Annotated in this window: 56 protein-coding genes, 1 tRNA gene and 1 other RNA gene (2 of these 58 running past the window's edge); 34 read left to right on the forward strand and 24 right to left on the reverse strand. The window is 69.8% G+C overall.

Annotation, left to right across the window (positions count from 1 at the left end; all coding sequences use genetic code 11):
- Nucleotides 1-674, reverse strand: the 5' portion of a protein-coding gene (locus tag AB0A63_RS07390; RefSeq protein ID WP_360386403.1) for a neutral zinc metallopeptidase. The gene continues 415 nt to the left of window position 1, outside the view; the window shows 674 of its 1,089 coding nt (coding positions 1-674); it begins with the start codon at nt 672-674; the stop codon falls past the left edge of the window.
- A gap of 479 nt (nt 675-1,153) precedes the next feature.
- Between AB0A63_RS07390 and AB0A63_RS07395 the strand changes: the two genes are divergently transcribed.
- Genes AB0A63_RS07395 through nudC form a run of 4 tightly spaced genes read left to right on the forward strand, consistent with a single transcriptional unit; the run spans nt 1,154 to nt 6,426 of the window.
- Nucleotides 1,154-2,794, forward strand: coding sequence for a DUF2207 domain-containing protein (locus AB0A63_RS07395; RefSeq protein ID WP_360386406.1), 1,641 nt, complete (start codon nt 1,154-1,156; stop codon nt 2,792-2,794).
- Between the two features lie 10 nt (nt 2,795-2,804).
- On the forward strand, nt 2,805-4,088 hold the full coding sequence (locus tag AB0A63_RS07400; protein WP_360386409.1) for a pitrilysin family protein: 1,284 nt from the start codon (nt 2,805-2,807) through the stop codon (nt 4,086-4,088).
- Entirely contained in the window at nt 4,085-5,473 is a 1,389-nt protein-coding gene (locus AB0A63_RS07405; protein ID WP_360386412.1) for a pitrilysin family protein, read from the forward strand. Before AB0A63_RS07400 ends, AB0A63_RS07405 begins: the two co-directional genes overlap by 4 nt.
- Nucleotides 5,470-6,426, forward strand: a complete 957-nt coding sequence (gene nudC, locus AB0A63_RS07410; protein WP_360386414.1) for an NAD(+) diphosphatase — start codon at nt 5,470-5,472, stop codon at nt 6,424-6,426. Before AB0A63_RS07405 ends, nudC begins: the two co-directional genes overlap by 4 nt.
- Nucleotides 6,427-6,444: 18 nt before the next feature.
- Here the strand turns inward: nudC and AB0A63_RS07415 are convergent, their stop codons facing one another.
- Nucleotides 6,445-7,650: an FAD-dependent monooxygenase gene (locus tag AB0A63_RS07415; protein ID WP_360386416.1), complete on the reverse strand. Its 1,206-nt coding sequence runs from the start codon at nt 7,648-7,650 to the stop codon at nt 6,445-6,447.
- Nucleotides 7,651-7,706: 56 nt separating this feature from the next.
- Here AB0A63_RS07415 and AB0A63_RS07420 point away from each other — a divergent pair, with 56 nt between their 5' ends.
- Nucleotides 7,707-8,177: a MarR family transcriptional regulator gene (locus AB0A63_RS07420; protein WP_360386418.1), complete on the forward strand. Its 471-nt coding sequence runs from the start codon at nt 7,707-7,709 to the stop codon at nt 8,175-8,177.
- Here the strand turns inward: AB0A63_RS07420 and AB0A63_RS07425 are convergent.
- The 6 genes from AB0A63_RS07425 to AB0A63_RS07450 all read right to left on the reverse strand — a co-directional run bounded on the left by AB0A63_RS07425 (nt 8,163) and on the right by AB0A63_RS07450 (nt 17,695).
- On the reverse strand, nt 8,163-9,179 hold the full coding sequence (locus AB0A63_RS07425) for a DUF2399 domain-containing protein (RefSeq protein ID WP_360386420.1): 1,017 nt from the start codon (nt 9,177-9,179) through the stop codon (nt 8,163-8,165). The two genes, AB0A63_RS07420 and AB0A63_RS07425, sit on opposite strands and share 15 nt — an antisense overlap.
- Before the next feature lie 24 nt (nt 9,180-9,203).
- Entirely contained in the window at nt 9,204-10,343 is a 1,140-nt protein-coding gene (locus tag AB0A63_RS07430; RefSeq protein ID WP_360386423.1) for a response regulator transcription factor, read from the reverse strand.
- 120 nt (nt 10,344-10,463) lie between these two features.
- Nucleotides 10,464-10,598 (reverse strand): hypothetical protein, encoded by a 135-nt coding sequence (locus AB0A63_RS07435; RefSeq protein WP_360386426.1) that lies wholly within the window; start codon nt 10,596-10,598, stop codon nt 10,464-10,466.
- 292 nt (nt 10,599-10,890) lie between these two features.
- The gene (locus AB0A63_RS07440) at nt 10,891-15,039 is read right to left on the reverse strand and encodes an SbcC/MukB-like Walker B domain-containing protein (protein WP_360386429.1); all 4,149 of its coding nucleotides are present in this window, start codon (nt 15,037-15,039) and stop codon (nt 10,891-10,893) included.
- Nucleotides 15,036-16,226: a TIGR02678 family protein gene (locus tag AB0A63_RS07445; RefSeq protein WP_360386431.1), complete on the reverse strand. Its 1,191-nt coding sequence runs from the start codon at nt 16,224-16,226 to the stop codon at nt 15,036-15,038. The genes AB0A63_RS07440 and AB0A63_RS07445 overlap by 4 nt, the downstream gene beginning before the upstream one ends.
- Complete coding sequence (locus tag AB0A63_RS07450) at nt 16,223-17,695, reverse strand: DUF2397 domain-containing protein (protein ID WP_360386434.1); 1,473 nt, start codon at nt 17,693-17,695, stop codon at nt 16,223-16,225. The genes AB0A63_RS07445 and AB0A63_RS07450 overlap by 4 nt, the downstream gene beginning before the upstream one ends.
- A gap of 72 nt (nt 17,696-17,767) precedes the next feature.
- Here AB0A63_RS07450 and AB0A63_RS07455 point away from each other — a divergent pair, with 72 nt between their 5' ends.
- The gene (locus AB0A63_RS07455) at nt 17,768-18,700 is read left to right on the forward strand and encodes a cobalamin biosynthesis protein (RefSeq protein ID WP_360386437.1); all 933 of its coding nucleotides are present in this window, start codon (nt 17,768-17,770) and stop codon (nt 18,698-18,700) included.
- Here AB0A63_RS07455 and AB0A63_RS07460 read toward each other — a convergent pair.
- From AB0A63_RS07460 to AB0A63_RS07475, 4 genes are read right to left on the reverse strand one after another with little or no spacing between them, the layout of a single operon-like run.
- Nucleotides 18,608-19,435 (reverse strand): SURF1 family cytochrome oxidase biogenesis protein, encoded by an 828-nt coding sequence (locus AB0A63_RS07460; protein WP_360386440.1) that lies wholly within the window; start codon nt 19,433-19,435, stop codon nt 18,608-18,610. The genes AB0A63_RS07455 and AB0A63_RS07460 overlap by 93 nt on opposite strands.
- Nucleotides 19,436-19,439: 4 nt before the next feature.
- Entirely contained in the window at nt 19,440-19,988 is a 549-nt protein-coding gene (locus AB0A63_RS07465) for a DUF1349 domain-containing protein (RefSeq protein WP_360386442.1), read from the reverse strand.
- Between the two features lie 5 nt (nt 19,989-19,993).
- A complete protein-coding gene (locus tag AB0A63_RS07470) occupies nt 19,994-20,710 on the reverse strand; it encodes a fructosamine kinase family protein (protein WP_360386445.1) in 717 nt (238 codons plus the stop codon).
- Nucleotides 20,707-21,159: a low molecular weight protein-tyrosine-phosphatase gene (locus tag AB0A63_RS07475; RefSeq protein WP_360386448.1), complete on the reverse strand. Its 453-nt coding sequence runs from the start codon at nt 21,157-21,159 to the stop codon at nt 20,707-20,709. The genes AB0A63_RS07470 and AB0A63_RS07475 overlap by 4 nt, the downstream gene beginning before the upstream one ends.
- Before the next feature lie 63 nt (nt 21,160-21,222).
- Here AB0A63_RS07475 and AB0A63_RS07480 point away from each other — a divergent pair, with 63 nt between their 5' ends.
- Genes AB0A63_RS07480 through AB0A63_RS07495 form a run of 4 tightly spaced genes read left to right on the forward strand, consistent with a single transcriptional unit; the run spans nt 21,223 to nt 24,020 of the window.
- Nucleotides 21,223-21,429: a hypothetical protein gene (locus tag AB0A63_RS07480; RefSeq protein WP_030472678.1), complete on the forward strand. Its 207-nt coding sequence runs from the start codon at nt 21,223-21,225 to the stop codon at nt 21,427-21,429.
- Between the two features lie 37 nt (nt 21,430-21,466).
- Complete coding sequence (gene cobC, locus AB0A63_RS07485; protein WP_360386450.1) at nt 21,467-22,462, forward strand: Rv2231c family pyridoxal phosphate-dependent protein CobC; 996 nt, start codon at nt 21,467-21,469, stop codon at nt 22,460-22,462.
- Complete coding sequence (locus tag AB0A63_RS07490) at nt 22,459-23,283, forward strand: Nif3-like dinuclear metal center hexameric protein (RefSeq protein ID WP_360386453.1); 825 nt, start codon at nt 22,459-22,461, stop codon at nt 23,281-23,283. The genes cobC and AB0A63_RS07490 overlap by 4 nt, the downstream gene beginning before the upstream one ends.
- Nucleotides 23,280-24,020 (forward strand): C4-type zinc ribbon domain-containing protein, encoded by a 741-nt coding sequence (locus tag AB0A63_RS07495; RefSeq protein WP_360386456.1) that lies wholly within the window; start codon nt 23,280-23,282, stop codon nt 24,018-24,020. The genes AB0A63_RS07490 and AB0A63_RS07495 overlap by 4 nt, the downstream gene beginning before the upstream one ends.
- A gap of 10 nt (nt 24,021-24,030) precedes the next feature.
- On the opposite strand, the gene AB0A63_RS07500 is transcribed toward AB0A63_RS07495, so the two are convergent.
- Nucleotides 24,031-25,035: an LLM class flavin-dependent oxidoreductase gene (locus AB0A63_RS07500; protein WP_360386459.1), complete on the reverse strand. Its 1,005-nt coding sequence runs from the start codon at nt 25,033-25,035 to the stop codon at nt 24,031-24,033.
- 239 nt (nt 25,036-25,274) lie between these two features.
- On the opposite strand from AB0A63_RS07500, the gene AB0A63_RS07505 reads away from it, so the two are divergent.
- Entirely contained in the window at nt 25,275-25,979 is a 705-nt protein-coding gene (locus tag AB0A63_RS07505) for a hypothetical protein (protein WP_360386462.1), read from the forward strand.
- Here AB0A63_RS07505 and AB0A63_RS07510 read toward each other — a convergent pair.
- On the reverse strand, nt 25,960-26,118 hold the full coding sequence (locus tag AB0A63_RS07510) for a hypothetical protein (protein WP_360386464.1): 159 nt from the start codon (nt 26,116-26,118) through the stop codon (nt 25,960-25,962). The two genes, AB0A63_RS07505 and AB0A63_RS07510, sit on opposite strands and share 20 nt — an antisense overlap.
- A gap of 189 nt (nt 26,119-26,307) precedes the next feature.
- Between AB0A63_RS07510 and AB0A63_RS07515 the strand changes: the two genes are divergently transcribed.
- Together AB0A63_RS07515 and AB0A63_RS07520 are read left to right on the forward strand one after the other, a co-directional pair.
- Nucleotides 26,308-26,889, forward strand: a complete 582-nt coding sequence (locus AB0A63_RS07515; RefSeq protein ID WP_360386467.1) for an MmpS family transport accessory protein — start codon at nt 26,308-26,310, stop codon at nt 26,887-26,889.
- Between the two features lie 295 nt (nt 26,890-27,184).
- The gene (locus AB0A63_RS07520; RefSeq protein ID WP_360386470.1) at nt 27,185-27,379 is read left to right on the forward strand and encodes a hypothetical protein; all 195 of its coding nucleotides are present in this window, start codon (nt 27,185-27,187) and stop codon (nt 27,377-27,379) included.
- Between the two features lie 367 nt (nt 27,380-27,746).
- Here AB0A63_RS07520 and AB0A63_RS07525 read toward each other — a convergent pair whose 3' ends face one another.
- The 3 genes from AB0A63_RS07525 to AB0A63_RS07535 form a co-directional block, all read right to left on the reverse strand.
- Nucleotides 27,747-29,096 carry a hypothetical protein gene (locus AB0A63_RS07525; RefSeq protein ID WP_360386473.1) on the reverse strand — a complete coding sequence of 450 codons (1,350 nt, stop codon included), beginning with the start codon at nt 29,094-29,096 and terminating at the stop codon, nt 27,747-27,749.
- 155 nt (nt 29,097-29,251) lie between these two features.
- Complete coding sequence (locus tag AB0A63_RS07530) at nt 29,252-30,160, reverse strand: helix-turn-helix transcriptional regulator (RefSeq protein ID WP_360386476.1); 909 nt, start codon at nt 30,158-30,160, stop codon at nt 29,252-29,254.
- Nucleotides 30,157-30,978, reverse strand: a complete 822-nt coding sequence (locus AB0A63_RS07535) for a helix-turn-helix transcriptional regulator (protein WP_360386478.1) — start codon at nt 30,976-30,978, stop codon at nt 30,157-30,159. The genes AB0A63_RS07530 and AB0A63_RS07535 overlap by 4 nt, the downstream gene beginning before the upstream one ends.
- A 226-nt stretch (nt 30,979-31,204) precedes the next feature.
- On the opposite strand from AB0A63_RS07535, the gene AB0A63_RS07540 reads away from it, so the two are divergent.
- Nucleotides 31,205-32,761 carry a transcriptional regulator gene (locus tag AB0A63_RS07540; RefSeq protein WP_360386480.1) on the forward strand — a complete coding sequence of 519 codons (1,557 nt, stop codon included), beginning with the start codon at nt 31,205-31,207 and terminating at the stop codon, nt 32,759-32,761.
- On the opposite strand, the gene AB0A63_RS07545 is transcribed toward AB0A63_RS07540, so the two are convergent.
- The 3 genes from AB0A63_RS07545 to AB0A63_RS07555 all read right to left on the reverse strand — a co-directional run bounded on the left by AB0A63_RS07545 (nt 32,762) and on the right by AB0A63_RS07555 (nt 35,205).
- Complete coding sequence (locus tag AB0A63_RS07545) at nt 32,762-33,112, reverse strand: signal peptidase I (RefSeq protein ID WP_360386483.1); 351 nt, start codon at nt 33,110-33,112, stop codon at nt 32,762-32,764. It lies immediately after the preceding gene.
- On the reverse strand, nt 33,109-34,668 hold the full coding sequence (locus AB0A63_RS07550) for a transcriptional regulator (RefSeq protein WP_360386486.1): 1,560 nt from the start codon (nt 34,666-34,668) through the stop codon (nt 33,109-33,111). Before AB0A63_RS07550 ends, AB0A63_RS07545 begins: the two co-directional genes overlap by 4 nt.
- Nucleotides 34,669-34,800: 132 nt before the next feature.
- Nucleotides 34,801-35,205 (reverse strand): XRE family transcriptional regulator, encoded by a 405-nt coding sequence (locus AB0A63_RS07555; RefSeq protein WP_360386489.1) that lies wholly within the window; start codon nt 35,203-35,205, stop codon nt 34,801-34,803.
- Between the two features lie 167 nt (nt 35,206-35,372).
- Here AB0A63_RS07555 and AB0A63_RS07560 point away from each other — a divergent pair, with 167 nt between their 5' ends.
- From AB0A63_RS07560 to AB0A63_RS07590, 7 genes are read left to right on the forward strand one after another with little or no spacing between them, the layout of a single operon-like run.
- Nucleotides 35,373-35,570, forward strand: coding sequence for a helix-turn-helix domain-containing protein (locus tag AB0A63_RS07560; protein ID WP_360386491.1), 198 nt, complete (start codon nt 35,373-35,375; stop codon nt 35,568-35,570).
- Entirely contained in the window at nt 35,563-35,901 is a 339-nt protein-coding gene (locus AB0A63_RS07565) for a WhiB family transcriptional regulator (RefSeq protein WP_360386494.1), read from the forward strand. Before AB0A63_RS07560 ends, AB0A63_RS07565 begins: the two co-directional genes overlap by 8 nt.
- Nucleotides 35,898-36,230, forward strand: a complete 333-nt coding sequence (locus tag AB0A63_RS07570; RefSeq protein WP_360386497.1) for a hypothetical protein — start codon at nt 35,898-35,900, stop codon at nt 36,228-36,230. Before AB0A63_RS07565 ends, AB0A63_RS07570 begins: the two co-directional genes overlap by 4 nt.
- A complete protein-coding gene (locus tag AB0A63_RS07575; RefSeq protein ID WP_360386499.1) occupies nt 36,227-36,868 on the forward strand; it encodes a hypothetical protein in 642 nt (213 codons plus the stop codon). Before AB0A63_RS07570 ends, AB0A63_RS07575 begins: the two co-directional genes overlap by 4 nt.
- A complete protein-coding gene (locus AB0A63_RS07580) occupies nt 36,865-38,958 on the forward strand; it encodes an FtsK/SpoIIIE domain-containing protein (protein WP_360386502.1) in 2,094 nt (697 codons plus the stop codon). The genes AB0A63_RS07575 and AB0A63_RS07580 overlap by 4 nt, the downstream gene beginning before the upstream one ends.
- Nucleotides 38,955-39,113, forward strand: a complete 159-nt coding sequence (locus AB0A63_RS07585) for a hypothetical protein (protein ID WP_360386505.1) — start codon at nt 38,955-38,957, stop codon at nt 39,111-39,113. Before AB0A63_RS07580 ends, AB0A63_RS07585 begins: the two co-directional genes overlap by 4 nt.
- Nucleotides 39,110-40,873: a recombinase family protein gene (locus AB0A63_RS07590; RefSeq protein ID WP_360386507.1), complete on the forward strand. Its 1,764-nt coding sequence runs from the start codon at nt 39,110-39,112 to the stop codon at nt 40,871-40,873. The genes AB0A63_RS07585 and AB0A63_RS07590 overlap by 4 nt, the downstream gene beginning before the upstream one ends.
- Here AB0A63_RS07590 and AB0A63_RS07595 read toward each other — a convergent pair.
- Nucleotides 40,855-40,937: transfer RNA gene (locus tag AB0A63_RS07595), tRNA-Leu, on the reverse strand. The two genes, AB0A63_RS07590 and AB0A63_RS07595, sit on opposite strands and share 19 nt — an antisense overlap.
- A gap of 119 nt (nt 40,938-41,056) precedes the next feature.
- Here AB0A63_RS07595 and AB0A63_RS07600 point away from each other — a divergent pair.
- A complete protein-coding gene (locus AB0A63_RS07600) occupies nt 41,057-42,139 on the forward strand; it encodes a bifunctional RNase H/acid phosphatase (RefSeq protein ID WP_360386509.1) in 1,083 nt (360 codons plus the stop codon).
- Nucleotides 42,140-42,141: 2 nt separating this feature from the next.
- Here the strand turns inward: AB0A63_RS07600 and AB0A63_RS07605 are convergent, their stop codons facing one another.
- Both AB0A63_RS07605 and AB0A63_RS07610 read right to left on the reverse strand, forming a co-directional pair.
- Complete coding sequence (locus tag AB0A63_RS07605; protein ID WP_360386512.1) at nt 42,142-42,321, reverse strand: hypothetical protein; 180 nt, start codon at nt 42,319-42,321, stop codon at nt 42,142-42,144.
- A 19-nt stretch (nt 42,322-42,340) separates the two neighbouring features.
- Nucleotides 42,341-42,862 carry an NAD(P)H-dependent oxidoreductase gene (locus AB0A63_RS07610; RefSeq protein WP_360386515.1) on the reverse strand — a complete coding sequence of 174 codons (522 nt, stop codon included), beginning with the start codon at nt 42,860-42,862 and terminating at the stop codon, nt 42,341-42,343.
- 176 nt (nt 42,863-43,038) lie between these two features.
- Between AB0A63_RS07610 and rnpB the strand changes: the two genes are divergently transcribed.
- The 3 genes from rnpB (at nt 43,039) to AB0A63_RS07625 (ending at nt 46,321) form a co-directional block, all read left to right on the forward strand.
- Nucleotides 43,039-43,432, forward strand: an RNA gene (rnpB, locus tag AB0A63_RS07615) — RNase P RNA component class A.
- Between the two features lie 17 nt (nt 43,433-43,449).
- Nucleotides 43,450-44,574, forward strand: coding sequence for a threonine synthase (locus AB0A63_RS07620; protein ID WP_360386518.1), 1,125 nt, complete (start codon nt 43,450-43,452; stop codon nt 44,572-44,574).
- Between the two features lie 160 nt (nt 44,575-44,734).
- Nucleotides 44,735-46,321, forward strand: a complete 1,587-nt coding sequence (locus AB0A63_RS07625) for a DUF6345 domain-containing protein (RefSeq protein ID WP_360386520.1) — start codon at nt 44,735-44,737, stop codon at nt 46,319-46,321.
- A gap of 61 nt (nt 46,322-46,382) precedes the next feature.
- On the opposite strand, the gene AB0A63_RS07630 is transcribed toward AB0A63_RS07625, so the two are convergent.
- A complete protein-coding gene (locus tag AB0A63_RS07630) occupies nt 46,383-46,574 on the reverse strand; it encodes a hypothetical protein (RefSeq protein ID WP_360386523.1) in 192 nt (63 codons plus the stop codon).
- 489 nt (nt 46,575-47,063) lie between these two features.
- Here AB0A63_RS07630 and AB0A63_RS07635 point away from each other — a divergent pair, with 489 nt between their 5' ends.
- The 9 genes in view from AB0A63_RS07635 to AB0A63_RS07675 are tightly spaced (at most 59 nt apart) and all read left to right on the forward strand, a layout consistent with a single transcriptional unit that may run on beyond the window.
- Complete coding sequence (locus tag AB0A63_RS07635; RefSeq protein ID WP_360386526.1) at nt 47,064-47,342, forward strand: hypothetical protein; 279 nt, start codon at nt 47,064-47,066, stop codon at nt 47,340-47,342.
- 3 nt (nt 47,343-47,345) lie between these two features.
- Entirely contained in the window at nt 47,346-47,816 is a 471-nt protein-coding gene (locus AB0A63_RS07640; RefSeq protein ID WP_360386528.1) for a hypothetical protein, read from the forward strand.
- Between the two features lie 19 nt (nt 47,817-47,835).
- Complete coding sequence (locus AB0A63_RS07645; protein WP_360386695.1) at nt 47,836-50,649, forward strand: ATP-binding protein; 2,814 nt, start codon at nt 47,836-47,838, stop codon at nt 50,647-50,649.
- Entirely contained in the window at nt 50,646-52,517 is a 1,872-nt protein-coding gene (locus AB0A63_RS07650) for a hypothetical protein (protein WP_360386531.1), read from the forward strand. Before AB0A63_RS07645 ends, AB0A63_RS07650 begins: the two co-directional genes overlap by 4 nt.
- A 16-nt stretch (nt 52,518-52,533) precedes the next feature.
- A complete protein-coding gene (locus AB0A63_RS07655; protein ID WP_360386534.1) occupies nt 52,534-53,130 on the forward strand; it encodes a hypothetical protein in 597 nt (198 codons plus the stop codon).
- 3 nt (nt 53,131-53,133) lie between these two features.
- The gene (locus AB0A63_RS07660; protein ID WP_360386537.1) at nt 53,134-54,135 is read left to right on the forward strand and encodes a C40 family peptidase; all 1,002 of its coding nucleotides are present in this window, start codon (nt 53,134-53,136) and stop codon (nt 54,133-54,135) included.
- Nucleotides 54,136-54,153: 18 nt separating this feature from the next.
- Nucleotides 54,154-54,627: a hypothetical protein gene (locus tag AB0A63_RS07665; protein ID WP_360386540.1), complete on the forward strand. Its 474-nt coding sequence runs from the start codon at nt 54,154-54,156 to the stop codon at nt 54,625-54,627.
- Nucleotides 54,624-54,818 carry a hypothetical protein gene (locus tag AB0A63_RS07670; RefSeq protein ID WP_360386543.1) on the forward strand — a complete coding sequence of 65 codons (195 nt, stop codon included), beginning with the start codon at nt 54,624-54,626 and terminating at the stop codon, nt 54,816-54,818. The genes AB0A63_RS07665 and AB0A63_RS07670 overlap by 4 nt, the downstream gene beginning before the upstream one ends.
- A 59-nt stretch (nt 54,819-54,877) precedes the next feature.
- Nucleotides 54,878-56,138 carry the 5' portion of an RNB domain-containing ribonuclease gene (locus AB0A63_RS07675; protein ID WP_360386697.1) on the forward strand. The gene runs 113 nt beyond the window's last position, so only the first 1,261 of its 1,374 coding nucleotides appear in the window; the start codon lies at nt 54,878-54,880; its stop codon lies off the right edge, out of view.

Here is a 56,138-nt window from a genome sequence, read left to right on the forward strand (position 1 = left end):
GCGTAGGCGTTCGCCGTCCAGTAGATGCCGCCCTGGCAGTAGCGGGCGGTCGAGTCCGGGCGCACGGTGCCGCACGGGTACTGCACCGACTCGGTCACGATGTGCAGCTCGACGGGCTGGTACGGCATGTTCGCCGCCTGCATCGCGGGCTTCCACATCGCCTCGATGCACGGCAGGGCCGCGCGCAGGTAGCGGTCCTGGCCAGCCGGTGAGTAGTCCATCGCGGGCAACGGGCAGCTCGCCAGGCGGTTCGCGCCGATGTTGGGCTTCAGGAATGGGTGGTCCGCCAGTGCGTACACGGCCTTCGGGCCCACGGGCGTCGACTGGGTCGACGGCGCGCGTGACGGGGCCGACCGAGACGGGGCCGTCGTTCCCGTCGTCGTCTCCGCGGTGGGCTCGTTGCTGAACGTCGGGCTGTAGGTCGTGTAACCCGAGTAGCCCGCGTCCTTGACCTTGCTGTTCAGCGTCGCCGCGAACAGGCCGATCGCGCCCAGGCCGAGGATCACCACGCCACCGAGCACGAGGGCCACGATCGGGCCGTTGCTCTTCTTCCGCGGCGGAGGCGGATACGCGCCGTAACCGCCCCACGAGGGCTGCGGCGGCGGCATGACCTGGCCGGGAGGAGGCCCGTACGGACCGGGCGGCGGGCCGTAGTGCCGCGGCGGCGGGCCCATCGGGCCACCCATCGGTGGCGGGCCCATCGGCGGCGGCCCCTGAGGTGGTGGGCCTTGGGGCGGCGGGCCCTGGGGCGGCGGGCCCATCGGCGGTGGGCCCTGCGGGGGCATGCCGGGCGGTGGCCCGTAAGGCGGACGCTGCGGTTGCCCGAGCGGTGCGGGCATGGGCGGCGGGCCGACCGGGCGCGGCGGCGGCCAGTTGCCCGGTGGCGGTGGTTGCGTCATCGCCTGAGGTCCCCCCAACGGTGAGCCTGGGTCGGTTACGAGCATAGGCGGACGGGATCTGCACGTCCCCCGACCGGGCTAACGCGTCCCGCCCACCTCTGTGGGACGCGTCGCACGGGGTGTCGGTTCACGTGCCGTCCGCCGAGCTCGTGTCGCAGGCACGGCGGTGGTGCCGTCATCGTCGGAAATCCCCCGGATGGCGCCTGGTGCGAACAGCGCCAGAGCTTATGGGGACTCCGCTATTGTCCGCAGCCGTGTTGAAAAACTGGGGCCTGGCGCTCTTCGCCGCCACCGCGCTGGCCACCGCGGTGCCCGTCGGCGCGGCGGCCGGTGCGCTCGCGCAGCCGCTGCCGGGGACCGTCAGCACCGAGGTGCGGATGAAGCTGGAGCGCGACGCGCGGCTCTCCGTCACCGAGAAGGTCCACGTGCCGGACGGGAAGACCGTCAACCGGACCGTCCCCTTGCGACTCGCGGTCGGCAACGACCTGGAGCGCCAGTTCACGATCACCGACGCGAAGGTCGAGGGCAGGGGCAGCGCGACCGTCAGCGGGGACGAGCTGACGCTGCGCCTGGAGGGCGGCGACGCCACCGTCACCTACACCGTCGGGGGCGCGGTCGCCCCCGTCGGCGACGCGCTGGAGGTCCGCTGGCAGGTCGCGGGCGGCTGGGACGTCGAGCTGGACAAGGTCTCCGCCACGTTCTCCGCGCCCGACTCGCCGACGTCGGTCAACTGCCTCGCCGGCCCGGTCGGCTCGTCGCAGCCGTGCACGAGCGCGGACCTCGCCGACGGCAAGGGCGTGCGGGTGCAGGAGATCAAGCTCGCCGCGGGGGAACGCGTCGACGTCGCGGTCGGGCTGGCCGCCGGTGTCGTGCCCGCGAACGCCGTCGTGGTCGAGTCCTCCGGGCTGGCCGCCGCGTTCGCGCTCACCCCGGTCAGCGGTGCCGCGCTCGGCGGGCTGCTGCTGCTCCTGTTCGGCGGCGTCGCCCTGCTGTGGTTCCTGCGCGGCCGGGACGCGGCGGCGCTCGCCGGTGACGTCGGCGCGGTCAGCGTGCTGGTCCGCGACCAGAACGACCGGCTCGCCTTCGCTTCACCCGATGGTGTGCTGCCCGGCCAGGTCGGCACGGTCGTCGACGAGCACGTGGACGTCGTCGACGTGACCGCCACCGTCATCGACCTGGCCGTGCGCAACTACCTGTGGATCGCCGAGACGAGCCAGGAGGGTGGTTTCGGCCACGACTGGCAGATCGTGCGCCGCAACCCGGCCGACGCCTCGCTGTCGGGCTACGAGCGGGCGGTCTACGAGGCGCTGCTGCCCGCCGGCGCGGACGCGGTGACCGTGTCCGAGCTGCGCGGCCGCGGCATCGACCTGGCACTGGTCCGCGACCGCCTCTACGCCGACGTGGTGGAGAAGCGCTGGTTCGCCCGCCGCCCGGACTCCGAGCGCAGCCTGTTCTGGTGGGTCGGTGTCGTGGTGGCGGCGCTGGGCGTCGTGGCCACGGTCGCGCTCGCGCTGACCGTCGGCAACGCCCTGTTCGGCCTGGCCGTCGCGGTCGCCGGCGTGGCGCTGGCGTTCGGCGCCCGCTCGATGCCCGCCCGCACCAAGCGCGGCAGCGAGCTGCTGGTGCACGTCCGCGGCCTGCGCGGGTACCTGCACGGCGTGACGCCCGACGACGTGCCGGAGGAGGACCGCGAGCTGGTGTTCTCCCGGTCGCTGCCGTACGCGGTGGTGCTCGGGGAGACCGAGCGGTGGCTCGCGACGTTCGGCCGGCAGGACCTCTACTGGTACGGCGGCGCGACCGACTTCCGGCGCAGCTTCCCGGCGTTCCTCGGGGCGCTCGACGGCGTGCTCGCCCAGGCGGGCCACCTGCGATCGCTCCGGGCGCCGAACCCGTAGGCTGGCAGGCATGGCCTCACCCGAACTGCACAGGTTCACGTTGCCCAACGGCCTGCGGGTGGTGCTCGCCCCCGACGCCAGCGCACCGGTCGTCGGCGTCAGCGTGCACTACGACGTCGGCTTCCGCTCAGAACCCGAGGGGCGCACCGGCTTCGCGCACCTGTTCGAACATCTCATGTTCCAGGGCAGCGAGAGCCTGGAGAAGCTCGCGCACTTCCGGCACGTGCAGTCGTCGGGCGGCACGTTCAACGGGTCGACGCACCCGGACTACACGGACTACTACCAGCTGCTGCCCTCGGCGGCGCTGGAGCGCGCGCTGTTCCTCGAGGCGGACCGCATGCGCGCGCCGAAGCTCACCGAGGAGAACCTCCGCAACCAGATCGACGTGGTGAAGGAGGAGATCCGGCTCAACGTGCTGAACCGCCCGTACGGCGGGTTCCCGTGGATCCTGCTGCCGCCGGTGCTGTTCAAGACGTTCGCCAACGCGCACAACGGCTACGGCGACTTCGTCGACCTGGAGAGCGCCACGGTCGACGACTGCGCGGAGTTCTTCGACACCTACTACTCGCCGTCCAACGCGGTGCTGACGGTCGCGGGCGACCTCGACGTCGAGGCCACGAAGGCGTTGGTGGAGAAGCACTTCGGTGACGTGCCCGCGCGGCCGAAGCCGGAGCGGCCCTCGTTCGCCGAGCCCGCGCCGCAGGGCGAGGTGCGCCACGAGCACGGCGACGCGCTGGCCCCGCTGCCCGCTATCGCGATCGGCTACCGCGTGCCCGACCCCGGCACCGACATCGACGGCTACCTCGCCTACCTGGTGCTCGCCGGCGTGCTGACCGACGGCGACAGCTCCCGCCTGCAGCAGCGCCTGGTGCACCGCGAGGGAATCGTGATCGACCTCAACGCCGGCTGCGGCCTGTTCGGCCCGCTGGAGGCGCGCGACCCGGACACGTTCAGCATCACCGCGATCCACACCGCCGAGGTCTCGCCGGACCAGGTCGTGGCCGCGATCGACGAGGAGCTGCAGAAGCTCGCGCAGGAACCGCCGTCGGTCGAGGAGCTCGCGAAGGTCACCGCCCGCTGGGCGTCGACCATGCACAAGGAGCACGACCGGCTCACGAACCGCACCCTGGGCCTCGGCTCGGCGGAGCTGCTGTTCGGCCGCGCCGAGCTCATCTACGAACTGCCCGAGCGGATCGCCTCGGTGACCGTGGACGAGGTGTCGGCCGCCGCCAAGGCGCTGCGCCCCGACGCCCGTGCACTTCTCTTCGTCAAGCCCACCGGAGGAACGCAGTGACCGCCGCGAAGACCCACCGCTCCGCCGAGGAGATCGGGCGCACCGAGACCGGTCCGCGCCCGCTGCCGGAGCTGGGCGCGCAGAAGGTGGCCGCCGAGCTGTCCACTGTGGACACCACGCTGCCGAACGGCCTGCGCGTCATCGCCGTGCAGCGCGCGACCGTGCCGATGGTCGAGGTGCGGCTGCGCGTGCCGTTCGCCGACCCGGCCGAGCCCGGCAGCGGCTCCACGCACGCGGCGCAGGCGGAGATCCTCGCCAACACCGTGCTGACGGGCACCGCGAACCGCAGCCGCGTGCAGATCGACACCGAGCTCGCGCTGGTCGGCGGCGAGCTCGACGCCGTGGTCGACCCGGAGCGGCTGAGCTTCACCGGCAACGCGCTGGCCACCGGCTTCGGCACGGTGCTCGACGTCCTGCGCGACGTGCTGGCCAACGCCTCCTACCCGGCCGAGGAGGTCGAGCGCGAGCGCGGCCGCCTGGTCGAGCGCATCACGATCGCCCGCTCGCAGCCGAACGTCATCGCCCGCGAGGCGTTGCAGCGCGTGCTGTACGGCGACCACCCGTACGCCAAGGAGATGCCGGAGGCCGACGAGGTCGCCGCCGTGTCCCGCGACGACGTGCTGGCGCTGCACCGCAAGGCGTTGCTGCCCAAGGGGTCGGTGCTGGTCGTCGTCGGCGACGTGGAGCCGTCCGAGGCGGTCGCGCAGATCGGCGCGGCGCTGGAGTCGTGGGCCGGTGACGGCGAGGCCGTCCAGCTGCCGCCGCTGCCGCGGGTCGAAGGCGGTGACGTGCACCTGGTGCACCGCGCCGGTGCCGTGCAGTCGCAGATCCGGCTGGCCGCGCAGGCCATCCCGCGCACCGACGAGCGCTACCCGGCGCTGCAGCTCGCGAACCTGGTCTACGGCGGGTTCTTCTCCTCGCGCCTGGTCGAGAACATCCGCGAGGACAAGGGCTACACCTACAGCGCGCGGTCGCACCCCGAGTTCACGGTCCACGGCGCCACGCTGCTGATCGACGCGGACACGGCGTCGGAGGTCACGGCCGCGGCGCTGCTGGAGACCCGCTACGAGCTGGCCCGCCTGGGCATGGTGCCGCCGTCGGAGTCCGAGGTGGACGTCGCGCGCCGGTACGCCATCGGGTCGCTGCTCACGTCCACGTCGTCGCAGGGCGGCCTCGCGTCGTTCCTGGTGAACCTCGCCGGACTGGGCCTGGACATCGACTGGCTGGTCGCCCACCCGCAGCGGCTCGCGGCCGTCACGCCGGAGCAGGTCGCGGCGGCGGCGCTGGAGTTCTTCGCCCCCGGCAACTTCACCGGTGTGCTGGTCGGCGACGCCGAGCAGCTCGCGCCGAAGCTCCGGGCGCTGGGAGGGGTCCGGGTTCCGTGAGCTTCGACCTGGTCGGCCTGCCCGCGCTGTCGCGGGCCGCGGTCGACCGCACCGAGCCGGTGCGCGGCGACGAGGAGCAGATCGCCGCGCTCTGGCCGAAGTCGCGCATGATCGTGGTCGACACCAGGGGTCGCACCCTGGTGTCCGGCCGCGGCACGAAGGTCGTCGACCGCCCGGCCACCGACTTCGGGGACAGGCCGCCGCTGAACGCCGTGCTGCTGGGTGTGCAGGACGACGTGGCCTACTGGGCGGTGCCGGTGCCCGCCGAGGACGACGCCGCCCCCGTGACGCCGCGCGCGTGGTCGGCGCCGGAGCTGACCGACGAGCCGCAGTGGCTCGACCTGCGCCAGGCCGGCGCGACCCTCGACGACATGTCGGCGGGCCTGTTCACCACGGCGGCGGCGCTGTTCCAGTGGCACCGCCTGGCGAAGTTCTGCGCCAAGTGCGGCTCGCCGACGGTCCCGGCCAAGTCCGGCTGGCACACCGCGTGCTCCGGCTGCGGCCGCGAGGAGTACCCGCGCACCGACGCCGCCGTCATCTGCCTGGTGCACGACGGCGCCGACCAGGTGCTCGTCGCACGCGGCCCGGAGTGGCCGGAGGGCCGGTTCTCCGTGCTGGCCGGGTTCGTCGAGGCCGGCGAGTCGCTGGAGGCCTGCGTGGCCCGCGAGGTCCTCGAAGAGGTCGGCGTGGCCGTGCGGGACATCCGGTACCTGGGGTCCCAGCCGTGGCCGTTCCCGCGGTCGTTGATGATCGGTTTCGAGGCGGTGGCCGACCCCGCCGACCCGCTGCTGCTCGCCGACGGCGAGATCGCCGAGGCCAAGTGGGTGTCGCGGGCGGACGTGCGCAAGGCGATCGAGGAACCGGGCAGCGTGCCGGGCCTCGGGCTCGCCGGTGGCGCGTCGATCGCGTTCCGGATGCTGCAGTCCTGGTCGGGCGCCGGCTCTTCCTCGTGAGCGGGGTCCTGGGCCGGCTCAGCGCGACCCGACCCAGGACGCGTACCCGTCGGGCCTGATCGTCGCCTCCTCACCGGCGAGCACGGTCGTCGTTCCCCTGCCGTCGGCCAGGTCCAGCCCCGGAACGAACGTGCCCGCAAGTGGGTGCTCGCAGCCGGTCCCGTACCGGATGTCGGTGCCCTGCACCATCGCCGTGATGCGTTCCCGCACCGCGGGCAGGTCGAGCAGGTCGCTGAACAGGCCGTGCAGCTCGCGCGCCTGCGGATCGGGCCGGGTGAGCGCGACCTGGGCCATCGTGTTGCGCAGCACGCGTTCCGCGACCGGGTGGCGTTCGGCGGTGTAGGTGTCGATCAGCGCGAGGTCGCCGGTGGCGAGCTTCCAGCCGAGGTTCAGCGCGTCCTGCAGACCGAGGTTGAGGCCCTGGCCGCCGAACGGCGAGTGCACGTGCGCGGCGTCGCCCGCGAGCAGGACGTTGCCGCGGCGGTAGGTGCTCGCCTGGCGGGTGTTGTCGGTCCACACGGTCGAGGTGTGCACGGCGGTGATCCGCACGTCGTGGCCGCTGACCCGGCGCAGCACGGCTTCGAGCACCTCCGGTGTGACCTCGCGCGCTTCCGGCGGGCCGGAGTGGTCGATCATCATGATCCGGCCCTTCAGCGGACCGAACGCGAAGACGCCCGCCGGGGTGCGGTGCCAGCCGAACGGCAGGTCGCCGTCGAGGTCGACGACCGCCTGGTAGCCGGTCAGCGTCGGCCCCTGGCCGGGGAAGTCGAAGCCGGCGAGCCTGCGGACGGTGCTGCGGCCGCCGTCGCAGCCCACGACGAACTCGCTGCCGAGGTCCAGGCCGGTGACCTCGGCACCGCGGCGGACCTCGACGCCGAGCTCGCGGGCGCGGGCCTCCAGGACCCGTTCGAGTGCCTGCTGCGTCAGCATGACGAGCGGCAGACCGTCCAGTTTGAACAGTCCGGCGAAGTGCCCGCCGGACGGCCGGTACCAGGCGAGCCTCGCGGTCTCGGCCGCGCTCTCGGCCAGCACGGCGGGCCCGAGGCCGCGCATGGCGAGCATCTCGAACGTCCGGCCGCTGATCATCTGGGCCTTGATGGTGTCCGCCTGCGCGGTGAGGCGTTCGAGCACGGTGGTGCGCACACCGTTGAGCGCGAGCTCGCAGGCGAGCAGCAGGCCGACCGGCCCGGCGCCGACGACGGTGACGTCCGCTGAGGTTTTCATTCTCAACATTTGAGCGTGAAAACATCGCGCCGTCAAACCTGATTTAGGATGACCCGGTGAGCGAGCCGATCTACTCGTGGCTGTACGCGCAGCAGGGCGTCGACGCGGTGCGCGCCGCGCTGGGGGAGCGCATGGAGGCCGAGGCCGGGTGCTCGCTGCTGGAGCACGTCGCGCTCTACCAGCTGCACCACAACGGCGGGCGGCTGAAGATGCTGGAGCTCGCCGAGCTGCTCGACGTCAGCCCGTCCGGTGTCACGCGGCTGGTCGAGCGCCTGGTCAAACGCGGCTGGGTCACGCGCGAGCAGCCGCAGGACAACCGCAGGCTGGTGTTCGCGGTCCTGACACCGGAGGGCGAGGAGGCCTGCCTGGGTGTCACCGCGCGGGTCTACCGGGCGTCGATCGCCGAGCACTTCACGTCGTTGCTGAACGAACGCGACCTCGCCGACCTGCGCCGCATCGGCCGCAAGCTGATGGAGGGCCACGGCCGGTGGGACGTCAAGCGGTTCGCGCCCTCAGAGGAGGAGTGACGGCAGGACGTGCTCCTCGGTGACCACCAGGCCGGTCGTGGCCATGGTCGCGGCGAGGTCGGGGTCCCAGCTCGCCTCCTCCGGCCTGGTGTTCAGCGTGGGCAACTCGACACCGCGCGCGATCAGCGTGGCCACGGCCTCGCGGTAGTCGGCGGCGGACATGCGCCACGGCGTCCCGCCGGTGTGGTCGAGGAGCTCGTTCATCCGCCGGACGCCGTCGGGCGTGAAGTCGTCGTGGCAGCGGACGGTCTTGCCGGCGAGGTGGCGCCGGGCCTGCGGGGTCAGCCCGGCCGGCAGGACCACCAGCGGCCCCGGCACACCCGATTCGAGCAGCCGGGCGCTGTGCACGACGGTCACCTCCCGGGCCGCCAGCACGTCGTTGAGCGTCAGGTAGCCCTGCGAGGTCAGCACGGGGTCGCCGTAGGCGTCGGGCAGCACGCCCATGCGTTCCCAGTCGGTGCCCGCGAGCTGCAACGCCTTCTGCACGATGCGGGTGAGCGGGCGGCCGTCGTCGAGGTCGTTGCCCGCCAACGCGAACCGGGTCGTGACGCGGCCTGGGTCGAGCCGCGCCAGCACCTCGGCGGCCTGGTTCGCGAGCATCGGCAACGCGGGCTGCGGGATCTTGCCGTACCGGCGCACGTGCTCGATCCACTCCGCCGCCCACGGCCGCCCGAGCAGACCGTGCTCGCGCAACGCGTACCGCAGCACCGCGTCCGCGGTCGACGCCTCGGTCTCGGCGGACAGGCCGACCGGCTCGCCGTGCACCGCCTCCAGCACCTCGGGCAACGTGCTGCCGTGCGCGCGGACGTGTTCGTCCAGCCGCGCCAACGAGATCTGCCGCCGCGCCGGGTGCGCGACCGGTTTGCGCAGCAGCTCGGACAGGGCCCGCGCGGTCTGCTCGTCCTCGACGCGCAGGCTGAACGCCGACCGCCCGCCGCCTTCGAGGGTCTCGCGGGCCAGGCGCCAGAGCTCGGCGAGTTCGGGGCGGTCGTACACGCTCACCGCGCCAACATAGCCGGACCTGGCCTATCCGGGCCGGTCAGGGTTGAGCAGCCGATCGGCGTGGCCGTACCCGACCGGTGGGCCGGAAGCGGGCCGGTTCGGTGGCAGGTAGTAGTAGCCGAGTCCGTGTGCGGCGACGATCGCGTTCGGACCGAGGTGCTCGTTGAGCTTCGTGCGCAGCACGGCCACAAGGACCGCCAAGGTGCGCTTTCTGGGCCCTGTCACCTCGGAGTCGCCCCAGACGTGCGCGACGATCACGCCGGTCGGGATGGCGGTACCCGCTGACCGGACGAGGACCTCGATCAGCCGGAACTCGCGCTCCGAGAAGTGCGCCTCCTCGCCGCCGAGGTGGACCTGGCGCAGCTCGAAGTCCACGCGCAGGGCGCCGTCGTCGTAGACCAGCGGGCGGGCGGCGGCGCGGTGCCGGGTGACGCGGCGCATGCGGGCGACGAGCTCGCCGATGTCGTACGGCTTGACGAGGTAGTCGTCGGCGCCCGTCTCCAAGCCGAGCACCCTGGCGGCGGCTTCGCCCCGCGCGGTCGTGATGATCACCGGCAGGTCGCTCGTGGCGCGGAGCCTGCGCAGAACGCTGATGCCGTCCACGTCGGGCAGGCCGAGGTCGAGCAGCACCACCGCCGGCCGGTGCGCCAGCGCCGCGTCCAGCCCCTCCCTGCCGGTGAGCGCGGCCACGACCTCGTACCCCCTGCGTCCCAGTGCTGCGCTCAGCGCGTCGACCACCCGGCTGTCGTCCTCGATCAGCAGCACCTTCCCCTGACCGACCGGCCGCGGCGGGATCGGCGCGGGCCCGGTGTCCGGCCGGTCGATGCGCCGTGTCTCCACCGCCGTCGCGGACGTGCCCTGACCGACCAGGAACCTCAGCGCGAGGTCCTCGCACGCGGCGCAGACCTTGAGCTCCCGCCCGTCGACCGCGAGCACGCAGACCGCGGCCCGCCCGCACCGGTGACCGGCGACCTCGATGTCGCACTGCCGGGACCGGCGCGCCTCGGCCCGCCTGGTCTCGCGCAGGCGGACGCGGTGGGCGCGGGAACGGCACCGGTCGGAGCAGTACCGGCGCGGGCGTCCCGACTCGGTCGCCTCCGGCAGGGGTCCGTCGCACTCCTCGCACATCGGCACCGCGGCGTCCCCCTTCCCCGTTCGTTGCAACGAAACCACTTTCGTGTCGGTCCTGCGACATCGCCGGGACAACCGGCGCTTGGCTCCGGCGCCGCTGTGCTGTTCCCTGGGAAGGGGACGGTCCGGCCGCCGAGGCGACCGGACCCGGTGTCACGATCGCCCGTGCCTGCCAGGGTCGACGATCGCGTCACCCACCACGCGGAGCGCCCTCGCCGCGACGGCGAGGGCGACCTCCCCCTTCAACGGCGCCACCACGCCCTCCACCAGCAGGAGGACGAGCCGCACCCCCTTCCAGACCCGGGGTGCCCGCGTGCGGCACCACCTGGCGGCCTGACACAGCGCGGCACGCGGCCGGCCGGTCCGCGGCCGCGACCTCGACCGGGTTCTTCGACGTGCGGGAACGACCACCTCGACGACCTCCTCTCGACAGCGGAGCGACCGTCGCGGTTGTCGCGACGGGCCCGCTGGAGCCACCGTCACGGGGGCGCCGGAGTCCGCACAAGATCAGGTGAACAACACAACGGCCCGGCAGCACCGGCGGGGCCGGTCTGCCGGGCGGGGGTGCCGAGGTGTCCTGCTAGGGGTCGATGCGGTCCAGCACCGCGCCGTCCCACGTCGTCTGCGTGCACGCCACACCCCGGCCGTTCTTGGGCCGCAGCACGTCGTAGATGTGCATGCGCGGGATCTTGTCGGACACGCCCCAGCCGCTCGGCCAGGTGATCACCCAGTCCATGTCGAGGTCGACCAGCAGCCCCAGCATGCGCGCGATCGTCGGGTCGTCGAGCCGTTCGAACGCCTCGTCCAGCAGCACCAGCCGCAGCGGGTCGAACTCGTCGCTGACCGCGTCGTAGAAGCTGGCCGCCGCCGCGAACAGGGTCACGTACGAGATCAGCCGCGTCTCGCCGGACGACAGCTGCCGCAGCCGGCGTTCGCGCGGGTTGCCGTCGGGGCCGGTGTCGCCGACGGTGACCGTGAACTGGTGCCACGTCCGGTAGTCGAGCGCCCGCGACAGGATCTCCGCGTAGCCGCCGGAGTGGGTGTCGCGCTCGTTCTCGATCCGCTCGGTGAACACCCGGCGCAGCGTCGCGTCCTGCTCCGGCGTGCGTTCGCCGAACGGCAACCGCACCAGCGCAAGCGCTTGCCGGGTCTGGTCGTCGAGCGCCGCCGACGACTTCCACGCCAGCTTCACGTGCACGCCCTGGCTGGACCGCGCCCGCGACAGCACCTCGTTCATGCGCCTGGTCAGGTCCTCGGCCACGGCGACCTGCCCGCGCAGCCACTCCGCCAGGTCGCGGATCAGGTAGTCGGCGAAGATCCCCTGGTACTGCTCGTCGAGGAACCCGCGCTGCTCACCGAGCCTCGTCGAGACCTGCCGTGCGGCGACGGCGACGGGCTTCGCGCCCTCCTCGCCGGTCACCGTGACGGTCAGCAGGCCCGCGTGCTGCTCAGCGGCGATGTCGTGGCTGCCCGCGAGCGACGTCTGCAGCGCCTGGAGCTTCGCGATCACCGTGGCCTCGGTGCCGCCGCGCCGGTCGCCCGCCGCCGCGATCGCCTGGCGCACCGCGGTCTCGCCCGTCTCGCCGTCCCAGTCCGGGAACGCGGCCGCGAGCAACCCCGGCGCCCGCACGGTCGCCGCGAAGGTGCCGCTCGCCCGCTCCCTCGCCGCCGCGGCCTCGGTGACCTGGGTGGAGTTGGTCTCCAGCAACGCTTCCAGCTTCGCGGCCTGCTCGCGCGCCGTCGTGATGCCCTCGCGCACGCCCTTGAGGTCCGCGCGCATCTTCTTGCGCGACCTCTCCAGCTGCGTGAGCTGCTCGCTGATCTCCTTGGCCTCGCCGCCGACCGCGTCGGTGAGCTCGGCCAGCGTCCCCGCCTGCGCCGCGTGGTCCACGCACCGCGCGTCGGCGTCGGCCTCCGCGGTCTGCCGGTCCGCGACGGCCTCGTGGTAGCGGTGCGACGCGTCGGTGAGGTCGGAGATCGTGCCCTGGCACCGCCTGCGCACCGCGTCGGCGAGCAGGTCCGCGGTCCGCTGGGCGTCCGCGGCCGCCGTCCTGGCCTGCCGCAACGCCTCGGTGTCCGCGGGCAGGCCCGCGTCGCCCGCCTGGCGGGTGAGCTCGCCGCGGGCCGCCTCCAGCCGGGAACCGGCGTCCTCCAGCGCCTCCCGCAGCTCGAACGTCCGCTGCCGCGCGCGTGCCGCCGACTCCTCCGCGGCCTGCACCCGGCTGTGCTTCGCGATCAGCTCGCCGTCACCGGGGAACGCCGCCACGTGCGCCTCCCACGTCGCGACGTGCTCGTGCGCGCGGGCCAGCTCGTCCTCGGCGGTGCCGAGCCGCCGGCGCAGCTCCGCGAGCTCCTCCTCCAGCGCCGCGATCCGCCGCCCGCGGGCGGCCTCCCGCGCGCCGGCACCGATGAACTCGGCCTCGGGCTTGGTCCACGACCCGGTCAGCACCCCCGCGCGCCACACGCCGTCCGTGGTCAGGCTCAGGCCCTCCCGGTCGTCCAGCGACACCGCGCGCAGCAGGTCCGCGACGAACCCCTCCGGCACCGGCGACCCCTCCACCGCGGGCACGAGCACGTGGGCGAGCGTGCGGCCCTCGACCGGCGGGCTGGCGACGGCCAGCACGTCGGTGAGCTCGGTGTCGGCGAGCGTCACCCAGGCGTCGAGCAGGCCGCTGGCCTGCAGGGCGGCCTCCAGGCCCGCGCGTTCGGCGTCGGTGAGCGCCGGCGCGAAGTCCACCAGGCGGTAGAACGGGGCACCGGTGGCCGGGTCGCGATCGGCCGAGACGTACCGGCCGGGCAGCGGCACGCGTTCGGCACCGGACCGCAGGCCGACCAGCTCCTCGTCCAGCGCGTCCAGGCGGGCACGCAGGTCCGCGCGCTGCTGCGCGTGGGCGTGGGCGGCGTCGCGGGCCGCGCGCACCAGCGGGCCGACCCACTCGCGGGCCGCCGTGGTCAGCGCCTTGGCCGAGGCCGGGGTGACCGTGGCGGGCAGCGGGAACGCCGGGCGGTCGAGGTCCGGTGCTTCCCCGTCGCCCTCCCGCGCGCTTCCTCCTTGCGAGGCGGGCGAACCGGCGAATCGAGACTCACTCGACGGGGTGAAACCCGGTCGCTCGTCGACCAGCGGCCCGCTGGTCGTCCACGTCTGCACCTGCGCCAGCCACGTCTGCACGGCCTCGGCGAGCTCCTGCGCCTCCTGGTTGCGCAGGGCGGTGGACTCCGTGGCGGCGAGCTGCGCGTCCCTGGCCTTGCCGCGCAACGACTCCACCTCGCGCTGCTGCGCGTCGAGCGCCAGCGCCTGCTCGTGCAGCGCCAGCGCCAGCGCGCCCCGCTGCCGGGCCAGCGAGGCGATCCCGGCTGCCCGCTCGACCGCGGTCGCCAGCTCGGCCAGCACCTCCTCACCCGCGGCGGCCGGCGGCACCCGGCGGTCGATCGGCAGCGGTGCGGCCTCGGGGTCGGGCTTGGCGCGCACGGTCGCCGTGGTCACCGTCGCCTCGGCGGCCGGCACCTGCGGCACCACCGGCGCCAGGTCGACGTCCATGCCGGCGAGGCGCAGGTTCTCCCGCAACGGCTCGGTCAACGCGTCCGCCGCCGACAGGTCCTCCGCCAGCCGCCGCAGCAACCGCAGCACGGTGTCGACCGCGGCGTCCTCCTGCGCCCGCTGCCGGTGCGCCGTCTCCAGCGCCGCGACGGCCGAAGAACGCATCTGCGCCACCAGGTTCTCGCGCGTCTTCAGGTCCTGCAGGTCGCGGAACGCCGGCAGCTCCTTCAGCGCCGCGATGGTCTCCTCCGCCTGCTGCTCGCCGGTCTCCATGTCGACGAGCGCCTGCTCGGCCGCCGCGCGTTCGACCCGCGTGAGGTCCAGCTCCGACACCAGCTTCGACTGCTCGCGCTGCAACCGGGTCAGCGCCTTCTCCGCCGCGTCCAGCCGTTCGGACGCCGAGCGCAGTCCACCGAACGCGTAGTCCGAGTAGGTCTTCAGGAACGTCGACAGCGCACTGTCCGCAGTGGACAGCCGGACGATGTTCTCGCGGATCGACTCCAGGTCGTCGAACGACGTCGCCAGCTGCTCGACCATCGCCTGGTCCAGCGGCGGCAGCGCGTCGGACAGGATCTGCTCCAGCTGGCCTTCGAGCACTTTCAGGCCGACGTCGGGGTTGCGCAGCGTCCGCTGCAGGTGCAGCAGGTCGCCGTAGCGCGCGGCGGGCACGCCGTAGACCGCGTCGGCGACCTTCGCGCGGAACGCCGGTTCCTCGAACATGCAGTCCGCGCCGATCAGGTCCCGCAGCTGCGCCGGGCCGTGCGGCACGCGTTCCGGGCCGGCGAGCTGGAGCTCGGTGCCGACCCGCATCGGCGTGACGAACCGCCACGAGTCCGTGATCGCCTGCGACGTCTTGGACGCCTTCACGCCCAGACCGCAGGTCAGGTACTCGTTGCCGGAGTGGTCGGCCGCCTCGCGGACCAGCTCGACCCACGCGTAGCCGATGCGGTTCGGCCCGCCGTCGTAGTCGTCGAGCATCAGCCGCCGGATGCTGACCGTGTCGAAGCCCTTGGACCCGAGCTGGCGCAGGTCGCCGTCCAGGCACAGCGGCAGCAGCAGCTCCAGCGTGCGGGACTTGCCGGAACCGTTGGTGCCCTGGAAGATCGCGCGGCCACCGGAGAAGTCGAACGTCTGCTCGGTGTACTGCCAGATGTTGACCACGCCGCCGCGGTGCAGCCGCCACCTGCTCATGACACGTTCTCCTCGTCGAACAGGGACCAGCTCGGCACTTCGCGCACCACAACGGGTTCCGGTTGTTCTCGTTCCGGGTCGCCGTCGGGTGACGGCAACCAGCGGTGCGCGGCAGCGCTGATCGACCAGCCCTCGGCGCACGGGACCGCGAGTCCCATGCGCCGCAGCAGCTCCGCCACCTCGGCGACCAGCCGGTCGAGGTCGTCGGTGAACTGCTTCGACCACGCGGCCGGGTAGTCCTCCACCAGCCGCGCGCAGACCTCGCGGAGCCGGTCGACCGTGACGACGTGCCGTGCGGGCGCGTCGTCGGACGGGTCGTCCAGCAGGTCCGGCAGCGCGAGCAGCGCGATGCGCGCGACCGTCGAGACACCGGGGAACGACAGGTCCGTCAGGTAGTCCTCGGGGTCGGCGGCCAGCACGCCCTCGACGCGGCACTCGGTGAACAGCCCGAAGGCCTGCTCCAGCAGCGCCGTCTCCTTGCGCTGGTTGCGCCGCAGCCACTCCGCCTGGTCGGCGGGCAGGTCCGCGTAGAGCACCAGCGGCGTCTCGACCAGCTTGCGCCGCACCGCGTGCTCGACACCGCGCGGACCCGGTCTGGCCGCCAGCTCGACCAGCCGCGCCGGGGAGTCGGCCTCGCCGACCGGGCCGGTCACGAGCTGGCCCAGCAGGTCCGTGTCGATCGTGATCAGCGCCTCCTGCGGCACCACGTCCTGCGCGACCGAGCCCTCGGTCTCCTGCAGCACGCCGAGGGACACCAGGTGCCGCAGCGCCGCGGTCAGCGCCCGCCGCTCGGTCACGTCGTCGGGTGCGCTGATGCCCGCTTCGGCCGCGGCGGACCGGATGTCGGCCACCAGCCGGGACAGCAGCGCCTGCCGGCCGGTCCCGGTCAGCACGGCCAGGGTCAGCGCCAGGTAGGCGTACCCGCGCGGCGACATGCTCAGCACGCCGCGGGTGTCGTCGTTGCCCGGCCCCGACTTGTACAGCCGCGCGAACCGGCGCTCCACCACGAGCCGGTACCCGAGCAGCCCGGCGAACAGGTCCTGCAGCACCGCCCGGTGCCGGTAGACGAGGGCCAGCAGCTCGCCGTCCGGGCCCTCGGAGCGCAGCAACGGCCTGCGCAGCAACGTTCGCGCGCACCGCACCACGTTCGCGGCGTCGATCTCGGAGAGGGTGTCGAAGTGGTTCATCGCTCCAGGGCCACCGTGGCGTCGTGCAGCGTCAGCGTCCCGGCGGCGGACTTGATCTGAGTGGTCGTGCCGGGGGTGATCGCGAGCTTCAACCCGCGCACGGGATCGCTGGCCGACCCGCTGTCGCGCGGTGAGTCGCGCTGCGCCATCGCCAGGGTCAGCAGCTCGCAGAACACCTCCAGCGCACCGTGCGACAGCGTTGTGCCGCCGAGGTTCCCGGCCGCGGAGGTCAGCTCGGCCACGTGCCGCGCGCGGACCTCCTCCGCCTCACGCGCCTCCGCCAGCAGCGACTGCTCGGTCATCGGGTCGTCGAGGATGCGCGACGGCCGCCCGCGCCCGCCCCGGTCACCGCGCGACCGCACGCTGACCGTGACGTCGCAGACCGGGCCGTCCCGCCACGGCGTGCGCTCGTTGTCGGAGTCGTGCTCGGGCGCGGGGGAGAGGTGGCGGGAGGAGTACAGGCCGAACGCGGAGGCGTAGATCTCGTGCGCCTCCTCGCGGGTGGCGCCGTCGAACCAGCTGGCGAGCTTGAGCAGCTCGGCCCGCCGGCCGGGCAGCAGGCCACCACCGGACGTCGCGCGCTTCACGCTCGCCAGCAGGCTGCCGATCGCGCGGGCGGTGGCCTCGCGCAACGCCGTGACCTGGCTCGGGCGGCCGGGCCGGTCGACGAACCAGTCGGTCAGCTCCTGCCAGTCCTCCGGCGTGCGGCCGCGGGCGCGTTCGACGTGGGCGCCCAGGTCGGTGCCGAGCAGCCGGAGCAGCTCGGAACGGGCCTTCGCAAGCGCGGCGAGCGCCGCCGCGATCGGCGGCGTGTACTTCAGCACGTCCTCGACGACCCGCTGGATGTACTCGACCAGCAGGCTGCGGAAGCCCGCGATCTCCTCGGGCGCCAGGTGGTTGCGCGTCACGACCTGGCCGAGGTAGGCGTAGAAGTCGCGGACCGTGGCGGCGAGCTCCGCGTGCTGCAGGAACAGGGTGGTGACGCGTTCGGCGAGCAGCTCCCTGGTCTTGTCGCCCTCGTTCAGCAACGCCACCGACAGCGACCCGCCCAGCTCGTTGAGGCCGCGTTCGATCGCGGGCAGCAGCTCGCGCGACACCTCGCGGGCGCCCTCGGGCACCCGCAGCAGCTCGTCGACGTCGCGCTGCACGCGGACGGCGAGCTTGGAGACCTGGTAGCGGACGCTGCCGTGCTGGAACTCGGCGATGCTCGCGGCCACGACCTCGCGCCGGCCCTGCACCAGGTTGCCCCACTCGACCAGCTGCCGCAGCCGGTTGATCACGTTCTCGATGCGCGACTCGCCCTGCTCGACGCGGCCCTCGCGCTCCTGGCCGGCGAGCGCTCCCGCGACCTCGCCCGCGCTGAGGTCGGCGAGCAACGTGGAGGTGAACAGCCGCATGATCGCCAGGTACGTGCGCTGGTGATCGCGCGCGTCCAGATAGGCGTACAGCTTCAGCCTCTTGTGCTCCACGACCGGCCACCCTAATGCGCGTGCCCGGGCGGTGCGGCGCTACCGTGCCTTCGACGAGCTGGGGAGGATGCCGTGGGCGCGGGTCGCGCGTTGGGGTTGGTGCTGGGCGTGGCCGCGGACGCGGTGTTCGGCGATCCACGCCGATTTCACCCGGTAGCGGCATTCGGGACCGCCGCCGCGGCGCTGGAGGAGCGCGTGCACGCCGACTCCAGGGCCGCCGGCGTCGCCTACACCACCGTCCTGGTCGGCTCCGTCGTCGCAGGCGGGGTCGCCGTCGAACGGCTCGCGCGCCGGCACTGGCTCGCGCAGGCGCTGACCACCGCCGTGGCCACGTGGACCGTGCTCGGCGGCCGGTCGCTGGCCGACGAGGGCACGTCCATGGGCCGCGAGCTCGACTCCGGTGACGTCGAGGCCGCCCGCGCCCGGCTGCCCCACCTGTGCGGCCGCGACGCCGCCCGGCTGGACACCTTCGGCCTGGCGCGCGCGACCGTGGAGTCCGTGGCGGAGAACACGTCCGACGCCGTCGTCGGCCCGCTGGTGTGGGGTGCCGCGTTCGGCGTGCCCGGCCTGCTGGGCTACCGCGCGGCGAACACGCTCGACGCGATGGTCGGCCACAGGTCCGCGCGGTACCTCAGGTTCGGCTGGGCGTCCGCGCGGCTGGACGACGTGCTGAACCTGCTGCCCTCGCGGCTGGCGGCGCTGCTCACCGTCGGCGGTGCGCCGGTCGTCGGCGGCTCGGCCCCGCAGGCGTGGGAGACGTGGCGCCGTGACGCCGCCGCCCACCCGTCACCGAACGCGGGCCAGGTCGAGGCGGCCTTCGCGGGCGCGCTGGAGATCAGGCTGGGCGGCCGCACGGTGTACTCGCACGGCGTCGAGGAACGGCCGGTGCTCGGCCACGGCCGCAACCCCGACTCAGGTCACGTGACGCGTGCCGTGGAGCTGTCCCGCGTCGTCGGCCACGGTGCCGCCCTGGTCAGCGCCTTCGTCGCCGTCTTCCGCAAGTAGCTCTGCGATCGACTTCCGCTTCGCCTTCGCCTTCGGCGCGGTGTCGAGCGCACCGCCCGGCCGCGCCTCGCGGATCGTGAAGTACAGCCAGCCGCCGACCGCCATGACGCCGAACGCGATCCACTGCAGCGCGTAGGAGTAGAACGGCCCGGACTCGATCCGCGGCAGCGGCATGGTGTCCAGCGCACCGGCCTGGCCGTCGATCAGCTGGTAGTGACCGGGCTCGATGCCGGGCCCGACGGCGTCGTTGTTGATCGAGTAGATCTGCCGGTGCCCGTCCTGCTGGATCGCCGGTCGCGCGTCCGACTCGTTGGTGCGCGCGAGCCCGACGATCGTGACCTCGCCCGTGGGGGCCTGGGCGAACCCCGGCGGCTTGATGCCGTTGACCGGCCGCACGTAACCGCGGTTGACCAGCACCTTCTTGCCGCTGTCGGTCTCGAACGGCGTGATGACGAGGAACGCGGCCTCGCCCTGGACCGTGCGCAGCCGGGCGAGCGCCTCCCCGTCGGGCAGGTACCGGCCCTTCAGCTCGACCTTCTGCCACTCGTCGTGCTGCGCGCCGAACGGCACCGCGGCACTGGCCAGCGACTTGGTGATCGCGGAGTTCTGCCCCTGGCGCTCGTCGTTGCGGCCGAACTGCCACGGCGCCAGGAAGTAGACGCACGCACCCGCGAACACCCAGACGGCCAGCGTCAGCGCCAGCCAGCCCGGCTTGAGGAGGAACTTGAACCGCACCACCTCACGGTAGATGCGTGACCTGGACCTCCTGGAACTGGGTCACGAACCCCTCACCCTCCGGGCTGGCGGCCATGACGCCGACCTTGGTCTCGATGTCCGGCGGGAAGTAGGCCTGGCGCAGCACCGCGGTGGGCTCCTCGCCGTCGACGCCGTACCGGATCCAGACCGCGTCACCGCGGCGTTCGGCGGAGACGGTGAACCGCTCGAAGTCGCCGGTCAGAGCCAGGTTCCAGTCGGAGAAACCGCGGGTCACGACCGCGCTGGGACGCCGCTGCCCGTCGAACAGCTCGACGCCCGCCTTGATCCACGTCTCGTCGTCGACGAGCAGCCCGATGCCCGCGTGGTCGTACTGCGCCGCGTACTCGCCGGAGAAGGTCGCGGTGATGGTGAAGTCGCCGGCCAGCGTGACGCCGTAGAGGTGACCGCTGTCACGCACGACCCCGTTGCCGGTGCGGCGCCAGAAGTCCGAGCCGGGGTCGGCGTGCACGGTCAGCGGGGTGGCCGACCACTTCGCCGGTTCGTTGAGCCAGGTCCAGGTGGTGAGGTCCATGACCCTCATCTTCCCCGCAAAGCGGTCCGCGCCGCCGCCACCGCCTCTGTCCGGTATCCGCCACCGAACAGCACGGCGTGCACCAGCAGCGGGAACAGCTGGTGCAGCGGCACCCGCTCTCGCCACCCGTCGGCCAGCGGCGCGACCTCCCGGTACGCCCCGAGCACGTGGTCGAGGAACGGGCAGCCGAACAACCGCAGCATCGCGAGGTCGCTCTCCCGGTGCCCGCCGTGCGCCGCGGGGTCGATCAGCCACACCTGCCCGTCCGCGCCCCACAGCACGTTCCCGCTCCACAGGTCCCCGTGCAGCCGCGCGGGCGGCTCGGCAGGCCCGGCGAGGTCGGCGATGCGCTCGTACAGCTCGCCCAGGTCCAGCCCGACCCGCACCGCGTAGGGCTCGATCCGCTGTGACGCGAACCACTCCGGCCACGACGGCGCTGGTTCGTTGACCATCGGCGCCTGTCCGATCGTGGCCTCCCGCGGCCCACCCGGCGGTGGTGCGCCGAACGCCGGCGCGCCCGCCTGGTGGAGTGCGGCCAACCGGCGCCCGAAGGTCACGGCCGCCTGAAGATCCGGCGGGCCGACCGGGATCTCGTCGATCACCAGTTCGCCGCCGTCCGCCGAGTGCACGACTGGTACCGCGGGGCCGCCGTCGACGCGCAACCACCGCAGGCCGGCCGCCTCCGCCGCCGTGGCCCGCGCGGACTGGACCTTGCGCCTCAAAGCCTTTCCCGCACCCACGCCAGCAGCCCCGGCACCGCCGCCTCGATCATGCCCAGCACCTGGTCGAAGCCCTGCCGGTCGCCGTAGTACGGGTCCGGCACGTCCACGCCGTCCGCGTCAGGGTCGAACGACCGCAGCAACCGGACGCGACCAGGATCGACCATCCGGCGCAACGCGCGCGCATGACCGGAGTCGAGTGCGACGAGCAGGTCGGCGTCGAGGTGCTCTGGGCCAACCTGCGCGGCCACGTGGTCGGTGGGGTAGCCGTTGTCCGCCAGCGTCTTGAGCGCACGCGGATCGGCCGGGTCCCCCACGTGCCAGCCGCTGGTGCCCGCACTGGACACTTCGACGTGGGAGGACAATCCTTCGCGCAACACCCGCTCACGGAACACGAGCGCTGCCACGGGGGACCGGCAGATGTTGCCGGTGCAGACAAAGGCGACCTTCACCGCCACACGGTAACGCTCAACCCTTGTCGCAAGATGTACGGACAAACGACATGGAGGCCGCCCATGCAGACCGGTACTGACGTGCCCCCGCAACGGGAGATCATCGGGTGCACCGACGCCCTCGGGCGCCGTCGTGCGTTCGAGGTGTACCTCAACGAGAAGGGGCGTGTGTGCTTCCGCACCCCGCCCGGTGAGTCCGCGCAGCTCGACGCGTTCCAGCTGGACGAGCTGATCAGCCACCTCACCGAGCTCCGCCGCTACATGCAGTGACGCGCGCGCCTGGGCTGGTCGCTTACTATTTGCCGCGATGACCAGCCCAGACCTGCGCCACCACGGTGACGTCGACGCCGCAGCGGGCCTCGCCGACTTCGCCGTCAACGTGCGGGTGCCGCGCCCGCCCGCCTGGCTGCGCGACCGGCTGTCCGCCGCGCTCGACGACCTGGGGCGCTACCCGTCCGCGGCAGCGGAACAACGCGCCCGTGAGGCCGTCGCCGGCCGGCACGGGCGCTCACCCGACGAGGTGCTGCTGCTCAACGGTGCCGCCGAGGGCTTCGCGCTGCTGCCGAAGCTCGCGCCCCGCCGTGCCGCGATCGTCCACCCCGGCTTCACCGAGCCGGAGGTGGCGCTGCGCGACGCCGGGGTCCCGGTGGAGCACGTCACGCTGAGCGGCGACTTCACGTTGCCCGAGGTCAGCGCGGACGTCGACCTGACCGTCGTCGGCAACCCCACGAACCCCACCTCCGTGCTGCACCCGGCCGCGCGCGTCAAGCGGCTGCCCGGTCTCCTCGTGGTCGACGAGGCGTTCATGGACGCCGTCCCCGGCGAGCCCGAGTCGCTCGCGCACGACCCGGACGTGCTCGTGCTGCGCAGCCTCACCAAGACGTGGGGGCTCGCCGGGCTGCGCGCCGGTTACCTGCTGGGCGACCCGGAGACGTTGCGGCGCTTGGCGTTCGGCCGCCCGCACTGGCCGGTCGGCAGCCTCACGCTCGAAGCAGTCACCGCGTGCTGCGAACCGGCGGCGCTGCGGGAGGGCGAACGGCTCGCGTTCGAGGCCGCCGCGCACACCGCGCACGCCGTGCAGCAGCTGGGCGACCTCGTCGTCGTGCCGCCGAAGGGCCCGTTCGTGCTGCTCAGGGTGCCGCGCGGAACGCGTGAGGCGCTGCGCGACAAGGGGATCGCGGTGCGGCGCTGCGACACGTTCCCCGGACTGGACGACACGTACGTGCGCGTCGCGATCCGGCCGCCGGAGGAGTTCGCGGTCTTCGTGGACGCGCTGCGGGTAGTGATGGAGGAACTGGCGTGAAGCTCGCCGAGGTGATCGCGGTGCTGGCGGACGCGTACCCGCCGCGGATCGCGGAGAAGTGGGACGCGGTCGGCCTGGTCTGCGGTGACCCCGCGGAGGAGGTCACCAGGGTCCTCGTCTGCGTGGACCCGACCCGGTCCACTGTGGACGAGGCGGTCGAGGTGGGCGCGCAGCTGCTCGTCGCCCACCACCCGCTGCTCCTGCGCGGCGTCAACGGTGTTCCCGCCGACGAGCCCAAGGGCGCGTTGGTGCACAGGCTCATCCGCAGCGGCACCGCGCTGTACTGCGCGCACACCAACGCCGACAGCGCGCTGAACGGCGTGTCCGACGCGCTCGCGCAGGCCATCGGGCTCCAGGTGACCGGCCCGCTGGAGCCGACCGACGAGCCCGGTGTCGGCCTCGGCCGCATCGGTGAGCTTCCCGCCGCCGAGCCGTTGCGCGTGTTCGCCCAGCGCGTCGCCGACGCGTTGCCCGCGACCGTGCAGGGCGTGCGCGCCGCCGGCGACCCGGACCGCCCGGTCAAGCGCGTCGCTGTGTGCGGTGGCGCCGGCGACAGCTTCCTCGGCGCCGCCACCGCGGCGGGCGTCGACGCGTACGTGACCGCCGACCTGCGCCACCACCCGGTCTCCGAGCACGTCGAGGCCGGCGGGCCCGCGCTCGTCGACGTGGCGCACTGGGCCAGCGAGTGGCCGTGGTGCGAGCAGGCGGCGGAAATCCTGCGGGAGGCCTTCGGCGGTAGGGTCGACGTACTCGTCTCCACCCGCCGGACCGATCCGTGGACCGTCGGTGCGACGAGCTCAGCAGCAGGAGGACTTGCGTGAAAGCCGATCCCGCAGTGCAGCGCAGGCTGCTCGACCTGGCCCAGGTCGACGCCGAACTGGCGCGTGTCACCCACCGGCGCCGTACGCTGCCGGAGATCGCGGAGATCGCCGAGGTCGAGCAGCTGGTGCGCACCAAGCAGGACGCGCTGGTGGCCGTCGAGACGACGCTCGGCGACATCGACCGCGACGTGAAGCGCCAGGAGACCGAGATCGACCAGGTCCGCGCCCGCACCGACCGCGACCGCAAGCTGATGCAGTCAGGTTCCGTCGGCGCCAAGCAGCTCACCGACCTCGAACACGAGCTCGCCACCCTCCAGCGCCGCCAGGGCGTCCTCGAAGACGACCTCCTGGAGCTGATGGAACGCCGCGAGGCCGTGGCCGCCGACGCCTCCTTCGCCCGCGTGGAGCTCGACAAGGCCCGCGAGACCCTCGAAGCCGCAGCGCGCCGCCGTGACGCCGCACTGGCCGACCTGGAGGCGACCGAGACCCGCCGCACCGCCGACCGCACCCTCATGGCCAAGGGCTTCCCGGACGACCTGCTGAAGCTCTACGACCGCCAGCGCGAACAGCGCGGCATCGGCGCGGCCGTGTTCCAGACCCGCAGCTGCGGCGCGTGCCGCATCGAGCTCGACCGCAGCGCACTGGGCAAGGTCAGGGAGGCCGCCGCGGACGAGGTCGTGCGCTGCGAGGAGTGCGGCGCGATCCTCGTGCGCATCGCCCAGCCCGCGGGCGCCTGACCCACCCTCGTCACCCGGCCGGCTGCCGCCCCAGCGCGGGAGCCAGCCGCGTGGCGATGTCGGTCAGCAGCTGCACGTAGTCGGCGTGCTCGAAGCTGAACGGCAACGCGAACGCCACCTCGTCGACCTCCCGGAACGCCGGGTCGGCGTGCAGCTGCTCCGCGATCTGCTCGGACGTGCCGACGAGGTCCCGCGCGAACATCATCCGCCGCGGCCCCACCGGACTGGCCGTCCGCGGCGTCCGTTCGTCCACGTACCGCTGGTACTTCTCCCGCTGCTCAGCCGTGGCCGAGTCCGTCGGGATCACCACGAGCCCCTGCGACACCCGCGCCTTGTCGCCATCGGGGTGGTGCTCGCGGAACTTCCGCACCAGCGCGTGCTGAATCCGCGCGAAGTCCTCGGACTCCTCGGCTTGCACGACGTTGCTGGTGAGGAAGTTCAGCCCGTTCTCCGCAGCCCACCGCGCCGACCTGAGGCTGCCCCCGCCGTACCAGATCCGCTCGCCCAACCCCGGCGAGTGCGGCTGCACCCGGTCCGACCAGACCTCGATGCCCTCCCTGCCGCTGAACTCGACGGCCTTCTCCCCCCTCACGAACCGCAGCAACCGCTCCAGCCGCCCGTAGCCGAAGTCCTCGACCTCGGCCGTGTCCGGGTAGAGCGCACCCTTGACGTCGTCCCAGTGCATCGGCGGCCCGACGCTCAGCCCGGGGTTGAGCCGCCCACCGGACAGCACGTCCACCGTGGCCAGGTCCTCCGCGAGCCGCAGCGGGTTCTCCCACCCCAGCGGGATGACGGCGGTGCCGAGCGCGATCCGGCTCGTCCGCTGACTCGCCGCCGCCAGCACCGCGACCGGCGACGAGATGCCGTGCTGCAGGTGCCGGTGCCGCACCCACGCGCTGTCGAAGCCCAGCTCCTCGCCGAGCTCGATCAGCTCCAGGGTGGACCGGTGGCCGGCAGCCGGATCGTGCTCGTCGAACTGCCCGATGGTGAGGAACCCCAGCTTTCGCAACGGCATGCCCGCCAGGGTAGGTGACACCTCAACTACCCGGCCACCACGTCCACATGCTGGTATGCGCGCATTTTCGAAAGTGGACACAATTCTTCGTGAATTGTGGACATCTGCGATCAAGTAACCGCATACCTCGTGCAGGTTCCCGAAACTACGAGATTGTTGCGCAAATCTTATTCTCTGCGGATTTTCGGCTCATGACGTACGTTCCAAGGGTCTTGCTCCTCTCTGCCAAGGTGGGCGAAATGGCGATGTCTCGAAGGCAGGCGTTGGTGAACGCCGGTCGCGGTGCCGCGGTTCTCGCAGTCGGTTCACCAGCGCTGACCGCCTGCGGTGCGGCCAAGCCGATGCTCGCGGGAGCGGCGGGGGCCTGGCTCGCGGAGCTGGGCGATGCGATCAAGGCCGACATCGCGGCGAAGGCCGTCGAGAAGGGGAAGCTGGCGTTCGAGGAGCTGTGGAAGAAGTGGGAGAAGCCCACCTCGGACATGAAGACGAAACAGGTCGCCGAAGGGTTCGCGTACTTCGGGACCACGATCTACGGCCACGCCGTTCCGGGCACGACGCTGGTGAGCGTGCACCGGGTGAGGCAGGTCGACCCGGCCACCGATCGACTGGCCTGCGTGAGGGAGTCAGGTGAGCACGTCGTCCTGGAGAGCTGGGCGTGGAAGGGGATGCTCGCCTTCATCAAGCACGAGCTGGAGGGCAAGGAGGGCGACGACAAGCTCCACGCCCTCCAGCTGCTCGCCATGACCTTGATGCCGCACGGTGCCGTCCTGCCCGGCACGACGCCTGCCGGATCGGTCAGCTGGGTCAGCTACCCGGCGCGCGACGGCGCGGTCGAGATCGTCAAGTTCAGCGACGGCGGCAAGGACAAGGTCGGGGTCACCGCTTCCGGCTACTTCTCCGGCGACCACGGCAAGGCTACGAAGCTCACCTTCGACCTCGCGTGATCTGCTGATCCCTCACGACGCGGTCGATCTTCGTCGCCTGTCCCTGCCGAAGGTCGGAAATGACGCCAGTGCGCGGGCCGAAGAGCGCGACGTTGAAGTCGTTTTGCACCACCAGCCGGTCGCGCTCAGGCTCGTTCACGTTGGGAAATGCCGAAGACCGAGACGTACGGGTCATCCGCGATCGCAGTTCGGCGTGCACGCGTTACGCGATCCTGGCGAGTTGGTCCGTTTGTGCGACACCGGTAACGCGGTCACGGCGGGTTACGACAGTGGGGGCATTAGGCCGCGCGTATTCGGCCGCCACGTCACCTGTCGGGAGCCTTTCGTCATGTCCTATCCGCAGCCGCCGCACGGTTCCGAGCAGCACTTCCAGCAGCAGATGCCTCCCGGCCAGCCGCCGCAGTACGCGCCGCCGCAGTACGGACCGCCGCCGAAGAAAAAGGCCAAGAAGTGGCCGTGGGTGATCGGCGGGGTCGTCGCCCTGTTCGTGATCATCGGCTTGGCCAACGGCGGCAAGACCCCTGCGCCGACCAACTCGGCCAACCCCACGGTCATGACCGAGCAGCCTGCTGTTCCCGCGCCCGTCCAGCAGCCCGCGCCCGCGGCGAAGCGGACCGTGATCTACGAGATCACCGGCGCCGGCCAGGCCAGCTCGATCACCTACACCACCGACGGTCTTACCTCGACCCAGCAGGAAGGCGATGTGAATCTGCCCTGGTCGAAGACGATCGAGCTGCCCGCCGGTGAGGCCTTGCAGATGGTGTCCATGATCGCCCAGGCAGGCCAGGGTACCCCCGAGATCGCAGCGAAGATCACCGTGGACGGCAAGGTCGTCAAGGAAGGCAAGTCGACCGGCCAGTACGCGGTCGTCAGCATCAACGAGAACATCGGCTCGCTCGGCAAGAAGTAGCGCGAGAACGCCCCCACATCCCACTGCAGTCAGGTGTGGGGGCGTTGTCCTGTTGGGTGTGGCTGCTCGGCAGAGCTGGAACTCACTCGCGTGAGGGGCACGCGGCCGTACATCCTTCACGGATTGGTGAGGTGCGGTATCTATTCCCGGAATATGCAAGTGGCGACGATCCGGAAACACCACACCTGCTACCGGTGCCACGCTCGGAAATCCTTCTCGAACCGCTCAACAAGTGGCTGTGTCAGATCTTCGACCGGCACAGGACGATCCCTCCGCGAAGCCGAGCAGGGAGGTCGTGAAGGAACGACTCACCGACGCGAAAGCGAAGCTCCGGCGGTTCCAAGCGGCGATCGTCGCCGGTGTCGATCCGGCCGCGCTGGTGGACGCGAGCAACGCGACGGAGGAACAACGGGCTGCGGCCAGAGCCGAACTCAACGGTCTGCCCGCACCAAACCTGGCGAGGCTCGACGGGGAACTCGGATCGAGCTGAGGTACGACAAAGCAAAAGAGGCCGTCTGCGCGACGACCTCTCAGTGCGTGTGGTTAACGCTGGTGTCCGAGGGGGGACTTGCTCGCTAAGCACACGCCTCATCTGAGGTGGTCAGGGCTTGTGACACCCGTCCTGCACGACCGGAAGGAGACAAACTGGGACGGCTTGGTCGGGACGGGCTGGAAGGGGCATCTAGCTGGACAGATAGCTGGATCGCTAGGAGCGGGACGGGTCGATGAAGACGTCCCGCTCCTGCGTTTCTGGCCTCGTTGAGCCCCTCTGCGGGGCGTTGCCAGTGGGACGGGACAAGCTTGGTGCCACATCGCGCCAGGTGAACCACGCCTTCGATGCAGGAGGAGGCATTCACTCAGTCATCTTCGTCGTCATCGTCCTCTTCGTCGGGCGCAATATCCGGAAAAATGGCGGATCGGATTCCTTCTGAACAATCATTGAGCTGATGGATGGGAATGACGAATTCACCTTCATATACTCGGTGATGCCCGCGAGCGGTGATTCTCCAAGTTGCTCGAAGCTCATTGGCACCTGGCTCCAGGGCTGTCAAGGTGAATTCATCGTTATCTGTCAGCTCCGTGCTGCGAGGCCGCAGCGTGGCGAGATTCGTGGTCAGCGTGGTGGAGTTACCGTTTTGGTAGGACACCATCGGTTCGAAGTGTGGAGTGGGATTACGGAAGCTGGGCAAGAATGCCGAGCGAGAGCTGAGCGTGAGTGCCATAGTTGAGGTACCCCACGGGTAGGGCAGCGATGGCAGCTGAGAAGACAGATTGAAGGACTCGCGATCTACCGAGTCGACTGCCCTGACGGCGCCTTCAATATATATTTCAACTCGCACGTCTTCGAGGAAGGTTTCGCTGTTGTTGCGTATTTCTATATGCGTGCCGCGCCCGGCCAAACCCGCAATGTGGTCAAGAAGTGACGGCCAAGCCGACCTGACATCCTCGGCCCAATCATCCACTTCTTCGGTGTAGGTTTCGGGTGACCGATAGTCGGATGCCATAATGAATTTACTATTAATCTTGAAGTAGGCAGATTCAATCGTGCCTACTCTTGGGTTTCCTAGCTTTTTCCGTGCGGCTGCGATGTATTCATCTAGGATTTCACTATATGTACTAGCGTGAAGTATGGCCTTGCCCGCGATCGATACCTGTAGATCCCCGGCGCCTATGCGCTGCTGGTTGCGTTCGGCGCGTTCAATCATTGTTCTGATCTCGCGGCCCTTCGCGCGCCGAGTTTCTCCGTCAGCGCGAACGTATATGTCGCCGTCGGCGAGCCTATCGCCATCGGCGTGGCAGGTCCAAAGATCGCCAGTAGGAGGATCTACGATGATAATAATGACGTCGCGCCCGTTGGCTGCTGGGATGCGCTCGAAATCCCAGCGTGGCCCAGGTGTGCCAATAAACCTTGTTACGAAGTTGGCCAACTGATGAGCTTCGAATGCCGGGATTCCGGTTATCTTGTTATGTGCTACCCCGAGAACCATCAAGGCGCAGCCGTTGAAATAGCGTTCTGCTTGTTCTGGGTCGCGGTTTGCGGCACCTAGGATGAACTTGACGACTTTAGCTCGGCCCGAGTTTTCGTGAAGTTCCACGTCGGATTTCAGTTCAAGGTAATGGCGCTCCACTCGGTCGTCGGTCTGACTGAGCTCGTTGATCAAGTTTGTCCATGCAACCTGCCCACGTGGAAGGGTGGAGAAGTCCAACGTGTCACCTCGACCTTAGAGAACTGGGGCCTACGCTTGTCTGCGTGAAGTCTAGACCCGCAGCGTGTCAGGCCAAAGCGCCTTGCCTGTCCGCGCTGATCGTGTCTTGCTGGTGTTTTGAACGACTCATGTATCCGCGTACTTTGTTGTAGCCGTCAACTTTTATGTTCCTGTAGGGCTTCTGTGATCAAGTCGGTAGAGGCATCCTCCGTGAAGGCGACGCTGGCTATTTTTTTGAATGTTTGGAGGTATGGCTGGAGTGTAGCTTTGTCTTCAATCCAAATGGAGCCGTGCTGGTTTTCGAGGTAGGCGACATCGTCGAACCGATCTTCTCGATAGCCCATGATGCTGAATGAGCTGGTTACGCTTTCCAGTTCTCCTGCATGGTCGGCGACGATTTGAATGAGTACATTCGGAAGTTGCGTTAGTTGGACGATTCTCATCAGCTGGTCGGCCATGGCGGGTGTACTGCAACAACTGCGTCTAAGGATGGCATCGCTCATAACAATGTGGAGGTCGAGTGACGCCTCCTCGTACAAGTTCTTCCTGATCTGCAAGTGGTTCTCTTTGCTGAGACTCGTGTTATTTCTCGTGTTTGTGGTTACAGTGTGATAGCTGAGTAGTGCGCTGGTGTATTCGAATGTGCGAATTACATGCGGCAGTGCGTCTATTGCAACGATATGCAGTGTGCTTGCCTCTGTGGCGAGATCTCCGTAGGTCCATCCGATGCAGGGCGGAGCATCTGGTAGACGGTCGTATGCACGGGGGTTACGCGCGCGCTGCGCACCGTGAAATACGGGAGCACGCAACTCATTGGCGACGCCATAGATGAGAGCTAGCGTCACGACGTCGCACTCGGAAACGGAGACAGCTGCGTTCTGCATGGTGGACGTCTTCGCTGTCGACCATCCGGCGGCGTCGCTGGCTTCTCTAAGGCTCAAGCCGCGTTCGTCCCTCCAGGTGGACAAAGCTCGCGATACGGCGCGGAGCTGGAGGTTCGCTTTGAACCCGTTGTATGAACTCTTCTTGGTAGAGCGACGCTGCATTCCCAGATGATTGCTCATTGGCCACTTCCGACGGAATCGTGCAAATCAATCAGCAAGTCGAGGGATCGCTCTGGAGTGAAAGCGATCGAGTCCAGTTTTTGGAACAATGCTTTGCATCGTGCAACTGTATCCCTTTCCTGGATGAAAGCCTTCGTGATATGGGTTCCTGTGAACACGACGGCTGGCATGTTGTCGTACTCGATCAGCATGCACTCATCGACTGGCGGGAACTTATTGTTACTTGGTATCAGTCGGACCATGCGTGCCACGCGGAGAAGGAGGGCTATCTGGCCCCTAAGGATATTGCGGTCATGGCTTCGAGAAGTGAGAGTCTGCTCGGTCAGGTAGAAGGTTAGAAGAGGTGCGTTGTGGCCGTATAGAATCTTCTGGCGTTCAAGGATGCTGTCGACCGTTGACTGAACCTCGCCGGGCAAGGCGCCGGTGAGCAGCGATACCTGTTCGGCGTAGCTCGCGGTCTGTAGCAAGTCTGGGACGCCCTTCGGGCTGTAAGCAGTGATGCTGCTAGCCATGCGTTCAGCGAGAAGAAGCGTTCGGGTTTGATTTGCGTTCTGTACGAAGAACTCGTCGAACGCGCGACGGTAGCGGTTGCCGAACTCGGAGATGAAAGCCAAGTTCTGGCCACATGCGGTGAGGTACTGGGCCAACTCGTTCGCCGTGGCGCGCGCCTTGCCCTGTTCGATGTTCGAGAGCTTGCTCGGGTCCCAGCCGAGCAACTCCGCCAGTCGGGCACCCGTGCGGTTGGTGGTGGCCTGGCGGAGGCGTCTCAATTCGTCACCGAGATCGCGGCTGTATGGGGTGGATGACGTCCAGTCCATGGCGTTGCTTCCTTGGGTCGGCTCCATGTCGCGTCACATCCGAGTCCCGCCCGTTGCGAGCGTGTTCAGACGCCGCAGGCTGGAGTTACGAGCGACCGACGCCCGTTTGGGCATCTTGCGGTTGCTCTGAAGCGGTCCCGGTTGTGACTAAAATCAGGTTTCTGTCAGCGCTGGATCATTGGAACGACCTGGCGGTGACACGCGAGTGACTTGGGAGGTGGCGCGCGTGCGGACGTACCGGACGCTCCTAGAACAGAAGATCCGGGAGCGACCCCAGACCTTTCAAGAGTTCGTGGACTTCGCTGAAGCGTTCGCGCGTGAGCACGACGAACCTGGCTCGATCGGGCTCAGGCATCTGAAGCGCATCGTTGCCGGCCAGAAAGCTTCTGGGGAGCCCATCGGGCCTACCCTGCAGCCGGCGACAGTGCGACTGCTGGAGCGGATCTTCGGCGTCGGCATCGACGTCCTGCTGTCTCCGCCGCAACCGCCGGAGTTGGACGAGAAGCAGCGACCAGAGCGCGACACGCTGGAAGTCGCTGCAGCGTTCGACTGGTTGGATGCGCGAGCTGGCTGGCAGCCAGGCGCGAGCCGGTCGAGGGTTCGCTCGCGGCTCGCGGAACTCGATCTGGCGCGCCTTGTTGATGCGGGCGTGAGGCGTGCGCGGGTTGGTCGAACGGCTGTCGCACGCGCGCTCGTCGACTACTACGGCGAGAGCGGGGTCTACAGGGCGGATGTCGAAGGCGCGGACATTCTCACCAGCATCGTGACGCGCGAGAATTGGCTCGACCTGGCGTGTCCGTTGGACGGCGTTCACGACCGGCTTGTGTTCGCCGAGCACGGCGGTCAGCACGACCTGCTCAGCGAGGCAGAAGCCTCCGCAGCAGTGCTGCGGCTCGCTGAGTCGGTCATGCTCACCGTTCGCTTCGCGAACCTGCCGCTCTATCGACTGCTCGACGTCGATCTGAGCCGCCGACGGATGCACGGGAACGTGGGAGTAGTGCCGTTCGTCGAGTACGCGCTGACTGCGGACCTGCTCGAACGTGAGTTGGTGGACGCTGTCGCGTTGGGGCACAGCGTGCGGCGTATGCCGTTGCGGGACAGGTACTTGCCGAGCCTGGAAGCTGTGCACGACTTGCGCGGACGCGTGTGCGCGGGCGGAGTGCTGGCGTTGTGCGCGATCGCTCGGCCACAAGATCGAGGCCGCGGGGATGCTGACTACGTGCTGTTGGTGCAGGAGCGGTCAAGCCGAGTGCTGAACGCGGCTGGGCGGCTCGCGGTGATTCCGAAAGGATTTCATCAGCCGCTGACCGATCTTCGCGGCGAGGCAGCGGTGGGAGCGACGATCCGCCGCGAGATGGAAGAGGAGCTGTTCGGTCGGCTTGACGTCGATGCGACCTCGGCAGATGTGCGGTCGGCCGCGCCTATGCATCCGGGCCGTTGGTCTTTGCCGATGAAGTGGCTCGCCGAGGAGCCAGGCCGGTTGCGAGTTGAGTGCACCGGGTTCGGGTTGAACCTCGTCAGTGGAAACTATGAGTTCGCCAGTCTGATCGTTATCGAGGACGAGAGGTTCTGGCAGGAGTTCGGCGGGCAGATCGAGGCCAACTGGGAAACCACCGGGCTACGGCTGTACTCCAGCCTCGACGGCGACATGGTGACTGACCTGATCTCGCAGGAGGCCTGGAGCAACGAGGGGCTGTTCGCGTTGCTCCAGGGCCTGCGTCGGCTGCGTGAGATCGGCGGAGACCGCGTCAGCCTGCCGCCGGTCGCGTGGCGGCTGGACTGATCAGGTCTGGGACGGCCAGCGGACCGTCATGACAGTGGAGTCCTCGATGGCTTCCCATGAGTGGTCGATGCCGGGACCCCACATCACGTAGTCGCCCTGCCTGGTCATCGTTGCGCTGCCCTCGGTGAGATCAACGCGGAAGTTGCCTTGTACCAACAGAACCAAGGTCGTTCGCTGATCGTCTGAGGTCCACTCGACACGCTTGTCACCGGCCGGGTGATTGAACCACTTGACCTCAACATCCTTTGAGGACCGCATACCTTCTGACGGGTCGATGAAGTGCCCGACCAACCAGCCGCGCGTGGCGCTTCCATCCTCTGCAGCGTTGCCCTGGCTCCAGTTCGCGGTCACCGTATCTCCCATTCGATCGCTGGCACGTTCACGCGGCTACCGCCGATCTCTCCGAGTCGGCGGAGCCCTTGCAGGAGCGCGAACAGGCCTTCGTTGCTCCACGCCGTGTCGGCCGCGAGCTCCTCGACGAGCTCGGGATCGGCACTGGAGTACTGGCGAAGGTTCGTGGTTTCCCAGTTGGCCTCGATCAGCCCGCCGTATCGCTGCCAGAACTCCTCGTCGTCGACGACGATCAGGAGCGGGAACTCGAAGTTCCCACTGACGAGGTTCAGCCCGAAACCGGTGCACTCCATCCGCAGACGGCCCGGTTCGCCGAGGAGCCAACGCATCGGCTCGGAAAGTCGGCTCGGGTGCATGGGGTCTGCGCTGCGCTGGTCGCCCACCGTGTTGTCGATGTCGTGGCGACCGAACAGCTCCTCTTCCATCTCGCGGCGCATCGTCGCGCCCACCTGTGCGTCGGCCCGGAAGTCCGTCATCGGCTGGTGGAAGCCCTTCGGGATCACGGCAAGCCGACGCGCGGCGTTGATGACGTGACCTGAGCGCTCCTGCACCAGGAGAACGTAGTCTGCTGGGCCTCGGAACGGGTCAGCTGGCCGAGCGAACGCGCACAGTGCGAGCGTGCCGCCGGCTGTGAGGCGTCCACCTACGTTCAGCACGGTGTCGAGGTCCGGCAGGTAGCGGTCCCGGAGCGGGAGAGCGCCGCTCTGGGTACCGCTGGTCAGGGCGTCGACCAGCTCACCTTCCAGAAGATCCATCGTCACGATGTACTCGGCGAACGACGTGACTCCGACCGTGCCGCCGATCGACTGCGGACCCATGTCCGCGCTCAGCAGGCGGTAGAGCGGCATGTTGATGAACCGGACGCCGAGCGTCAGCGATTCGGCGAGGCGCTGGACGGCCTGGTCGAACGCCTGCTCGTCGAGGGAGACCGGTGCGTCTCCCGCAGTCCGTACGAGCGCGAGCCGGTCATGGCTGGCGTCCATCGGACAGTCGAGGTCCAGCCAGTCCGAGTGAGTGAGGACGCTTGTGTTGGCCTCGATATCGCCGAACGTGGCGCCGTACCTGCCGTAGCCGTCAGCGCGGCGACCGTAGTAGGTCGCGAGTGCGTCAGCGATGGCGTGTTGATCGACGCGTCCACGCCGACTTCCCCTGTCCCGCAACGAATTCACGTCTACCTGAGCCAGGCGCGACGCAACCGCACGGCGAGCTGTGCCTGGTTCGCGTGCGGCACGCTCGTCGAGCCAGTCGAGTGCGGCGACGATGTTCGGATCGGCGGCCAGCCGTTGTTCGGCGTCGGACGTGCCTGTGGTCGCGGCGGGCGGTGAGCCAGCGCGTGCCTCTGTGAAGCGTGCTTTCACCTCGTCAGATGCGCGCTCAAGCGCCACGTCCAAGACCTGCTGGACCTCGGAGTTCGGCCGTGAGCTGGGCTTCTTGTGCCAGTAGCCGACCGTGCGCGAGTGAACGCCGAGGTGTTCGGCGAACGCCTCCTGACTGAGCCGCAGGGCGTCCTGCAACGCGCACGCATCGGCGCCGGTCCAGCCGTTCGACAAGCTCATGTCGCTACCCCCGAAGCGCGATGTGCTGGGAACTTGTGGTGCTTTTGTGTGGTTGTTGTGTGGGCCCCGGCGCCATTCCGCAGTGGAATTAGTGCCATGGAAAACAGCAGCTCAACCAGCCGAAACAGTCAGCTACCGACGGCCGCGGACATGCTTCGCGACTTCAGCGAGTTGGTTCACGACCGAAGCCATGTCGGATTTCAGAGCGTCCAGGCGTTCGGTGATGTCTTCGAGACGCTCTTCGACGCGGTCGATTCGCGACCACAGCGTGTCGGCGAGATCCACCACGGGGTCATCGACGGCCGGTGGCGTGCGGTCGTGCAGCACTGCGTCCAGATGCTGCGGGTGCCAACCCAGCGCCGTGGACAGGGATTCCAGGGTTCGAGGGCTCCGCCGGCGCTCCACGAGGTGGTGCTGAACCTCGCGCACGATCGCGAGTGACACGTGCGACCGCTTGGCCAGTTCCTTCTGTTGCAATCCCAGCTCATTCACGCGCTGGTTGATCGCCTTGGCGACTGCCGCCCAATCCTCCGACACGTATTCCTCCGCGCTCCGCCCTCGGCGCTGAGATTAGTCACTGTTTCCCGCGCTGCGGCGTGACACGGCGTTTCACCCGCCATTTGCGATCAAGCACGTCTACATGAGTGCTGATATCAGCACTCATGAAACTGAAATCATCATTTCTCGTAGAAAGGCTATTCCTCATGCGTACTTCTCTGACTACGTCCGCTCACACCATCCGCGAGACCGCGTGGGTGCTCGGTGTCGATCGTTCCGAGGTCTGCCGCGCCATCCGGCTCGGCAAGCTGCGCACCGAACGCCGCCACGGTCAGACCGTCATCCCCGTGAGCGCGCTCCTGCCGCTGCTCGCCAACGCCGGTCCGGGGGTGCTCCGTGACTGACGACCGCCTGATCGGCATCGCGTGGTCGCTGGATCGCTTGCGTTGGGTGCCGACCGACCAGTTGTCCGAAGTCGTCGAGCGTGACGGCCTGTGCATGTGGGCGTTCACGAACGAGCCGCCGGACGCCGGTGAGGAGCTGACCGATCGTGAACTGGCTCAGCGCACGTGCGCCGGGTGCCCAGTGCAGGACGAGTGCCTGGAACTCGAACTCCGCACGGCTGGTGAGGACACCACCGGCGTGTGGGGTGCGCTCGCCGACGACGACCGGCGGGAGCTGTACCCGCACTGGCTCCGACGCGGTGACCGCTTCGAGAGGGGGCCGCGTTCATGAACGCTCTCACCCTCACCCCGGCTCAGATCATGGCCGCTGTAGGTGCGCTGCTGGTTTTGGTGCTCGTGTGGCGTACGGCGTCCCGACGTGCGAAAGCTGCGGCTAACGCGGCACGCACGGGAGCGCGGTTCGTCTCGCTCGCTGGGCGCGTGCTGTTCAACGCCGCGCTGATCGTCGTGGCGCAGTGGATCGTGATCACCCAACGAGGTAGCGGCTGGCTGCTCGTCGCGGTACTCGCCGTGCCCGCGCTGTTCGCGTCGTACACGCTGACCAAGGCGCTGACCGTGACGACGTACGAGCCGCGCCGTCGAGGCGGTGAACGGCGATGAGCGAGCCGATCGAGCGTGTAGCGGTGCAGGTAGATCGATTGTGCTGGACCGGAATCCTGCTCGGACTGGCGTTCACGATGACCAACGTTCAGCAGTTCGCGGCGGCTGGTTCGTCGGCGTGGTCGCTCGCCTGGTGCGCGGCGTGGCTGCTCGACCTGATGGTGTCTCTGGTGCTGCTGGCGATCCTCCGGGCCGAGCAGGTCACGGCCCGGCACCGCATCCGCATGGGTGGTTGGGTGCGGGCGGCCAAGTGGTTCACGCTCGGCGCGACGTACATCATGAACACCTGGAGCGCGTACGCCGCAGGATCGGCCGCGCTGGTGGTGCTGCACTCGGTTCCGCCGCTCGTCGTGTTCGTCGCCGCCGAGGCTGTGACCGACCTTCGGGACAAGCTCGGCTCAGCGGTCGCCGCGTTCACGGCGGTGCAGCCGGAACCGCAGGTTTCACCGACTCCTCCGCGGAAGGCGCAGAAGCGCGCTCATCCGAGGACGTCGTTTGACGACTACCTCGCGGTTGCCAGAGCGGCTCGCCCGCCCGATGTGACGGTCACGCCCGCGTGGGTGCGTGGGGTGACGGAGTGCTCGCGTGGCTTGTCGTCGCGGCTGGCTGCGGCGCTGAACGCCGAGGTGCCGTCATGACCGGCGAGATGGTTCCGGCGGGACCGGTGTTCGAAGGTGAACTTGTTGCCGACCACGCGGACGTGGCTCAGCCGCCACACGTTCACCGCGTGGCGGGCTGGTGGCAGCGGTCGCGGTTCGTTCCGGCGGCGTTGAAGTCACGGCAGGCGCTCGGGTACGCGGTCAAGGACGGGCTCGTGTGGCTGTCGCGGTCGCCGTTCCGCTTCGTTCGAGCTTCCTTTCGCGGCCTGGCGGTTGCCGTGCGCGGCTGGCGAGGTTGGGTGCGAGTACGCGACTACCGCGAGGCTGCGGAGCAGTCGGAGAGGTTGGCGGACAAGTTCGCGGAGATCCGTGGACTGACGTTGTTCCGGTGGAAGGTGACCGGCCTTGTCTTCGCGGTCTCCGTTGTCCTTCTTGCGATCCTCGATCTCGTCTACGGGCACCGAGTGTTGTGGATCGCTGGCGTCGTCGGCTCGGCGGCGCTGGCGATCCTCGGCAGACAGAAGGACGGGAACCCTGGACGGAAGGCCGCTCTCGCCGGGCCACGCTCGCTCGCGTGGACGATGGACCCACAGATCCTGGTGGACGCGTTCCGAGACGCGAAGCTGATCGGCAAGGACGAAAGCCTGCGGCTCGTCGAGCGAGCGAAGCACCAGGGCGGCGGATGGGCGGTCACCGTCGATCTCCCGGCTACCCGCAAGGCGGCCGACGTCGTGAAGCATCGGGAAGACCTCGCGTCAGCGCTGGCGGTCGATGAGATCCAACTCAGTGTCGAGCGGGTGCGAGGCAACGGCGGACACGCCGGACGTGTCGCGATGTGGGTTGCCGATGAGGACCCGTACGCCAAGCCGCCGATCCGGACGCCGTTGCTGGCGGTCGAACGGTGGGACGCGTGGCGGCCGGTGCCGTTCGGTACGGACGCGCGCGGCAGGCGGATCACGCTGCCGCTGGTGTGGACGTCGCTTCTGATCGGCGCGCTTCCCAGACAGGGCAAGACAATGGCCGAACGGTTGGCAGCCGCGGGCTTGATCTTGGACCCCCACGTTCGGCTCTTCGTCGCCGACTTCAAGAACGGCAAGGACTGGAAAGCCGCCGAGAAGGTCGCCCATCGATTCATGGCGGGAGACGACGCCGAGCACGTGCTTGCGTTGCTCGACTGGCTCGTTGAGTTGATCGCCGACGTTCAGAACCGCTATCGACGGATGCAGGACCTCGACGACGTGATGTGTCCCGAGTCGAAGGTGACGCCGGACATGTCTCGCGATCGATCGTTGGGTATGCCGGTCACGGCGCTGATAGTGGACGAGGTCCACATTGCACTGGAGGACCGGACTCCCGTTGAGGTGCAGGGGAAGAAGCTCACGGCGGGGGAGTACATCGGTGAGCTGCTGACGTGGTTGGCGAAGAAGGCTCCAGCGGCCGGCGTGATCCTCGTTCTGGCGACGCAGCGACCGGACAGCAAGACGATCCCGACCAAGCTGCGCGCAGTGCTCGGCTCTCGGTTCGCCTTGCGCGTCATGGACTTCCGTGACAGCAACATCATCCTCGGCGAACAGATGAACACGCGCGGGTACGACAGCAGCCGCCTCCTCCCGTCTCATCGGGGTGTGGGCATCCTGCGGCCTGATGGCGAGACCCAAGCCGGTGCGGACGTACTCGCGTTGACCGTGCGGACCTACTACATGCCGAACGAGGACTGGCGGGAGATTTGCCAGCGTGGCCGCTCTCTGCGAGAGGCGGAAGGGACGCTGAGCGGACATGCGGCGGGGAACGACGTACCGCCTGTGCTCGACCGCTCGGCGGCCGTCAAGGCGATCGGAACGGGCACCGTGGCGAGTCTGGCCGAGATCGATCTACCTGAACCGCTGGCATCGGTCGTGAGCTATCTCGGCGATGACCTGACCGAGCGCGACTTCGTGCCCACAGCCGAACTCGTCGAAGCGCTGGAAGTCGAGGCGACGGCGTTCGGGGCGGAGATGGCCGAGTTCGAGTGCCGACCGACGCGCCAGTACATCCAGGACGGGGACAACGCGCGGCGGGTGCGCGGCTACCTGACGGCCCACATTCGGTCAGCTGTTGCTGAAATCAGTTCCCGGATCGGGTCGTCATGACCGCCGCCGACCGGCAGGGGAAGAGGGTCACGGTCCACGTTCCGGATGAACCACCTGTCCTAACCAGGCAGGTAAGCCGCATACTGCTGGAGATGCTGATTGAGAAGACCGAGATCGAGGTGCTCGACGCGCCTCGGGGAGGGGAGGTGTGGTGACTGCTGAAATCAACACAGATCCGTGGTCAGCGCTGGACGGCCTCTGGGGCGTCGAAGCGGTGAGCATGATCGACGAAGGAATCGGGCCGCTTGCGTTCAGCGGCCGGTGCTCAACCGAGGACAACCAAGATCCGGAAACCTCTCGCGCCTGGCAGTTCGGGAACGCCCAGAAGTTCGTCGAGCCGCTCGGCGGAGCCATCGTCGCGGAGTTCTTCGACATCGGTCAGTCGCGATCCGTGCCATGGGAGCGACGACCCGAGGCGGCACGGCTGCTGGAAGCGCTGAAGGACCCCGATCGTGGCTGGACCGGTGTTGTGGTCGGCGAAGGAACACGGTGTTGGTTCGGCAACCAGTTCTCCTTGATCGCACCCCGGTTCGAGGCGTACGGAGTCGATCTCTGGGTTCCCGAACTCGGCGGCAAGTACGACGCCCGCAACCCATCGCACAAAATGCTAATGAGCGTGCTCGGCGGCATGAGCGAGTCGGAACGCCAGCACGTGCAGGCACGCGTTCGCGCCGCAATGGATGCTCAGGTGGTCAACGAGGGACGGCACCAGGGCGGCCGAGCACCGTACGGCTACGTCGTGGTAGACGCCGGTCCTCACCCGAACCCGCGCAAGGCGGCAGAGGGCTACAGGCTGCGGGTGCTCGCCGTTGACGACTCGGCGGCCGAGGCGGTGCAGCGGATTTACGCTGACTACCTCAGCGGTGACCTTGGGGACAGGGCCATTGCGACTCGGCTCAACCGGGACGGCGTGCCGTGCCCTTCCGCCCTGCGGCCGGACCAGAACCGACACCGACAGGGCGACGGCTGGCAGGCGAGCACGGTCCGAGCGATTCTGGAGAACCCCCGCTACACGGGGTACGCGTTCTTCGGGCGATGGCGGAAGTTCGAGACGCTGCTCGACCCGGACGACGTTGCGGCCGGGCACGTCGTCAAGTTCCGCCGATCGAGCCCTGAACGCGTTGTTCGCTCTCGGCGACCGGCGCACCCGGCGCTCGTGTCCGTAGAGGAATTCACTCAGGCCCAGCTACTGCGGAAGTCACGGGCGGCTGGCGGGATGCAAGGAAAGGCAAAGCTGGAGCGCACGCGCACGGGCGGAGCGCGGCCGTACGTTCTGAAAGGCCGGATGCGGTGCGGTATCTGCTCGCGGAGGATGCAGGGAGCCATCATCCGGAAAGAGCACACCTACTACCGGTGTCTGGCGCGCTCGTTGGCTCCGGGTTCTGCCGCATTGACCAGCCACCCGAAGACGGTGAATCTCGCTGAGGACATCGTGCTGGAGCCGCTGAACAAGTGGCTGGCTCAGGTCTTCGATCGAAAGAGCATCGACCGGACGGTGGCACACCTCGTCGAGTCGCAGGACGGGGCGGCGGGAAAGTCGGTCACACGAGATGCGGCCAAGAAGCGGCTGGAAACCGCCGAGGCGAAGTTGCGGAGGTTCCAGGCGGCGATTGCGGCAGGCGTCGATCCCGCCGCCCTGGTCGAGGCGATCAACGAAGCCGAGGAACAGCGTGCGGCGGCGAGCGCCGAATTGAACGGGTTGCCCGCGCCGTCTGCGCTCACGGCCGCCGAGGTGCAAGCGCGGCTCGACGGGCTGGACGATGTGACGACGATCATCACGGAAGGGAAGCAGGAGAAGCTCGCTCGCCTGTACGAGGACCTTGGCGTCGAGCTTAGGTACGACATAGCAAAAGAGGCCGTCTATGCGACGGCCTCTCCGCGTGTGCTTAGCGAACGTGTCCGAGGGGGGACTTGAACCCCCACCCCCTTGCGAGGACTAGCACCTCAAGCTAGCGCGTCTGCCATTCCGCCACCCGGACCGGTGTGGCTGAAGCATATACGCCCCCAGAACGCCCCCTGAACCAGGGGGCACGCAACGCCGGCACGCCCGCCTACGATCGGGGCCGCACAGGCGCGTGGACAGCGAGGAGGACGGCCGGTGAAGGTCATCGTCGAGGCCGACGGGGGGTCGCGGGGCAATCCCGGGCCTGCCGGGTACGGGGCCGTTGTCCGCGACCACCGGAGCGGGGAGACGCTGGCCGAGCGCAAGGGGTTCGTGGGGGTCGCCACCAACAACGTGGCCGAGTACCAGGGGCTCATCGCGGGGCTCAGGGCTGCGGCGGAGGTCGGGGCCGGGGTCGTCGAGGTGCGGATGGACTCCAAGCTGGTCGTCGAGCAGATGTCAGGGCGGTGGAAGATCAAGCACCCCTCGATGCAGCCGTTGGCGCAGGAGGCGCGGCAGGTGGCGCAGGAGTTCGACCGGGTCTCGTACGAGTGGATTCCGCGGGAGCGCAACCGGCAGGCTGACCGGCTTGCGAACGAGGCCATGGACGAGGCGCAGAAGCCGTCCAAGCCAGTCCAAGCCGAAGCGGAAGGCGACAAGCAGCCGCACTGGAGTGGAGCCACGGGCGAGCCCACGCGGCTGATCCTCCTGCGGCACGGGCAGACCAGGTTGAGCGTCGAGCGCCGCTACTCCGGCCGCGGCGACCACCCGCTCACCGAGTTGGGGCTGGAGCAGGCGGCCAAGGCCGCGCAGCGGCTGTCCGAGGTGGAGGACGTCGCGGCGGTCGTGTCGTCGCCGTTGCAGCGGGCCGCGCAGACCGCGCGGGAGGTCGCCGGCGCGGTCGGGCTTGAGGTGGTCACCCACCAGGGGCTCATCGAGACCGATTTCGGCGCGTGGGAGGGGCTGACGTTCGCGGAGGCGGCGCAGCGGGACCCCGACGTGCACCGGCGGTGGCTGGGGGACACGAGTGTCCAGCCGCCGCAGGGGGAGAGTTTCGACCAGGTGCACGCGCGGGTGCGGAAGGCGCGCACGGATCTGATTGCCAAGTACGGCGGCAAGACGCTCGTGGTCGTGAGTCACGTCACGCCGATCAAGACGTTGCTGCGGCAGGCGTTGGACGTCGGGCCGCAGTTCCTGTTCCGGATGCACCTGGACCTGACCGGCGTCTCGATCGCCGAGTTCTACCCGGACGGGCACGCGTCGGTGAAGTTGATCAACGACACGTCACACCTGGGCTGAAGCTAGGAACGGCGGCGGTGCACCGCCAGGGCGACCGCCGCCGCGACCAGGGCGCCGCTGAGGGCCAGCACCTCGACGTCGGGGAGGGTGGAGGGGTCCGCGGACGCCTCTGCCGGTGGCCCGGTGTCGAGCAGCAGGAAGGTGAAGACGGCCAACAGGAGCACGACGCCGAACAGCTTCACGGTTCCCCTCCCGGAGTGGTCAGCCGGCCTTGCGCAGGTGGGGCGTCAGCGCCGTCATGAACCGGTCCGCCGCGGCCTCCAGCGCCGTTGTCGCCGCCGGGGTGCCGACGTTCTGGTCCAGCACGAACTCGCCGCGCACCACGTGGTCCGCGCCCTTCGAGGCGAGCAACGGGTGCAGCGCGTAGTCCATCGCCACCAGGAACCCCTGGCTGCCGCCGGTCGCGAGCGGCAGGACGGCGCGGCCGCGCAGCGCCTTCTTCGGCAGCAGGTCCAGCAGCGCCTTGACCAGGCCGCTGTAGGCCGCGCGGTAGACCGGGGAGGCGACGACGACGCCGTCGGCGGAGAGCACGGAGCTCACGGCCGCGGCGATCTCCGGGTCGCGCAGGTCCTCGGTGAGCAGCGACAACGTCGGCAGCGCGCGCACGTTCAGGTGGGTCACGCGGTGGCCGGCGGCCTCCAGCAGCGCGGCGACGCAGGACACGACGAGACCGGTGGGCGCGGCGGGGGACGGCGCGCCGGAGATGATCAGCAGCTCGGACACGGCAGGGCACTCCCTGAGATCGCGGACGTGGGCGGTGGCGGTCTCAGCGGCAACACAGGCTGGCTGCCACGCGGCCGTAGTCGACGTGGCGACGTCGTGTCATGGGTGTGAGTGAAGCAACGTTCGGACCAGTGGACAACCGCTCCCAGCCGCTGGGATATCCTGGTGGACGCGGATGAGTCGGCAGGGCGGCCGCGGCGGGAGACCGTCGAGGAAAGTCCGGACTCCACAGGGCAGGGTGGTTGTTAACGGCAACCAGGGGCGACCCTCGGGACAGTGCCACAGAGAACAGACCGCCTCGGCCCACGGCCGGGGTAAGGGTGAAACGGTGGTGTAAGAGACCACCAGCGCCCCAGGTGACTGGGGCGGCTAGGTAAACCCCACCCGGAGCAAGGCCAAGAGGGCGCCTGACCGAAAGCGACGGCGCCTGCGCGAGCGTTCGAGGGCGGCCCGCCCGATGCTCGCGGGTAGGCCGCTAGAGCCTGTCGGCGACGGCAGGCCGAGATGGATGGCCGCCGAGCGGGGCGTGAGCCCCGTGAACAGGATCCGGCTTACATGCCGGCTCATCCGCCTGTATTGATGGACGCATGCTTTCTCACCTGGAGTGCGCCCGGTGCGGCCGTGAGCACGACGCCAACGCCGTCCAGAACCTCTGCCACTCCTGCGCCTCGCCGCTGCTGGCCCGCTACGACCTGACCCGCGTCACCCGGCCGACGGCCGAGAACTCGCTGTGGCGCTACCGCGACGTGCTGCCGGTGTTCAGCCCGGACCCGGCGTTCAGCCTCGGCGAGGGCATGACCCCGCTGGTGCCGCTGCCGGCGCTGAGCCGGGCGCTGGACGCGAACGTCATCATGAAGGACGAGTCGCTCGTGCCGACCGGGTCGTTCAAGGCCCGCGGCGCGGCCGTCGGCGTCGCGAAGGCCAAGGAGCTCGGCATCAAGGGCATCAAGATGCCGACCAACGGCAACGCGGGCGCCGCCTGGGCCCTGTACGCGGCCCGCGCCGGGTTGCGCAGCGTCATCGCCATGCCCGAGGACGCCCCGCTGATCACCCGCGAGGAGGTCGCGGCGAGCGGTGCCGAGCTGCGGATCGTGCCCGGCACCATCGCCGACGCGGCCAAGGCCCTCGCCGACGTCGACCTGTTCGACGCGTCGACCCTCCGGGAGCCCTACCGGATCGAGGGCAAGAAGACGATGGGCTACGAGATCGTCGAACAGCTCGGCTGGCGGGTGCCCGACGTGATCGTCTACCCGACCGGCGGCGGGGTCGGCCTCATCGGGATCTACAAGGCGCTGCAGGAGATGCGCGAGCTCGGCTGGATCAGCGAGAAGCTGCCCAGGCTGGTCGCCGTGCAGGCGACGGGCTGCGCGCCGGTCGTGCGGGCGTTCGTGGAGGGCGCGGAGGAGTCGGTGTTCTGGGAGGGCGCCCACACCGCCGCGTTCGGCATCAACGTGCCGAAACCGCTGGGGGACTTCATCATCCTCGAAGCGCTCCGGCAGACCAACGGCACCGCGGTCGCCGTCACCGACGAGCAGATCGAGGCCGACCGCGCCGAGTGCGCCCGGCTCGAAGGCGTGTTCCTGTGCCCGGAGGGTGCCGCGACCGTCAGCGCCGTCAGGCAGCTGCGCGCGGACGGCTGGCTCCAGCCGGCCGACGAGGTGGTCGTGCTGAACACCGGTGCGGGCGTCAAATACCCGGGGATCCGCCTCTAAGTACGCGCAGGCCCTGAGGGCGTTACAGAAATGCGGCCGTTCGAGTGGTGCGCCGGCCCCGGTTCACCACTCCCGGTATCACGGCCCGCACGCCCCCATCCTCCTGTCAGACGGTCGGCCCCTGCAGCCGGCCGTACCACCGAGGAGGGGGAACAAGACGATGCAACGCAAGCTGACCGCGGTGCTGGCCCTGTCCAGCCTGATCACCGCGGGAGCCGCGGGCACCAGCCTCGCCGCAGAGGCGGAGCTGCCCGTGTACGGGGTGACGAGCTCCGGGCTCGACCAGGAGCAGGCGCAGAAGCTGCAGAGGGCGTTGGGACTCAAGGACGTCGCCAGGTCCGAGAGCGGTGAGGTGGCGTTCGCCGACGAGCAGCGCTACCTCCAGGTCCCGACCGTCGACAAAGGACGGGGCAAGGAGGACGAGGACGGCAACGAGACCACGCAGTCCGCACTGGACCTGGAGGCCCTCAAGCGCATCCAGACCGTCCCGACCGACGTGGCCGTGAAGCGCGTCCAGGAGGCGCTGCGCTCCGCCGGGGTGCTGCCGGACAACGCCACCCCGACCGCCCGGCACACGACGTTCGAGCTCGCGGACGCCAACGGCCGCACCGGGCTCACGCAGAACCTCGACACGTCGGTGTCGTACACGTTCGACCTCGGCGGCATCCCGCTGGAGGGCGAGGGCGCGAACATCCGCGTCGCGTTCGACGCGCAGGGCGTCACGGCGCTCAGCCACGCCGCCCGCACGTACGAGAAGACCGGCAGCGTGAAGGTCAACGACCTGACCTACGGCCTGAAGCTGTGCCAGAGCTACCTCGGCGCCGAGGTGAAGCCGGACGTGAACTACGTCTACGCGGCCCCCGCGCTCGGCGAGAAGGTCGACCGGGTGGAGCCGTCGTTCCGCTGCACCGGCCGCAACGCCGACGGCGGCGCACCGCAGGCCATCATCCTGCCCGCGGTGGTGGGCGCGGAGATGCCCGCCCCGCAGCCGCCGCAGACCCCGCGTCCCGAGCAGCAGCTCAAGGCGCAGCGCGCCGGCACCCAGGTCGGCAGCGAGGGCACCGGCAACTGCTCCGGCCTGCCCAACACCCCGGCCAACATCGGCTCGTTCAACTCCGAGGCGAGCAGCCACGGCATCACCCGCGACTTCAGCTGGCTCGACCACAACGCCTGGGAGAGCGACTTCAAGGACCCGGTGTTCCCCGGCGGTGACGACACCAACTGGGCCGACGACGTCGACCTGACCTACTGGCAGGGCCACGGTTCCGGCACCGGCTTCTACTTCACCGGCTGCTCCAACCACAACGACACCAAGCTCGCCAACACCGAGGCGCGCTGGGGCAACAACGACGTCGAGTGGATGAGCCTCTTCACCTGCCTGATCCTGGAGACGAACACCGGTGGCCAGACGTGGGGCCAGCGCTGGGGACAGGCGTTCCGCGGCCTGCACCAGATCAACAGCTTCACCACGATCAGCTACAACTCCTTCAACCACGGCGGCAAGTACGGCCACTACCTGTGGCGCTCGCCGTTCCTGTGGTGGAACAAGCCGATGAAGGTCCGCGACGCGTGGGCGCAGGCCAGCATCGACACCCAGCCCGCGTCCGTCGAGTGGGCGACCATGGGCGTGTACCTGGGCGCGTCCGGTGGGTACGGCAACTTCAACGACTACTTCTGGGGCAAGGGCTCCGTGGGTCCCGACTACGCCTCGACCGGCATGTTCTGGCGGATCCGCGGCGGGTCCTGACCCTGCCCGGCACACCGGTGGGAGGCCTGGCGACTGCGGTCGCCGGGCCTTTCCGGCGTGCTCAGCGCTTCGCCGGCCGCCCGGACGGCATCCGCAGCACGGGCCGGAACGGCTCCCCGCCGTTGTACAGCTCCTCCAGTTCTGTCACGTACGCCAGGACAGCCGGGTTGACGATGTCCGCGAGCGAGCGCACCCCGGCCTGCGGTTCGTACGACGCGAGGTACGTGGCCGCCGCGCGGGCGCGCTCCAGCACCGACCGGTCGAAGTTGATCGTCCGCTGGACCCGGCGCCGGGATTGCGGGCCCGTCCCGGTAGGCTGGGGAACGCCTGGAGCACTAGGGGAGGCTGTGATTCCGTCCACACTTCCGTCCGGCACGAGGTCAGGTTCGAGCATGGGCGAATCTCCTCGGAGTCGTCGCTTCGGGGCGTACGCGCGGCGGAGCCGCGAACCGGCCGTTCAGCGCATCCACCCTGGATGGACACGTGCGCGGTTTTGAGACGCACGCACTGTGTGTGACCAGGGCGTTCGCAGTCGGGTGAACCTTGCCAGCGACGGAGAGAATCTTGGTCCTGGTGTTCCCCACTGACGTCTCCTCAGTGATGATGTGTCGGCCAGATTAGACGTAATTCGCCGCCCGGGGAACGCCCAGATGATCTGCAGCCAGCTCCACTTGCTCCACACGCCGTGACGAACTCGTGTTCTACTCGTAGCGCAAGCCCGAGCGCACTCAGGAGTACCTAAATGACCGCCATGGAACTGGTGACACTCGCTCAGCAGCAGCCGACGGTGCCGGGCACAAACAACATCCGCGACTGGATCCTGGGCAACATCGTTCCCCTGCTCCTGCTCACCGTCGCGTTGCTGCTGCTCTGGCTGGGTGGCGGCAAGGGCGACAACGCGGGTGTCATGCGCCGCCTCGGTGGTGTGATCGTCGCACTGGCCATCATCGGCCTCGCGGTCACGACCGACGCGGGCAAGAACATCGGGCAGTGGCTCGCCGGTTTGTTCGTCGGAGGCTGACGCGTGCGGGTTCGCACTGACGACGAGGTCTACCGGGTCGACGCCGTCTGGCTGGGCCCGCCGAAAGCGACCTTCCCCTGGCGTGCGCGCTACGTCGCGTGGGGCGTCGGGATCGTCGTTTTCCTCGTCGTACTCACGATCGAGCGCCAGATGGGCATCGGGTTCGGGTTCTTCTCGACCGCGTGGGCTCTCGTCGCCACGATCATCCTGACCAGGTTCATCACCCAGCGGATCAGCCACGAACGGCCGCTCACGGCGGTCATGTCGATGTGGGTCCGCGAGCTCACCGCACCTCGAGAACGCACGGCCAGCACCGGCGGGGCGGCCAGTGCCGCCCGGATCCGGGTCAGCTCGCAGCGCCCTCGTCCCAAGTTGAGCAAGAAACAACGGGCGAGACAGCAGGCCCAGAACCGCCGGACGTCAGCCACGCGCAAGAAGGAGGTTCGCGGTGTTCGGACGCCGGCGAGACCGTGATCGTCGCTCCGCCCAGCACATCGCGCAGCACGCGGCCGCGGACCCGCGCGACCGCGACCGGGCCGCGTACTCCAAGCGCGGCCGCCGCCTGCCCGGCGAGCAGGCGGTGCCCAGCTACACGCCGTCGATCAGCGCCCGCAGCATCGACGGCCACCTGCTGCGCACCGGCCAGGAGGTCTACGCCTGGTACCGGCTCGCGCCGCAGCGCTGGTCGTTCCGCAGCGACTCGCAGCGCCAGGACCTGATCGCCGCCATCGCCGGTCAGTACGCCGAGCTGCAGGGCCGCTGGATGCACCTGCGGGTCACGACGCGGCCGTACCCGATCCGCATGTGGGCCGAGGCGCACGTGCACAACGCCGTCAAGCGCCTGCCGGACACCCCCGGCACGCTGACGTTCGACGACTACATGGTCGGCGAGCAGCAGCAGCTCATGGGCCGCTCGATGGCGGAGAAAGAGGTCTACCTGGGCGTCCAGGTGCAGACCCGCAACATGATGGACCGGGCCGTCGAACGCGCGGCCCCCGTGCTGCGCAAGGTCTTCCCGGACGCCGTCGACGCCGAGCTGGTGGCGCTGGACTCCGAGGTCGAGCACCTCGACCAGGTCATCGGGTCGGCCGGTCTCGAAGGCCGTCCCGCGACGGCCGAGGAGATGTCCTGGCTGATGCACCGGTCGTGCTCGCTGGGCCTGCCCGCACCGCGCAACCTGCCCGCGGTGCCGGGTGCCGCGTGGGAGCCGGAGGACCTGGCCAGCTTCACCGACGCCGCGGACTTCCACCAGGAGCCGTACTCGCCGACGGTGACCGTGCGCGGCCGCACCGGCTCGAACGCGGGCATCCGGCGGCACGTCGCCGTGCTCACCGTCGGGCTGATGCACGGCCTGCAGATCCCCGAGGTCGACGACCCGTGGGTGCAGCGCGCCGACCGGCTGCCCGCCTCCGTCGAGTGGTCCGCGCGGATCTACGTGCGCCGCCCGGAGGAGGTGTCCGGCGAGCTCTCCCGCCAGATGAGCAAGGTGCGCTCGCAGGTCCGCCACTACACCGACGAGCACGAGCTGGAACCGCCGCAGTCGCTGGCCCGCCAGGCCGGGCGCGTGCTGGAGATCGACGACGAGATGACGTCGGGCTTCACCGCGCTGGGCACCAGGGTGCGCTCGTGGTGGCGGCTCGCGGTCTCCGGGCCGACCGAGCGCGAGGCCCTGCGCCTGGCCCAGCAGCTGCTGGAGCTGTACAAGCCCAAGATCGCCATCGACCACCCGGAGGCGCAGTACGCGATCGCCCGCGAGTTCATCCCCGGTGAGCCGCTGTCGAACGGCGCGTACCTGCGGCGCGGCAGCGTGCTGTGGGCGGCGTCCGCCGTCCCGACGGCCACGGCCGAGGTCGGTGACCGCCGCGGCATCCTGCTCGGCGAGACCGTCACGGCCACCCGGCGCCCGGTCGCCTGGGACCCGTGGATGGCCCAGGAGCTGCGCGACGCGTCCGGTCTGACGGCGATGGTCGCGGGTCTGGGTGCCGGCAAGTCGTTCCTCGGCGGCGGCATCGTCTACAAGACGCTGCGCTCCGGCGCGCACTGGACGCTGCTCGACCCGTCCGGTCCGCTGGCGGCGCTGTGCGAGCTGCCGGAGCTGCGCCCGTACGCCCGGCCGATCAACCTGCTCAACGCCCAGCCCGGCATCCTCAACCCGTACCGGGTGGTCGCCGAGCCGATGATCGAGCACTTCCTCGACGAGGACGACCCGGAACGCGCGTGGCGCAGGGAGAAGGCACTCGCCGCGGCCACCCGCCGCCGGCTGGTGCTGGACGTGCTCACCGGTCTGCTGCCGTTCGAGGTCGCCCGCCTGCCGCAGACGCGCATCGTGCTGCTGCGCGCGGTCCGCACGGTCGGCGGCCGCTTCGACGCCCACCCCGGTCTCGTGTTCGAGGCGCTGCGCCGGGACGCGTCCGAGCACCACGAGCACGCCGTGGTCGTCGCGGACTTCCTCGACGAGATGCGCGAGCGCATGTCGTTGCTGATCCCCGAGGCGAACGCCGACCCGTACAACGAGGCGCGGGACGACCGGCTCACGGTGCTGACCATGGCGGGCCTGAACCTGCCCAAGGACGGCGTCGGCCGCGAGCACTGGACGGACGCGGAGTCGCTCGGCGTCGAGATGCTGAACCTCGCCGCGTGGCTCACCCAGCGCTCGATCTACGAGAAGCCGAAGGACCAGCGCAAGGGCGTCTGGATCGACGAGGCGTTCTTCCTGTCGGAGGTCCCGACCGGTCGCGTGCTGATGAACCGCTTCGCTCGCGACTCGCGCAAGTGGAACGTCCGCGTGCTGCTGTCCTCGCAGATTCCGGCCGACTTCCTCAAGATCCAGGGCTTCGTCGCCCTGCTCGACTCGGTCTTCGTCGGCAGGCTCGACGACGACCAGGCGCAGGCGGACGCGCTGCGGTTGCTGAAGGTGCCCGTGGGGGCCGGTTACGAGCAGGTCGTCGCCTCGCTCGGCCGCCGTCCCGGTGGTGAGCGGAGCGTGTCCGAACGCGACCGCGCGCCGCGGCAGTTCATCTTCGGCGACGGTGCCGGTGGCGTGGAACGGATCCGCATCGACTTCAGCGGTCCGCACCTCGAGCACCTGCGCAACGCGCTCGACACGACTCCGGACGCCAAGCGCGACCGCGATGCTCTTCCGTCGGGCGAGGAGGACCAGGTGCCGTCAGTGCCACAACCCGCGTACGTGCCGGACGAGATCGACGACGAGCTCGCCGCCGACCTCGAACTGGGGCTGACAGAGGACGAGGCCCACCTGGTGGGTCACGGTGACGGCTCCAACCGCCACCGGGACGGCGTGGCATGACGCTGCTGGCGGTCGTGGTCTCGGTCGTCGCCTTGCTCTGGGCGAGGCGGCGGTTCGGGCTGCGCCTCTCCCAGCGCGTGGGCGCGCGCACGAGGGCCATCGGTCTCGTGTCGGCGATCCTGGCACTCCAGGTGGTACTGGGTGCCCCCGCCGCCCACGCCCAAAACTGCGGTGAGGCACCCAATCCGGAACGTCCGGGTGCGGGCATGGTCGGCGCGCTCGACCCGCCGGTCGGCAACGGCCTGCCGGGCTCGGCGTACCTGGACTACGGCTACGCCGGCATGGTCTGGCACTACTACCAGAAGAGCTGCACCATCCCGAACGCCAACGCCACGATCGACACGTGGGCGGGCAACGAGCTCTTCAGCATCGGCAAGAACATCGTCGGCGCCACCAACGCGCTGCACTACACGGTGATGGGCCGCGGTCTGCTGGTGCCGCTGGACGACGCCGTGAACAACGGTGTGCAGAAGGTCTACGACAACGTCTACCTGCGCTGGTTCGGGCTGGTCGCGCTGATCCTCGCGATCCTGATGTTCCGGCAGATCTGGACCGGCGACTTCGCCGCGATCTCCAAACGCGGGCTCTGGGCACTGGCCGCGATGTGGCTCGCCACGTCGACGTTGGCGCTGCCCCAGTTCTACAACCTCCTCGACAACACCCTGGTCTCCAAGACGTCGGAGATACAGGCGGGCTTCATCGAGGCCCCCGAGGAGCAGGGCACACTCCACGTGCTGCCGACGAAACTGCACGAAGCCGTTGTGTACCAGAGCTGGTTGCGCGGCGCGTTCGGCACTCCCGAGGCACCGCAGGCCGTCGAGTACGGCCCGCGCATCCTCAAGGCGCAGGCCTGGACCACGGCCGAGATCGCCGAGCACAAGGACGCCGACCAGGCGGCGCTGAGCGCCAAGAAGGCCGAGTGGATCGCACTCGAAGGCCAGCTCGGCACCGCGAAGGGCTACTTCGACGGCACCGACGGCAGCCGCACCGGCGCGGGGTTCCTCTCGCTGCTGCAGGCGGTCGCGTTCTCGCTGTTCCAGCTGTTCGCGAAGGGCGCGGTGCTGCTGGCCCAGCTGCTGCTGCGCATCCTCACGCTCGCCGGCCCGCTCATCGGCCTCGTCGCGCTGATCCACCACGACCTGCTGCGCAAGGTCGCCCGCGCGGCCGCCGTGACGGTGTTCAACGTGCTGGTGCTCGCGGTCCTCGCGGGTGTCCACGCGCTGCTGCTGCAGGCGATCTTCAACGCGACCGGGCTGTCGCTGCTGACGAGGACGTTGCTGGGACTGATGCTCACCCTGGTGTGCTTCGTGATCGGCAAACCGCTGCGGCGCATGTGGCAGATGGTCGAGATGTCGGTCGGCTCGGCGAGCAACGTCCTGCCGATGCAGGGCGGCGTCTGGTCGAAGCTGCGCGGCCGCAAGCAGACCGGCCCCAGCCCGCAGGACGAGTTCTGGGACTCGGTGCGCGAGGGCGACGGCGCCGGCGAGGAGGTGCCGCAGCGGGGCCGCGGACGGGTGCGCCCGGAGGCGTCGAACCCGGTCGCGGCCACCGCCCAGCGGCTCGACCGCGGTGCGCCGAGCCAGATCAACTCGTCCGGCGACGGTTACAGCACCACGCGCGCCGGTGCGCTGCCCGCGGGATCGGGTCCGGCGGCGCTGCCGGTCGGCCGGTCGCGCGTCGTGGACAGCCCACCGGTCACCGACCGGCAGTGGGACCGCGTGGACGACGCGGTGCTCGTGCCGTCGCGGTCGAACGGCTACTCGGCCCCGGTGCAGGAGCCGCGGCGCGCGGAGACCGAAGTGGTGGCGGGACGCCAGGTGCACGTGATCTACCGCCCGTCGCGCGGCTTCGAAGTCAGGGACAACTGAGGAAGGGGGACAACCGGTGCCGATCCGCACGAACCGCGGCCGTGCCGCGGTCTACCGCAGCCTGTGGGGCTGGCCGATGCGTTCCCCGCGCCACCTCGGTGCGTCGATCGTCATCTTCGTGCTGCTCGTGGTCGCTCTCGGGGTGATCATCCCGAGGATGCTGGACCGCACGCCGACCGGCACGACGGTGGCGGCCCAGTCGACCTCCGTGCAGCCGACCCAGGTGGGGCAGCTGCCCAGCAGCGGGGTGTCGCTGCCGACCAAGCTGCCGCCGCCGACGAACTCGGCGCAGGCCGCGCCGCCGCAGGCGGACGCGCAGCTGGTGGCCGAGCTCTGGGCGGAGAACTGGATCAAGCCGCCGCCCAACAACGACGTCGAGAAGTGGCTCGCGAACCTCCGCCCGTACACCACGGAGGAGTTCCTCGCGCAGATGGCGACCATCGACCCGAAGAACGTGCCGGACAAGATCACCGAGAAGGTCGCCCCGGTGCGGTCCACGGTGTCGTCGGCCGACTTCCGGGTCGGCACCGACTCCGGCAAGGTCGTCATCACGTTGATCAAGCTTTCGCCCAGCAACGAGTGGCGGGTCAACAGCTACACGAAGGCGGACTGAGCCATGCGCCTCATGTTGATCATCGGTGCGGTCGTCGTGGCCATCGTGACGGTGGTCGCGACGTCCGGTGTCACGCAAGTGGTCAACAACCAGAGCGGTGCGGCCGGCGGAGCCGGCGTGCTGCGGATGAGCTGCAACGCCTCGATCGGGCCGTGGGACGCGGGCGGCGGCGACAAGGGCCGCCACGACGCGTCGCGCCTCAACGACGAGCAGCGCAACATCGTCGCCCAGATCATCTCCATCGGCCAGCAGCGGGAGCTGCCGCCGCTGGCGTGGCAGATCGCGATCCAGGCCGGCATGACCGAGTCGGGTCTGCGCCCGCTGAACTACGGCGACCGCGACTCGCTCGGCATCTTCCAGATGCGCCCGTCGATGGGCTGGGGCACCGAGGCCCAGGTGGTCGACCCGGTCTACGCGATCAACAAGTTCTACGACGTGCTGCTGAAGGTGCCGGACTGGGAGAACCGCAGGCCCGGCGACTCGGCGCAGGCGGTGGAGCGCTCGGCGTTCCCGGACAGGTACCACAACTGGGAGTCCATGGCGGCGTTCCTGCTGAGCGAGCTCGGCCAGATCTCCGACCCGGCCGGCTGCGGCGCGGGCGCCGGCGAGTTCCTGGTCGCCTCGAACGCGGCGGGTGTCGCCATCGAGTTCACCAAGCAGCAGCTCGGCGAGCCGTACCTGTGGGGCGGCAACGGCCCGGACGCCTGGGACTGCTCCGGCATCCTGGTCAAGGCGTTCGCGGGGGCGGGGGTGAAGATCCCGCGGGTGGCGAACGACCAGTACGAGAAGGGCGGCGCCCACCTGCCGGTGCGCGACGCACAGCCGGGCGACCTGATCTTCTGGGCCTACAACACGGCCGACCCGCGTTCGGTGCACCACGTGGCCATGTACCTCGGCGGCGACGAGTACATCCACGCACCGCAGACGGGTGACGTCGTGAAGATCAGCAAGATCAACTGGAACTACCACGAGTTGATGCCGATGGCCGTCCGGCCGGGCGTGTAGATCGCGGGGAGGCGCTGCATGTTCAACCACAACCCCATCCCGAGGCCCGCCGGACCACCCGCGTCGAGCGCACCCGTGCGCGACTACACGGCCGCCGGCGCTCCCGGTGTCTCGTCCGACTACGTGGTGGTCCCGCGCGCGCTGGCCGAGGCCATGCCGTTGCCGTGGCAGCAGCACATGGTCCACCTGCTCGCGGAGTTCCACCGCACCTACGGCCACCTGAAGTGGCCGATCTACCGCGTGGTGCCCTCGCGCTACGAGAAGCTCACCGATCTCGACGAGGAACAGCTCGCGGAGGTCGGTGCCGTGGTGGAGATCGACTCGGACGGTTCGCTGGTCTACCGTGACCGGTCCGACCGCTTGATCGACAACGCCGAGCACCGCACGGTCCTGGTCTCGTGTTTGGATCCGATCCCGTCGGAGTACGCCAACGCCAACCAGTCCACGCCGCCGCGGGGATTCCCGGCGCCCATGGGAGGCGAACGCGCATGAGTGACACCAGCGGGTGGTTCTACTGCCTGACCCACCAGACCGTCGAGCAGGGCAAGGGCTGCCGGGGCGCTGACCGGATGGGCCCGTACCCGGACGAGGCCACGGCCGCACGCGCCCTGGAGATCGCCCGCGAACGCACGCGTTCCGCGGACGAGGCGGACAAGAAGTGGCGCGGCGACGACGAGGACTGATCGCCGGTCCTTAGGCTGTGCGGGTGGCCTCCCTGGTGATCCGCACGGGTCGTGCTGACCTGTCCTTCGACGGCATCCGCACCGAGTTCGGGCTGCGGCCGGTGTTCCCGGCCGCGGCACTGGCCGAGGCGCAGGAGGTGGTCGCCCGCCCGGTGGGCGACCGCCTCGACCTCACGTCGATCCCGTTCGTGACGATCGACCCGCCCGGCGCGAAGGACCTGGACCAGGCGCTGTGCCTGGACCGCACGTCCTCCGGTTTCGTGGTGCACTACGCGATCGCCGACCTGGGCCTGTTCGTGACGCCGGGCGGCGCGCTGGACGAGGAGGTCCGGCGCCGCGGCCAGACGGTGTACCTGCCCGACGGCAACGTGCCGCTGCACCCGACCGTGCTGTCCGAGGGCGCCGCGTCACTGCTGCCCGGCGTGGTGCGGCCGGCGGTGGTGTGGACGTTCACGTGCTCGGCCGACGGCGAGGTCGCCGCGGTCGAGGTCCGGCGCGCTCTCGTCCGTTCGACCGCGCAGTTCGACTACGCCTCCGTCCAGCGGACCTTCGACGCCGGCACCCCGCACCCGTCGGTGGCGGCGCTGGCGGAGTTCGGCCCGCTGCGGCGGGCACTGGCCCGTTCCCGCGGCGCCATCGAGCTGCAGCTGCCCGAGCAGGAGGTCGAACCCGACGGCGCCGGCTGGAAGCTGGTGACCCGCCCGCGGGCCGCCGTGGACTCCTGGAACGCCGAGATCTCGCTGATGACCGGCATGGCGGCGGCGAAGATGATGATCGAGGCCCGCGTCGGTGTCCTGCGGACCCTGCCGGACCCGGACGCCGAGGCCGTGGCGTCGCTGCGGAAGTCGGCGGCGGCGCTGGGCGTGCCGTGGGCCGCCGGGGTGTCGCCGGGTGCGTTCCTGGCCGACCTGGACGCCTCGGCACCGGAGGCGCTGGCGCTGTTCACGGACGCCACGCGCCTGCTGCGGGGTGCGGGCTACTCGGCGTTCGACGGCACGGTGCCCGAGCTCGTGACGCACGCGGGGGTCGCGGCGCCGTACACGCACGTGACCGCACCGCTGCGCCGGCTCGTCGACCGGTTCGCCACCGAGGTGTGCCTGGCGGTGTCGGCGGGGAAGCCGGTGCCCGCGTGGCTGGCGGAGGCGCTGCCGGTGCTGCCGTCGCTGATGGGGGCGTCGGACTCGCTCGCGTCGAAGGTGGAGCGGGCGACGCTGGACCAGGTCGAGGCGTGGGTGCTGAGCGGACGGGTCGGGCAGGAGTTCGAGGCCGTCGTGCTGCGGGCGGGGGACGACGAGGCGGAGGTGTTCATCGCCTCGCCGC

The sequence above is a fragment of the Lentzea sp. NPDC042327 genome, from assembly GCF_040647275.1.
In the GTDB taxonomy this organism is placed as follows: Bacteria; Actinomycetota; Actinomycetes; order Mycobacteriales; family Pseudonocardiaceae; genus Lentzea.

Bases quoted from the DNA above. Each gene is read 5' to 3' on its own strand.
- AB0A63_RS07400 (WP_360386409.1), top strand. From the start codon at position 2,805: ATGGCCTCACCCGAACTGCACAGGTTCACGTTGCCCAACGGCCTGCGG.
- AB0A63_RS07415 (WP_360386416.1), bottom strand. From the start codon at position 7,650: ATGAAAACCTCAGCGGACGTCACCGTCGTCGGCGCCGGGCCGGTCGGC.
- AB0A63_RS07440 (WP_360386429.1), bottom strand. From the start codon at position 15,039: ATGAGCAGGTGGCGGCTGCACCGCGGCGGCGTGGTCAACATCTGGCAG.
- AB0A63_RS07445 (WP_360386431.1), bottom strand. From the start codon at position 16,226: ATGAACCACTTCGACACCCTCTCCGAGATCGACGCCGCGAACGTGGTG.
- AB0A63_RS07465 (WP_360386442.1), bottom strand. From the start codon at position 19,988: ATGGACCTCACCACCTGGACCTGGCTCAACGAACCGGCGAAGTGGTCG.
- AB0A63_RS07480 (WP_030472678.1), top strand. From the start codon at position 21,223: ATGCAGACCGGTACTGACGTGCCCCCGCAACGGGAGATCATCGGGTGC.
- cobC (WP_360386450.1), top strand. From the start codon at position 21,467: ATGACCAGCCCAGACCTGCGCCACCACGGTGACGTCGACGCCGCAGCG.
- AB0A63_RS07500 (WP_360386459.1), bottom strand. From the start codon at position 25,035: ATGCCGTTGCGAAAGCTGGGGTTCCTCACCATCGGGCAGTTCGACGAG.
- AB0A63_RS07505 (WP_360386462.1), top strand. From the start codon at position 25,275: ATGGCGATGTCTCGAAGGCAGGCGTTGGTGAACGCCGGTCGCGGTGCC.
- AB0A63_RS07515 (WP_360386467.1), top strand. From the start codon at position 26,308: ATGTCCTATCCGCAGCCGCCGCACGGTTCCGAGCAGCACTTCCAGCAG.
- AB0A63_RS07530 (WP_360386476.1), bottom strand. From the start codon at position 30,160: ATGAGCAATCATCTGGGAATGCAGCGTCGCTCTACCAAGAAGAGTTCA.
- AB0A63_RS07535 (WP_360386478.1), bottom strand. From the start codon at position 30,978: ATGGACTGGACGTCATCCACCCCATACAGCCGCGATCTCGGTGACGAA.
- AB0A63_RS07550 (WP_360386486.1), bottom strand. From the start codon at position 34,668: ATGAGCTTGTCGAACGGCTGGACCGGCGCCGATGCGTGCGCGTTGCAG.
- AB0A63_RS07560 (WP_360386491.1), top strand. From the start codon at position 35,373: ATGCGTACTTCTCTGACTACGTCCGCTCACACCATCCGCGAGACCGCG.
- AB0A63_RS07570 (WP_360386497.1), top strand. From the start codon at position 35,898: ATGAACGCTCTCACCCTCACCCCGGCTCAGATCATGGCCGCTGTAGGT.
- AB0A63_RS07575 (WP_360386499.1), top strand. From the start codon at position 36,227: ATGAGCGAGCCGATCGAGCGTGTAGCGGTGCAGGTAGATCGATTGTGC.
- AB0A63_RS07580 (WP_360386502.1), top strand. From the start codon at position 36,865: ATGACCGGCGAGATGGTTCCGGCGGGACCGGTGTTCGAAGGTGAACTT.
- AB0A63_RS07585 (WP_360386505.1), top strand. From the start codon at position 38,955: ATGACCGCCGCCGACCGGCAGGGGAAGAGGGTCACGGTCCACGTTCCG.
- AB0A63_RS07620 (WP_360386518.1), top strand. From the start codon at position 43,450: ATGCTTTCTCACCTGGAGTGCGCCCGGTGCGGCCGTGAGCACGACGCC.
- AB0A63_RS07625 (WP_360386520.1), top strand. From the start codon at position 44,735: ATGCAACGCAAGCTGACCGCGGTGCTGGCCCTGTCCAGCCTGATCACC.
- AB0A63_RS07635 (WP_360386526.1), top strand. From the start codon at position 47,064: ATGACCGCCATGGAACTGGTGACACTCGCTCAGCAGCAGCCGACGGTG.
- AB0A63_RS07650 (WP_360386531.1), top strand. From the start codon at position 50,646: ATGACGCTGCTGGCGGTCGTGGTCTCGGTCGTCGCCTTGCTCTGGGCG.
- AB0A63_RS07660 (WP_360386537.1), top strand. From the start codon at position 53,134: ATGCGCCTCATGTTGATCATCGGTGCGGTCGTCGTGGCCATCGTGACG.
- AB0A63_RS07665 (WP_360386540.1), top strand. From the start codon at position 54,154: ATGTTCAACCACAACCCCATCCCGAGGCCCGCCGGACCACCCGCGTCG.
- AB0A63_RS07670 (WP_360386543.1), top strand. From the start codon at position 54,624: ATGAGTGACACCAGCGGGTGGTTCTACTGCCTGACCCACCAGACCGTC.